The organism is Streptomyces sp. NPDC003943 (assembly GCF_053605265.1).
Genome location: NZ_JBSGIW010000014.1, coordinates 1 through 55,875, shown reverse-complemented (window position 1 = coordinate 55,875; position 55,875 = coordinate 1). Strand labels below are relative to the sequence as shown.

Genomic DNA, 55,875 nt, shown 5'->3' with positions numbered 1-55,875 from the left:
GGCATCAAGAAGGCCATCACGGTCGTCGTCAAGGCCGTCGCCACCGTCATCAAGACCTACGTCAACATCTGGAAGACGGTCATCACCACGGTGATGAAGGCCATCAAGGCCGTCATCGGCGCGGTCTGGAACGGCATCAAGGCCGTGATCACGCCGGTGGTCAACTGGATCAAGGAGACGATCCCGCACGCCTTCCAGGCCGTGAAGGACAAGATGTCCTCGATCTGGGGCGCCCTCAGCGGCATCGCGTCCCGCGCGTTCGACGGCATCAAGAGCGCCGTGTCCGGCCCGATCAACGCCGTCATCGGCCTGATCAACCGCATGATCAACGCGGTCAACGGGGTCCACGTCAGCGTCCCCGGCTGGGTCCCGCTCGTCGGTGGCAAGACCTTCGGCGTGCACATCCCGACCATCCCGATGCTCGCCACCGGTGGTGTCGTCATGCCGCGCGCCGGCGGTGTCCCGGCGATCATCGCCGAGGCCGGCGAGGCCGAGGCCGTCCTCCCGCTCTCCAAGCTGGACCGGCTGCTCGCCCTCACCGCCCGCCGCGCCCGGATGCACGCGCAGCTGCAGGCGGGCCAGGGCGCCGGCGCCGGACTGCACATCGAGCACTACCACGCGGCCCGCAACAGTGACCCGCAGTCGACCGCGGACGCGCTGATGTACCTGGCGAAGGCGCGCGGATGAGTGCCGCCGCCTTCCGCAACCCGTTCCTGGGCGCGGAACCGGTGATGAGGACGCTGCGGCGCGGCCTCGGCGACGCGGCCGGCGGGCTGAAGCGGATCAAGGAGGACGCGCAGCGGGCGGCCGGCGGCATGGACAAGCTGGCCGCCGGGCTGCGGGCGGCCGGCAACACCGTGCGCAACGTCAAGACGAGCGCGTCCGGCGCGGCCGGCGCCGTCCGGCGGATCCAGCAGTCCAAGGCGGCGAACGGCTTCAAGAAGCTGGGCACCGCGGCGGGCAAGGCGGGGAGGGTGGCCGCGCTGTTCGGCGGCCCGGCCCTCTCCATGCTCCTGGACATGCTGATGCCGCTGCTGCCCTTCATGGACACCATCACCAAGCTGATGGACACCTACGGCACGGTGATGGAGCTCGCCTCCGTCGTCATGACCAGCATCAACCTGACGATGAAGACGACCCCGATCGGCTTCATCACGAGCATCCTCCTCCCGGTCGCCGCGTGGCTCATCGAGTACGCGGTGAACACCGAGACCGGGCAGCGGATCATCAAGCAGGTCATGCAGCAGGCCCTCAAGGGCTTCCAGGCGGTCTTCAAGTTCCTCCAGCCGATCCTGACGCTCATCGGCACGCTGGTCATGAACTACTTCAAGGCCTACCTGACGGTCTTCACGACCTTCCTGAAGATCATCGGCGACGCGATCAACGGGTTCTCCCACGTCCGGTCCATCGTCACCTCCGCCGTCAACGCCCTGCGCGGCATCGCGTCCAGCTCCATCAACGCGATCAAGAACGTCATCCACCCGTTCCTGTCCCTCTTCACCGACAAGATCCCCGGCTTCTTCAGCCACGCCAAGGAAGCCGTCGGCAACGCCCTGCACGGCATGGGCGAGCTCATCAAGGGCGCCCTGACCGCCGTCATCGGCGTCGTCAAGGGACCGATCGACGGGCTCATCGCCTTCGCCAACTGGATCATCGACGGGCTCAACAAGCTGAGCTTCGACTTCCTCGGCAAGCACTTCGGCATCGACATCCCCAAGATCCCGATGCTCGCCGAGGGCGGTGTCGTCTTCCCCGGTGCCCCCGACGCCCCGCGCATCGACGCGCTCAGCGTGCTGGAGAACCGGCGCGTCCCGGCCATCACCGAGGCACCCCGGAAGCCGCACCGGATCCGGGACTTCCACGAGGACCCCGGGGCCGGCCCGCGGTCGACCGCCGAGGACCTGCTGTTCCTCGCGGCCGCCCACTGCTGAACCCGTCCACCCTGACACCCCCTCAGAAGTGAGGTGACCGGCCCATGGCCGAGACCACAGTCGCTTACGACGCGAACAACTACACCGCCGACCTCGCGCCCGGCTCCCTCATCACCCAGGACGGGCAGATGCAGTGGGCCGGGCTTCTCATCGGCCCCGGCACGCCCTTCGCCGTCGACCGGGCCGGTCTGTCCGGCTGGGAGGACCTGCCCGAGTACGACTCCTCCGACGCCGACCGGCCCACCTCGCACGGTGCCTGGTCGGGCTCCCGCTACGCCAAGCCGCGCAAGGTCGGCGGCACGATCGTCCTGATGCCGGACTTCGACGGCGTCCCCGAGGCCGTCCGCGCGCTGCGCCAGGCGCTCGGCCTCCTGGAGGAGGAGCGCTGGCTCACCGTCCGGCTGCACGGCGAACTGCTCGCCGTGCGCGCCCGGATCGCCCAGCGCGTCGTCCCCGCCGACCAGGGCTTCGCCACCCAGGGCAGCACGCGCATGTCGGTGCAGTGGCTCGCCTCCGACCCGCGCCGCTACGTCGTCAACGAGCAGTCCGCCTCCACCACCGCCCCGCAGCCCGAGTCCGGTCTGAACTGGCTGCCGAACGGGCTGACCTGGCCGCTCAACTGGGGCCAGGCCAAGTCCACCGGTGACGCCGTCGCCGAGAACACCGGTTCGGCGGCCACCCACCCGGTGATCGTCTTCCGCGGTCCCTGCTCGATGCCGACCGTCACCGAGCGGGTCAGCAAGCGCCGGCTGCGGTACGCGATCGACCTTGCCGCCGGCGACGAGCTCGTCGTCGACACCGCCGCGGGCACGGTCACGCTCAACAACACCGCGTCCCGCCGCCACACCGCGATGGCCGACTCCAGCCCGGAGGAGCTGTTCCTGCTCGAACCGGGCCGCACCGAGCTGGCGTTCCGGCCCGACTCCGCCACCCCGGACGCGCTGATGACCGTCACCTGGCGCAGCGCCGAGTGGTGACCCCGCCAGAGCTCGACTCGTAAAGGAGTGAACCCATGACCGTACGGGCCGCCTGGCTCCAGTCCACGGGCCAGACCCGCGAGGACACCCGGATCGCCCTGTCCGCGCTGCTCACGCCCAGCAGCGGCAGCGCGACCGCTCCCCCGCTGCGCTCGCGGCCCGGCATCGTGCCGGGCGGCTTCGCACTGACCGGCGACTCCGCGATGCAGTGCACCATCGGCACCGGCCGGGCCGTCATCCAGGGCAACGAGACCGCCCAGGGCGCGTACATGATCGCGGTGACCGCGCCCGAGTCGATCACCATCGCCGACGGTGATCCGCAGTACGGCCGGATCGACGTCATCGAGCTGGCCGTACTGGACGACACCTACGACAAGAGCGGTGCCACGGACGCCGTGATCCGGCTGATCAAGGGCACACCCTCGGCCACCCCCCAGATCCCGGCCTCGGGCCCGGGCAGCTCCTTCCCCCTCTACACGATCTCCGTCCCGGCCGGCACCTCCGCCGGCACCGGCGGCATCGGCTGGACGACCGGCGCCGTCACCACCAAGCACTATCCGATGACGGCGCTCGGCGGCATCATGCCGGCCAGCGGTTTCAACGGCGTGTACGCGGGCCAGTACCGCGACGTCTCGGGCCAGTTGCAGCGCTGGGACGGCACCGCCTGGGTCGCGTACCCGAAGGCGATCGGCGGCATCGCGCCCAACGGCACGGCGACGACGGGCAGTTACGCGGGCCAGTACCGCGACAACGCCGGCATCCTGCAGCGCTGGGACGGCGCCGCCTGGCAGTACGCCGAGGGCAAGGCGACGATCCTCTTCAGCGTCGCGCAGACCTCGATGCAGAGCGTGCCGCCCAACGCGTGGACGCCGATCACGATGAACTTCCTCGACGTCGACGACTTCAACGCCTGGAACGGCACCGACACCTTCGTCGTCCCGCGCACCGGCTGGTGGCGGGTCACCGCCAACATCACCTGGAGCGGCGACTCCACCACCGGTGTGCGCGGCGCCCGCATCACCGTCAACGGCGGCGTCGGCGTGCCCCGCATGACCTGGATGACCTCGGCATCCATGGGTGCCACGAGCGTCGGCGGCGAGGGCCTCATGAAGTTCAACGCGGGCAACACGCTTCAGCTCGCCGGTTACCACAACCAGACGGCCGCGGTCCGCACCCTCGGCGGCTCCGGCTACTACACCTCCCTCACCGCCCAGTGGATCCGGTCCTGACCCGGTCCCGAACCGTCCTCCTCTCAACCCCGACCAGGAGAACCCCATGAACCTGCGCAGCAGCTGGGTCGCCGAGACCGGCCAGACCCGCGAGGACACCCGCCTCACCCAGACCCCCACCACCATGATCAACCCGGTCCAGGTCCGCTCCGGCATCCTGCCGGGCTCCTACAGCGGCCAGTACCGCCTGTCCGGCTTCTGGATGACCGGCGCCTCCGCGATGACGGCCACCGTCTCCGAGGGCCGCGCCGTCATCCAGGGCGACATCTCGCAGGGCGTCTACCCGGTGACCCTGCCGGCCGCCGAGCAGGTCACCTTCGCGGCCGGCTCCGCCACGTACGGCCGCCTCGACCTGGTGGTCCTGCGGGTCTACGACAAGCTCTACGACGGCGGCACCCGCAACGAGGCCGTCATCGAGGTCATCCAGGGCGTGCCGGAGGCCACCCCGAAGCTCCCGGCCGTCCCGCCGCGCAGCCTCCCGCTGTACCAGGTCCTCGTGCCGGCCAACGCCAGCGCGGGCAACGGCGGCATCCCGTGGGCCACGTCCCTGACCGACCTGCGCACCCCGGTCGTCTCGGCCGGCGGCATCCTCCCGGTCGAGGGCCCGGTGCTGCCGGGCGCCCACCCGGGCGCGTACATCGACACCCCGAACAACCAGCTGCAGCGCTGGGACGGCGGCAAGTGGGTCGCGTACCCGGAGGCCCTCGGCGGTGTCGTGCCGTCCTCCGCCTCCACCCTGCAGGGCTCCTACGTCGGCCAGTACCGCGACGGCACCAACGGTGAGCTCCAGCGCTGGAACGGCACCGCCTGGGTGGCGGCGTTCCCCGGCCCGTACTTCTACGACAACATCGACGCGGGCTACACCAACTCCGCGACCTGGGTGGACACGCTCTTCGACCGGACCGAGAACCCGGTGAAGATGACCTTCAAGGCCCCGGCCTCGCGGCGCGCGATCATCACCTTCGGCGCGCGGATGGAGATGGTCGGCACCGGCGGCGGCTACGGCGTCTTCTGCCCGAAGATCCTGCAGGGCACGACGGTGGTCCGCGACCTGGACGACGAGTTCGGCGTGATGAGCCCGGTCCTCGGCCCGACGTCGACCTCGACCACGCAGATCCTCAACAACCTGACGCCCGGCGCCACTTACACGGTGCAGACCTGGTACCGGACCTCCAACACGGCGGTGCGGGCCTGGTTCGACAACGTCTTCGTCTGCGTCCAGCCCCTGTACTGAGCCCCGCAGTACTGAGCCCCGGACCCCAGACCGCACCGCCCACAGGAGAACCCATGCCCGTACGCTCCGGCTGGCTGCTGCCCACCGGTCAGACCCGTCAGAACACCCGCGTCACCAACATCGGCGCCACCACCCCCGTCAACCCGCTGGGCGTCCGCTCCGGCATCCTGCCCGGCACGTACGACGGCAAGTACCGGGTCGGCGGCCTGTGGATGGCCTCCTCGGGCCCGATGACGGCCACCGTCTACCACGGCAAGGCCGTCATCCAGGCCGGCGCCGTCACCGACGGCGCCTACCCGGTCGCCCTCGACGAGGACATCACCATCACCTTCGCCGACGGCGACCCGCTCAACGACCGCATCGACCTCGTCGTGCTCCGCGTCTACGACCACGACGTCGACGCCCTCGGCAAGTACGACGCCGTCGTCGAGATCATCAAGGGCACCCCGTCGGCCACCCCGGTCGCCCCGACCGCGCCCGTCCGCTCGATGGTCCTGTTCACCGTCAAGGTCAAGAAGGGCGCCTCCGCCGGCAACGGCGGCATCGACTGGGCCGGCGGCGCCTCCACCGACCTGCGCGTCACCACCGTCTCGTCCGGCGGCATCATGCCCGTCTACAACAACGCCGGCATCGCCGGCGCCTACCCGGGCCAGTACCAGGACAACGACAACGCGCACTTCCTGCAGCGCTGGGACGGCACCGCCTGGGTCGCCTACCCCAAGGAGATCGGCGGCATCGCGCCCAGCGGCACCATCACCACCGGCAGCTACACCGGCCAGTACCGCGACTACAACGGCGGCCAGCTGCAGCGCTGGAACGGCAGCGCCTGGGTGGCCTACCAGCCGCCGGTCGAGGTGGAGACCATCACCACCGGCGCCACCGCGCTGCCCAACTGGACGGTCTACTCCTACAACGCGCGCCGGACCAAGAGCGGCCTGTGCACCATGACCGTCACGGTCGTGCGCAACGGTGCCGACCTCACCTCCAACGCGGCCGGCAACATCACCGACGAGCCGCTGTGCACCCTTCCGGTCGGCTGGCGCCCCGCCTGGGACTTCGAGGCCGTGGCCTGCGACGGCTTCGGCTCGGGCGGCGCCAACATCTTCAGCAACGGCCAGGTCAACCTGCGCACCTGGTCCCCGAACGGCGTCCTGACCGCCGGCCGGTACGTCCGCATCTCCGCCACCTACATCCTGTAAGGAGGCCCGCACATGGCACTCGACACGCCCTACCGGGCCATCTTCACCGACCTGCTCACCGACCAGACCCTGGACATCCTGCCGCTGCGCGACGTCCAGTTCGACGACTACATCGGCAAGGCCGGCTCCCTCTCCGGAACCATCCCCATCCCCGACAAGGCCATCGCCGAGCGGGTGAAGAAGGTCCGCGAGGGCCGCACCGCGGTCTACCTGGAGCGCGGCGGGGACCTGTGGTGGGGCGGCATCGTCTGGACCACCACGCTGCAGTCCAGCGGCCGCGGCGTGCTGACCCTCGGCATCCAGGCGGCGACCTTCGACTCGTACGCGAGCCGCCGCCGCATCCGTACCGAGATCAAGTACGACACCCCCACCGACCAGCTGGAGATCGCCCGCCGGCTCTGGCAGGAGCTCGACGTCCAGAACTACCCGGGCGCACCCGCCGGCGAGGAGCCCCGCCGGCTCGGCATCACCTTCGGTGAGGAGAGCTCCGACTACAAGCGGACGGTCTCCTGGCGGCTCGGCGACGAGACCGTCTACCAGGACGCGCTCGACCAGATCGCAAAGCTGGAGAACGGCTTCGAGTACCAGGTCCTGGTCTACCGCGACCCCGACCCCAACAAGAACGGCGCCCGGATCAAGCAGCTCCGGCTCGGCGCGCCCAAGATCGTCAACGGTGCGACCGACCTGATCTTCGACCGGCCCGGCGTCATCCTGTCGTACTCCTTCCCGTACGACGCGACCCGCGGCGGCACCACCGCCCTGGCCCGCGGCGCCTCCGTCAACTCCAACGCCGCCACCGAGTCCCGGCCGGTCTACTCCAACCAGCAGATCGCCACCGACCTGCTCGTCGACGGCTGGCCGCTGATCGACCTGTCCTCGGACCACAACGAGGTCACGGACCCGCTCGCGCTCGACTCCATCGCCGGCCGCGAACTCGGCGAGTCCCGGGGCGCCGTGGTGATCCCCCAGGTCAGCATCCACCTGGGTGGTGTCGTCCCGCCGCAGCTCATCGGCCGTGTCGCCCGCATCCGGATCACCGACGAGTGGTTCTCGCAGGGCCTCGACGCCCGCTACCGGATCATCGGTGTCAAGGTCACTCCCCCGGAGCGCGGCCGGCCCGACACCGCCGAGCTCTACCTTGAGGAGGCCTGATGCCCCAGCTGCCCGAGGACATCATCGACCGGCTGAACCAGATGGAACGCCGGCTCAAGACCCTGTCCACCGCGGTCAACACCCGTCCCGCCGCCAACGAGTTCCGGCCCGCGACGCAGACCGCCAACATCAGCCTCACCCGGCCGCTGATCCGGGTGTTCGACGGCTACAGCCACGAGATCTTCTCGGACGACATCATGACCGGCGGCCTGGCCCGGCCCTGGCTCCAGCTGATGCCGCCGCTGGCCGTCGACCCGGCCAAGTGGCCCTCGACCACCAGCACCGCCTTCACGACCATCGCCCGCTGCTCCAACCCGATCTGGCAGCCGAAGATGCGGCTCGCCATCAGCACGGCGGCGTCCACCGGCGGCACCGGGCAGGTGCGGGTCCTCGTCGACAGCACCCCGTTCGGCCCCACCGTCACCGCCGGCACCACGTACGACTACACCGGCCTGCTGCCCGGCGACATGAAGGCCAGGTTCGGCCAGACCATGAACATCGAGATCCAGGCCCTGGCCACGGCCGGCACGGTCTACGCCCAGCCCGTCCTCATCCACGGCACGCAGACCTGAGGAGCGCACCATGAACATCGACACCACCCAGCCCTGGGGCGTCGCCATCGACTACGCGGGCCGCGCCCTCGTCACCCAGAACGGCCACACGCTCAACGTCCGCGTCTACGACAACAGCATCGGCTACACGCTTGAGCGCGACCCGGTGACCGGGCAGTACCCGGCGGTGTACGTCACCGCCGAGCTCAACGAGAAGGGCGCGGGCGACTCCCTCCTGCGCGGCTCCGGCCTCGTCATCATCCAGGCGCAGAACGGCGTCCCCGCCGTTCCCGACCAGACCGCCGTGCAGCGGGCCGTCGACGCCGCCCTGGCCGACTTCGAGAACCGCCGCGCCGCCTACGCCGCGCTCTGCGCCACCTGGGCCCCGGCCACGCCCGCCCCGTAGCGCAGCCCCGCCCCGTAGCGAAGGCCCCGCCCCGTAGCGAAGGCCCGCCCCACCCCGTACGACCGCTATCCCGTACGTCCCGCCCCGTGCCGACAGACCGGCCGGGGTTTTCTCATGCCCGGAGGACAACATGGCAGCCCCCCTCACCGCGGACCGGTTCGTCGCCGCGCTCCGCGCCGAAGGCGTCACCGTCGTCGAGCACGACGGCTGGCGCACCCACAACCGCAACGGCCACGGGGCCTGGGGGCCCGTGGTCGGCGTGATGATCCACCACAGCGTGTCCAGCGGCACCGAGCACACCGTCGGCATGTGCTACGACGGCTACGAGGGCCTGCCAGGCCCGCTGTGCCACGGCGTCATCGCCAAGGACGGCACCGTCCACCTGATCGCCAACGGCCGCGCCAACCACGCGGGCGGCGGCGACCCGTCCGTCCTCCAGGCGGTGGTCAGCGAGACGTACGGGGACCGGCCGCCGGTCCCGCACGAGCACCAGGGCAGCTCCGGCGCCGTCGACGGCAACTCGCGCTTCTACGGCTTCGAGTGCATCAACCTCGGCAACGGCACCGACCCCTGGCCGGCCGCCCAGCTCGACGCCATCGAGCGGGTCTCGGCCGCGCTCTGCCGGGCCCACGGCTGGGGCGCCAAGTCCGTCATCGGCCACTCTGAGTGGTCCGACTGGAAGAACGACCCGCGCGGCTTCGGCATGCCCGTCATGCGCGGCCGGGTGCAGCAGCGGCTCGGCAAGGCCCCCGCGGCCAAGCCCACCGCCCCCGCCAAGCCGGCCACCCCGCGCTACCAGCCGTTCCCCGGCACCGCCTTCTTCAAGACCACCCCGAGCTCCCCCATCGTCACCGCGATGGGCCGCCGGCTGGTCGCCGAGGGCTGCGGCCGCTACCAGGTCGGCCCGAGCCCGCGCTGGTCCGAGACCGACCGCCAGTCGTACGCGGCCTGGCAGCGCAAGCTCGGCTTCTCCGGCTCCGACGCCGACGGCTGGCCGGGCGCCGCCTCCTGGAACGCGCTGAAGGTCCCGTTCGTGCAGTAGCCCCCACCACGCAAGACCCCCCACGCAAGGAGAACCACCATGTCCGAAGCCGCCAAGCGGACGGCCCGCACCGTGCTGCAGGCCGCCGTCGGCATCGCCGTCGTCCTGCCCGAGATCGTCGACGCCTCCGGGCTCCCCGCCACCCTGCCCTGGGTCGCCGGGGGGCTCGCCGTCGCCGGCGCCCTCACCCGGGTGATGGCCCTGTCCAGCGTCCAGCGCCTGCTTCCCGGCTGGCTGCGCACCGCGCCGGAGACGCTCCCCGAGGCGGCCGCCGATGACCGAGTCTGACCCGAACGACCCGGTCGCCGTGGCCCTCGAACTGGAGCGGCTGCGCGGCACGCTGGAGGCCGGCTTCGCCCGGGTCGACGGCTCGCTCGCGCTGCTCGTGCAGCGCAGCGACCAGACCGACAAGCAGCTCGCCGACCACGAGGCCCGGCTCGACGCCCTTGAGCGGGCCCGCTGGCCGCTGGCCAGCATCGGCGCGCTGGCCGCGGTGGCCACGGTCGCCGTCACGGTCTGGGAGCTGACCGCGCGCTGACCCGGCCTGTGAGACGAACGCCGAAGGGCGGCACCCCGTGCGGGGTGCCGCCCTTCTTGGCGTTCTATCGCTACTTACTGGTTGTACGGACCGTAGTCGTAGTCCTCCAGCGGAACGGCCTGGCCGGAGCCGGTGCCGAACGGCGAGTAGTCGATGTCGTCGTAGCCGACGGCCGAGTACATCGCGGCCTTGGCCTCCTCGGTCGGCTCGACCCGGATGTTGCGGTAGCGGGACAGACCCGTACCGGCCGGGATGAGCTTACCGATGATGACGTTCTCCTTGAGGCCGATGAGGCTGTCGGACTTGGCGTTGATCGCCGCATCCGTCAGGACTCGGGTCGTCTCCTGGAAGGAGGCGGCCGACAGCCAGGACTCCGTCGCCAGCGAGGCCTTGGTGATACCCATCAGCTGCGGACGGCCGGAGGCCGGGTGGCCGCCTTCCTGGACCACACGACGGTTCTCGGTCTCGAACTTCGAGCGCTCGACGAGCTCGCCCGGCAGCAGCTCCGCGTCGCCGGACTCGATGATCGTCACGCGGCGCAGCATCTGCCGGATGATGATCTCGATGTGCTTGTCGTGGATCGACACGCCCTGCGAGTTGTAGACCTTCTGGACCTCGCCGACCAGGTGGACCTGGACGGCACGCTGACCCAGGATGCGAAGCACGTCGTGCGGGTTGGTGGCACCCACGGTGAGCTTCTGGCCCACCTCGACGTGGTCGCCCTCGCCCACGAGCAGACGGGCACGCTTCGAGATCGGGTACGCCGTCTCGTCGGTGCCGTCGTCCGGGGTGACGACGATCTTCTTGGTCTTCTCGGTCTCCTCGATGCGGACGCGACCGGCCGCCTCGGAGATCGGGGCGACACCCTTGGGCTGGCGGGCCTCGAAGAGCTCGACGACACGCGGCAGACCCTGGGTGATGTCGTCACCGGCCACACCACCGGTGTGGAAGGTACGCATCGTCAGCTGGGTACCGGGCTCACCGATGGACTGGGCGGCGATGATGCCGACCGCCTCACCGATGTCGACCAGCTTGCCGGTGGCGAGCGAACGGCCGTAGCAGAACGCACAGGTACCGACGGCGGACTCACAGGTCAGGACCGAACGGGTCTTGACCTCCTCGACGCCCGCGTTGACCAGGGCGTCGATGAGCACGTCACCCAGGTCGACGTTGGCCGGCGCGATGACCTTGCCGTCCACGACGACGTCCTCGGCGAGCATCCGCGCGTACACGGAAGTCTCGACGTCGTCCGTCTTCCGCAGGACACCGGCCTCGTCCTTGGCCGCGATCCGCAGCTTCAGACCGCGCTCGGTGCCACAGTCCTCCTCGCGGATGATGACGTCCTGCGAGACGTCCACCAGACGACGGGTCAGGTAACCCGAGTCGGCGGTACGCAGGGCGGTGTCGGCGAGACCCTTACGGGCACCGTGCGTCGAGATGAAGTACTCGAGGACGGACAGACCCTCGCGGAAGGACGCCTTGATCGGACGCGGGATGGTCTCGTTCTTGGCGTTCGACACCAGACCACGCATACCGGCGATCTGCCGCATCTGCATCATGTTTCCTCGGGCACCCGAGTCAACCATCATGAAGATGGGGTTCGTCTTGGGGAAGTTCGCGTTCATCGCCTCGGCGACCTCGTTGGTCGCCTTGGTCCAAATCGCGATGAGCTCCTGAGTGCGCTCTTCCTTGGTGATCAGACCGCGCTCGTACTGCTTCTGGACCTTCTCGTCCTGCGCCTCGTAGCCGCGGACGATCTCCTTCTTCGCCTCGGGAACGACGACGTCGGAGATGGCCACGGTGACACCGGAGCGGGTCGCCCAGTAGAAGCCCGCCGCCTTCAGGTTGTCGAGCGTCGCCGCCACGATGACCTTGGGGTAGCGCTCGGCGAGGTCGTTGACGATCTCGGAGAGCTGCTTCTTGCCGACGGAGTAGTCGACGAACGGGTAGTCCTCGGGCAGCAGCTCGTTGAAGAGCGCGCGGCCCAGGGTCGTGCGCAGGCGGAACGAGTCACCCTGCTGCCACTCCGGCTCGCCCTCCTCGGCGACCGGGGGAACCCAGCCGCGCGGCGGAACGGTGCCGATCGGGAAGCGGATGTCGATCTGCGACTGCAGCGCGAGCTCGCCGGCATCGAACGCCATGATCGCCTCGGCCGTGGAGCCGAACGCGCGGCCCTCGCCCTTGGTGTCACGGAGCTCACCGTCGGTGGTGAGGAAGAACAGACCGAGGACCATGTCCTGGGTCGGCATCGTCACCGGACGGCCGTCGGCCGGCTTGAGGATGTTGTTCGAGGACAGCATCAGGATGCGGGCCTCGGCCTGCGCCTCCGCGGAGAGCGGCAGGTGGACGGCCATCTGGTCACCGTCGAAGTCCGCGTTGAACGCGGTGCAGACGAGCGGGTGGATCTGGATGGCCTTGCCCTCGACGAGCTGCGGCTCGAACGCCTGGATACCGAGACGGTGCAGCGTGGGGGCACGGTTCAGCAGGACCGGGTGCTCGGCGATGACCTCTTCGAGGACGTCGTACACGACCGTGCGGCCGCGCTCGACCATGCGCTTCGCCGACTTGATGTTCTGCGCGTGGTTCAGGTCGACCAGGCGCTTCATCACGAACGGCTTGAAGAGCTCCAGCGCCATGGCCTTCGGCAGACCGCACTGGTGCAGCTTGAGCTGCGGGCCGACGACGATGACGGAACGCGCGGAGTAGTCCACACGCTTGCCGAGCAGGTTCTGACGGAATCGACCCTGCTTACCCTTCAGCATGTCGCTGAGGGACTTCAGCGGACGGTTGCCGGGGCCCGTGACCGGGCGACCACGACGGCCGTTGTCGAAGAGGGCGTCGACCGCCTCCTGGAGCATCCGCTTCTCGTTGTTCACGATGATCTCGGGGGCACCGAGGTCGAGCAGACGCTTCAGACGGTTGTTGCGGTTGATCACACGGCGGTACAGGTCGTTGAGGTCGGAGGTCGCGAAGCGGCCACCGTCGAGCTGCACCATCGGACGCAGGTCCGGCGGGATGACCGGCACGCAGTCGAGAACCATGCCCTTGGGGCTGTTCGCGGTCTGCAGGAACGCGGAGACGACCTTGAGGCGCTTGAGCGCACGGGTCTTCTTCTGGCCCTTGCCGGTACGGATGATCTCGCGGAGCTTCTCGGCCTCTTCCTCGAGGTCGAAGGACTCCAGGCGCTTCTGCAGCGCCGCGGCACCCATCGAGCCGTCGAAGTACGTGCCGAAGCGGTCACGCAGCTCGCGGTAGAGGAGCTCGTCGCCCTCCAGGTCCTGGACCTTGAGGTTCTTGAAGCGCGCCCAGACCTCGTCGAGACGGTCGATCTCGCGCTGCGCACGGTCGCGCAGCTGCTTCATCTCGCGCTCGGCACCCTCGCGCACCTTGCGGCGCACGTCGGCCTTGGCGCCCTCGGCCTCCAGCTCGGCGAGGTCGTTCTCGAGCTTCTTGGCGCGGGCCTCCAGGTCGGAGTCGCGACGGTTCTCGATCTGCTGACGCTCGACGGAGACGTGCGCCTCCAGCGAGGGCAGGTCACGCGTACGACGCTCGTCGTCGACGTACGTGATCATGTACGCCGCGAAGTAGATGACCTTCTCCAGGTCCTTCGGGGCGAGGTCGAGCAGGTAGCCGAGGCGCGACGGAACGCCCTTGAAGTACCAGATGTGCGTGACCGGAGCGGCCAGCTCGATGTGGCCCATCCGCTCACGGCGCACCTTGGCGCGGGTGACCTCGACGCCACACCGCTCACAGATGATGCCCTTGAAGCGGACACGCTTGTACTTGCCGCAGTAGCACTCCCAGTCCCGGGTCGGACCGAAGATCTTCTCGCAGAAGAGTCCGTCCTTTTCGGGCTTCAGGGTGCGGTAGTTGATGGTCTCCGGCTTCTTGACCTCGCCGTGGCTCCACTGACGGATGTCGTCAGCGGTGGCCAGACCGATCCGGAGCTCGTCGAAGAAGTTGACGTCGAGCACTATGCGTCAATCCCTCTCAGGGTTGTAAGGCTGTGGGTCTGATACGGGGGTCCTGGGGCCGGCGGGGGGCTCATCGCTGAGCCCCCGCACCGGACTCCCGTCAGACCTCTTCGACGCTGCTCGGCTCGCGCCGGGACAGGTCGATGCCGAGCTCCTCCGCTGCGCGGAAGACGTCCTCGTCGGTGTCGCGCATCTCGATGGACATGCCGTCCGAGGACAGCACCTCCACGTTGAGGCACAGGGACTGCATCTCCTTGATGAGCACCTTGAAGGACTCGGGGATGCCGGGCTCAGGGATGTTCTCGCCCTTGACGATGGCCTCGTAGACCTTCACGCGGCCGGTCACGTCGTCGGACTTGATCGTCAGCAGCTCCTGGAGGGCGTAGGCGGCGCCGTAAGCCTCCAGCGCCCACACCTCCATCTCACCGAAGCGCTGGCCACCGAACTGGGCCTTACCACCCAGCGGCTGCTGGGTGATCATCGAGTACGGGCCGGTCGACCGGGCGTGCAGCTTGTCGTCGACCAGGTGGTGGAGCTTGAGGATGTACATGTACCCGACGGAGATCGGGTCCGGGAACGGCTCGCCGGAGCGGCCGTCGAACAGGCGCGCCTTGCCGGACGGGAGCACCATGCGCTCGCCGTCGCGGTTCGGGATGGTGTGCTGGAGCAGACCCGCGAGCTCGTCCTCACGCGCACCGTCGAAGACCGGGGTGGCGACGTTGGTGCCGGGGGCGACCTGGTCGGCGCCGATGGCCTGGAGGCGCTGCGCCCACTCGTCGGCGAGGCCGGAGACGTCCCAGCCTCGGCTGGCGAGCCAGCCGAGGTGGATCTCCAGGACCTGTCCCGGGTTCATTCGGGACGGGACACCGAGCGGGTTGAGGATGATGTCGACCGGAGTTCCGTCCTCGAGGAACGGCATGTCCTCGATGGGCAGGATCTTGGAGATGACACCCTTGTTGCCGTGACGGCCGGCGAGCTTGTCACCGTCGGTGATCTTGCGCTTCTGGGCGACGTAGACGCGGACCAGCTGGTTCACGCCCGGGGGAAGCTCGTCGCCCTCCTCGCGGTCGAAGACGCGGACGCCGATGACCTTGCCGGTCTCGCCGTGCGGGACCTTCAGCGAGGTGTCACGGACCTCACGGGCCTTCTCGCCGAAGATGGCGCGGAGCAGGCGCTCCTCCGGGGTCAGCTCGGTCTCACCCTTCGGGGTGACCTTGCCGACCAGGATGTCGCCGGCGACGACCTCGGCACCGATGCGGATGATGCCGCGCTCGTCGAGGTCGGCCAGGACCTCCTCGGAGACGTTCGGGATGTCCCGGGTGATCTCCTCGGGGCCGAGCTTGGTGTCACGGGCGTCGACCTCGTGCTCCTCGATGTGGATCGAGGAGAGGACGTCGTCCTGCACGAGGCGCTGCGACAGGATGATCGCGTCCTCGTAGTTGTGACCCTCCCACGGCATGAACGCCACGAGCAGGTTCTTGCCGAGCGCCATCTCACCGTTCTCGGTGGCCGGGCCGTCGGCGAGGACCTGGCCCTCGATCACGTGGTCGCCCTCGGAGACGACGACCTTCTGGTTGACCGAGGTGCCCTGGTTCGAGCGGGAGAACTTGGCCAGGCGGTACGTGATGTACGTGCCGTCGTCGTTGGCCACGGTGATGTAGTCGGCGGAGAGCTCCTGGACCACACCGGCCTTCTCGGCCTTGAGCACGTCGCCGGCGTCGGTGGCGCAGCGGTACTCCATGCCGGTGCCGACGAGCGGGGCCTCCGACTTAATCAGCGGAACGGCCTGACGCATCATGTTCGCGCCCATGAGGGCACGGTTGGCGTCGTCGTGCTCGAGGAACGGGATCATGGCGGTCGCGACCGACACCATCTGGCGCGGCGAGACGTCCATGTAGTCGACGTCGGACGGGGAGACGTAGTCGACCTCACCGCCACGGCGGCGGACCAGGACGCGAGGCTCGGTGAAGCGGAGCTCGTCGTTCAGGGTCGCGTTCGCCTGGGCGATGACGAAGCGGTCCTCCTCGTCGGCGGTGACGTAGTCGACCTCGTCGGTGACCTGGCCGTCGACGACCTTGCGGTACGGCGTCTCGATGAAGCCGAACGGGTTGACCCGGCCGTACGAGGCGAGCGAACCGATCAGACCGATGTTCGGGCCTTCGGGGGTCTCGATCGGGCACATGCGTCCGTAGTGGGACGGGTGCACGTCTCGGACCTCGAAGCCGGCCCGCTCACGGGACAGACCACCCGGGCCAAGAGCCGACAGACGGCGCTTGTGGGTGAGACCCGACAGCGGGTTGTTCTGGTCCATGAACTGCGACAGCTGGCTGGTGCCGAAGAACTCCTTGATGGAGGCGACGACCGGCCGGATGTTGATCAGGGTCTGCGGCGTGATCGCCTCGACGTCCTGGGTGGTCATGCGCTCGCGCACGACGCGCTCCATACGGGCGAGACCCGTACGGACCTGGTTCTGGATGAGCTCGCCGACGTTGCGCAGACGGCGGTTGCCGAAGTGGTCGATGTCATCGGTCTCGACGACGATCGTCTGGCCGGACGCGGCGACGGCCTCGGTCTCACCGGCGTGCAGCTGAACCAGGTACTTGATGGTCGCGATGATGTCGTCCGTGGTGAGGACACCCGCGTCCAGCGGCTCGTCGGCGCCGAGCTTCTTGTTGACCTTGTAGCGGCCGACCTTCGCGAGGTCGTAGCGCTTCGGGTTGAAGTACAGGTTCTCGAGCAGCGTCTGGGCGGCCTCGCGCGTCGGCGGCTCGCCCGGACGGAGCTTGCGGTAGATGTCGAGCAGCGCGTCGTCCTGGCCCTGGGTGTGGTCCTTCTCCAGGGTGGCGCGCATGGACTCGTACTCGCCGAACTCCTGCAGGATCTGCTCGGTGGTCCAGCCGAGAGCCTTGAGGAGGACGGTCACGGACTGCTTGCGCTTGCGGTCGATGCGGACGCCGACCATGTCGCGCTTGTCGATCTCCATCTCCAGCCAGGCACCCCGGGACGGGATGATCTTGGCGGAGTAGATGTCCTTGTCGGACGTCTTGTCGATGGAGGAGTCGAAGTACACGCCCGGGGAGCGGACGAGCTGCGACACGACGACACGCTCGGTGCCGTTGATGACGAACGTGCCCTTGTTCGTCATGAGCGGGAAGTCGCCCATGAAGACCGTCTGGGACTTGATCTCGCCGGTCTCGTTGTTCGTGAACTCGGCGGTGACGAAGAGCGGGGCACCGTAGGTGAAGTCACGGTCCTTGCACTCGTCGATCGAGTTCTTCGGCGGCTCGAAGCGGTGGTCGCGGAAGGTCAGCGACATCGACCCGGAGAAGTCCTCGATCGGGGAGATCTCCTCGAAGATCTCCTCCAGACCGGACTTCGTGGGGACGTCGTAGCCCGACTCAAGGGCGGCCTCGACGCGAGCCTTCCACGCGGCGTTGCCGAGCAGCCAGTCGAAGCTCTCGGTCTGAAGCGCGAGGAGGTTCGGAACCTCGAGGGGCTCCTTGATCTTTGCAAAGGAGATGCGCAGCGGGGCGGTGCTGGCACCGTTGTTCGTATTGGTCGAGGCGTTGCGCGAGGCGGCCAAGAGGGGGTCCTTCCGAGGGCTCGGACTCACTGCGCGCGTACCGGTCCCTGGCGGAGCTCCTTGGAAGACGATTACCCGATTGGCCAAAAGACCAGGTCAGAGTGGGTCGACCAGCGAAGCGGTTGCGAGGGTATGCCCCTGGTGACGGGCAGGGGGCAGCTAACAGGCAGCGCAAAGGGTCAGTGTAGCCACTTGGCCCACTGATGTCCAGGGCGAGTTCTTCGCGACCCTCGTTGCTCTCAACTCCGCAATACCTCGCGCCGTGCGGCGCACCTCGATACTGCCCGTTCGGTCGTCGATCCATGCCTCGGATTCGGATCGTTGTGACGACGCGTCCTGAGAATTGCGCGGTCCGTGCTGTTCGTCAAGGCCCCTGCCGCTGAGCGGCGCACGGCGAAGATCACCATACTCCGCTTCCGGAGCCCGGCACGACCACCGCCACGCGGGTCCCGGGAACGCCGAAAGGCGACCATCCAGATGGATGATCGCCTTTCACGCTGTGAGCGTTACACGCTCAAGGAGTCGCTACGACTCGCAGAGGTCTTACTTGACCTCGACGGAGGCGCCGGCGCCCTCGAGGGCCTCCTTGGCCTTGTCAGCGGCGTCCTTGGCAACCTTCTCGAGGACCGGCTTCGGGGTGCCGTCGACGAGGTCCTTGGCCTCCTTCAGACCCAGGGAGGTCAGCTCGCGCACGACCTTGATGACCTGGATCTTCTTGTCACCGGCGCCGGTGAGGATGACGTCGAACTCGTCCTTCTCCTCGACCTCGGCAGCGCCGCCACCGGCGACACCACCCGCGACGACGACCGGGGCGGCCGCGGCGGCGGTGACGTCGAACTTCTCCTCGAAGGCAGAGACGAACTCGGCCAGCTCGATGAGGGTCATCTCCTCGAACTGCGCGAGCAGCTCGTCCTTGGTGAGCTTCGCCATGATGGGCGATCCTTCCACTAATTCGGCAGGTGCCGGATGTACTGGGTGAGGCGGGCGTACGTCGGGCCCGCTGCGACCCTCGCCACCACTAGGCGGCGGCAAGGATCAGAAAGCGAGCCGAATTACTCGGCACCGCCCTGCTCGGCCTGCTTGGCGCGAAGAGCGTCCACGGTGCGGACGAGCTTCGTCGGCAGCGCCTGGAAGAGCGAGGCAGCCTGAGACTGCTTGCCCTTGAAGGCACCGGCCAGCTTGCTGAGCAGAACCTCGCGGGACTCGAGGTCCGCAAGCTTCTTGATGTCGTCGGCGGAGAGAGCCTTACCGTCAAGGACACCAGCCTTGATGATGAGGTTCGGGTTCTCCTTGGCGAAGTCACGCAGAGCCTTGGCCGACTCCACCGGGTCACCGGTGATGAAGGCAGCACCCGTCGGACCAGCGAACTGGTCGTCGAGCGAGGTGATCCCAGCCTGGTTGGCCGCAATCTTGGTCAGCGTGTTCTTCACCACGGCGTACTGGGCGTTCTCACCGAGAGAACGACGCAGCGTCTTGAGCTGCGCCACGGTGAGACCCCGGTACTCGGTCAGCACGACGGCGTTGGAGCTCTGGAACGCGTCCTTGAGCTCGGCCACCGATGCAGCCTTGTTGGGCGTCGGCATAGTGCGTCAGCCTCCTTCCGGGTGATGAGGACCGCTCAGAAGGGGCTGAACAACGAAAACGCCCCGGGCGCAGGCGCACGGGGCTCAGCTCGACCGAACCGGAATGAACCGGACCGGGAACTCTTCCACTGTCACCTGCGCGGGTCGTTCGCGTCTCTCAGCGAATCCTTCGGCCACCACACCCTTGCGGGCGCGGCGACGACCAGCGGTCTTTGGCTTCTGTGGAAGAGTACGTGACGGGGACGGCCGGGGGCAAATCAGCCCTGGGTGCCCTGGCCGAGCTGCTTCATCATCTCCATGAAGTCGAAGGTGTCCTTGGCCGGCGGTGCCTGGACGGTGGCCTGGGTGCCGTAGTCGGAGTAGAGGGCGGTGACCTTCATGGCGCCCTGCGGCATCTTCATGCCGACGACCATCTTGGCCGGGTAGCCGTCCTCGTTGACCCAGATCTCGGTGTCGTAGCCCTTCACACCGGCCTTCTTCACGCCGTCGAGCAGGGCCTTGCGGTCCTTCTCCGACAGGCCCTCGAAGCCCTTGTTGGTGTTGACGGCCTCGTCGAAGCTGATCGAGCCCTTGTAGTGCTCGGTCTGGACGCCCCCGACCTTCTCCGGGCCGACGTGCTTGATGCCGGGCGAGCCAAGGAGCAGGGCGAGCTGCTGCGCCGGGTCCTGGTTGGTGCCGCCCAGGCCCTGGGTCATCTGCTTCTGCAGGGCCGGGTCGCCGGACTCCTTGGCCATGGCCGCGAAGTCCATCTTCATCCAGCGCTTGCCGTCCATCTGGGCGGCCTGCTTCGCGCCCATGTCCATGTACATGACGTTGTCCCGCATGATCATGCGGATCTTCTCGGGCCCGCCGGCACCCTTGCCGAACATGCCGCCGTTCATCGTCACGTCCATGACGGCCGGGTCCCAGCCCTGCACACCGGACATGGTGGTGGTGCCGGCCTCGGCGCCCGCGCCCGCCATCTCGATCGTCATCGTGAACTTGGCCGACTTGGCGGCCGAGGTCTTCTCGTACGCGGCCGTGAGCACCTTCGTCACGTCTCCGAGGCCCTGCGCCTTCGCCGGCGCGGCCGCGGGCTTCTTCTGGCCCTCGGCGCCGTCGTCCTGGCAGCCGGCCACGCCCGTCACGACGGCCACGGCCGTCAGGGCCACCCCCGCGCGCTTCCATGCAGACACGGACACGGTCATGAGTCCCCACCCCTTGCGGATCGCTTGTCTTGCCCCGGACGACCGTAGCCCAGGGCACCGACAGCGCCCCAACGAAAAACCGCCCCCCGGGCCTCCGAAGAGGCCCGAGGGGCGGTTTCAGGACGCTGGAGCCGCGAACGGCTCCCGAGCTGTCAGGCTCAGACCGCGGCCGGGTCCTCCTCGACGAGGAGGTTGCGGGTGCGGTTCGGGTCGACCGGAATGCCGGGGCCCATCGTGGTGGCGATGGCGGCCTTCTTGATGTAGCGACCCTTGGCGGCGGACGGCTTCAGACGGAGGATCTCCTCCAGGGCCGCGCCGTAGTTCTCCACCAGCTTGGCGTCGTCGAAGGACACCTTGCCGATGATGAAGTGCAGGTTCGAGTGCTTGTCGACGCGGAACTCGATCTTGCCGCCCTTGATGTCGTTGACAGCCTTGGCGACATCCGGGGTGACGGTGCCGGTCTTCGGGTTCGGCATGAGACCACGCGGACCGAGCACGCGGCCGAGGCGGCCGACCTTGCCCATGAGGTCCGGGGTGGCGACGACGGCGTCGAACTCGTTCAGGCGCTGGCCCTTGGAGATCTCGTCGATGAGCTCGTCGGAACCGACGATGTCGGCGCCCGCGGCGATCGCGGCCTCGGCACGGTCACCGGTCGCGAAGACCAGGACCCGGGCGGTCTTACCGGTGCCGTGCGGAAGGTTCACGGTGCCACGGACCATCTGGTCGGCCTTGCGCGGGTCGACGCCCAGACGGAAGGCCACCTCGACGGTGCCGTCGAACTTGGTGGCGGAGGTCTCCTTGGCCAGACGCACGGCCTCGAGCGGGGCGTAGAGCTTCTCCCGGTCGATCTTGGCGTCGGCAGCCCGGAGGGACTTGCTGCGCTTCACTTCTGCTCCTGGTGTTTCAGGTATGGAGTCGTGGTGCGGGCCAGCGCCGGCCCTACCACTGGAGGACTACGGGGCTGATCAGCCCTCGACCGTGATGCCCATGGAACGGGCGGTGCCGGCGATGATCTTCGACGCGGCGTCCAGGTCGTTGGCGTTGAGGTCGGGCATCTTGGTGGTGGCGATCTCGCGGACCTGCGCCTCGGTGATCTTGGCGACCTTGGTCTTGTGCGGCTCGCCGGAGCCCTTCTCCACGCCCGCGGCCTTGAGGATCATCTTCGCGGCCGGCGGGGTCTTCGTGATGAAGGTGAAGGAACGGTCCTCGTAGACCGTGATCTCCACCGGGATGACCCAACCGCGCTGCGACTCGGTCGCGGCGTTGTAGGCCTTGCAGAACTCCATGATGTTGACGCCGTGCTGACCCAGCGCGGGGCCGACCGGCGGGGCCGGGTTGGCCGCACCGGCGTTGATCTGGAGCTTGATAAGCCCCGTGACCTTCTTCTTCTTGGGAGGCATAGCTCTCTCCGGGTCCTAGTGAGAGTTTTCAGCCGATCCATCCGGTCATCCGGATGGAGGCATACCGCACCACGATAACGGGTATGGCGGTGCGGCTAAAAACCGAGCAGGTCAGAGCGGCTGTCACAGCCCCTCTGACCTGTCCGGAAACCTGGTGTGTCAGTTCTTCTGGATCTGGTCGAAGCTGAGCTCGACCGGGGTCTCGCGACCGAAGATCTCGACGAGGCCCTTGACCTTCTTCGAGTCGGCGTTGATCTCGTTGATCGTGGCCTGGAGGGTGGCGAAGGGACCGTCGGTGACGGTGACCGAGTCGCCGACCTCGAAGTCGAGCACCTGGACCTCGACCTTGCGGGCGGGAGCCGGACGGCCCTCGGCCTCGGCGGCCTCGCGGGCGGCCTTCTCCTCGGCCTCCGGGGCGAGCATCTTGACGATCTCGTCCAGGGTCAGCGGGTACGGGTCGTAGGCGTTGCCCACGAAGCCGGTGACGCCGGGCGTGTTGCGGACGACACCCCAGGACTCGTTCGTCAGGTCCATGCGGACGAGCACGTAACCGGGCAGCTTGTTCTGCCGGACGTTCTTGCGCTCGCCGTTCTTGATCTGGACGATCTCTTCCTCGGGGACCTCGGCCTGGTAGATGAAGTCCTCGACGTTCAGCGAGACGGCACGCTGCTCCAGGTTGGCCTTCACGCGCTTCTCGTAGCCCGCGTAGGTGTGGATCACGTACCACTCGCCGGGCAGACCGCGCAGCTCGTCGCGGAGCGCGGCGACCGGGTCGACCGGAGCGGCGGGCTCGGCGGCCTCTTCCGCTTCCTCGGCCTCCTCGGCCTCTTCCTCGGCGGCCTCGAGGTCGGCGACCTCGGTGTCCTCGTCCTCGTCGGACTCCTCGGACTCCTCGAGCTCGGCGTCCTCGTCGGACTCGATCTCCAGGGCGGCTTCCTCGGCGGCCTCGCCGGCCTCGGCGTCCGCAGCTTCGGCCTGGTCCTCGTCGGCCGCCTCGACGATGTCCAGCTCGTCCTCGACGGACTCGGACTCGAAGGCGTCGTTCAGGTTCGCGTCAGACACGGTGGCTGCTTCTTCCTGCGATACAGATGGGGTGGAACAAAAAGTCAGCCGAAGACGTACTTGACTGCTTCCTGAATGCCATAGTCAACCACGGTCACGAGACCGATCATGATGACAACGAAGACAATCACCACGGTGGTGTACGTCGTGAGCTGATTGCGCGTAGGCCAGACGACCTTACGGAGCTCGGCGACGACCTGGCGGTAGAAAGTCGCGAGACGGCCCATGGGGCCCTTCTTCCCGCGCTTGCCGCCCTTCCGGGCCTTCTTCTTCGACTCGGGAGCAGCGTCCTCGGCATCAGGCATGTCGATGGAGCCTACGGCGTCCGTCACGAACTCTCACCTGATTCCGGGTCATGGCCGTGCCGCGCCCGGAATGGAGCCGCACGGCGGTGCATTGAAGTACGTACATGCGCACACAACCTGGCGGTGTGTGTAGCAGGGCCGGAGGGACTTGAACCCCCAACCGCCGGTTTTGGAGACCGGTGCTCTACCAATTGAGCTACGACCCTTTGTGGCTTCCCCAACCTACCGCATCGTGAGATGTGGTCGGTGCGGGCCAACGATCAGTGAGTGTACGTGGTCATGGGGCCTTACGTCGAACAGGTAACGCGCCGACCTGCCGAACGCCCCTCCCGAGACCCCACCGGAACGCCACCGGAACCCCGTCAGAACGCCACCGGAACACCGCTGGGACACCGTGTACGACCGGGAATGACCGTTCCTGTCCGCTCCGTGAAACCCGCGTGCCGGGCCGTGACGGGGTCTGGGACGATGGCCGCATGAGCGCTGCTACCCCTCCCACCGAGCGCCGGGTCTCCGCCCGGATCGGTGCGATCTCCGAGTCCGCCACCCTCGCCGTCGACGCCAAGGCCAAGGCCCTCAAGGCCGCCGGGCGCCCGGTCATCGGCTTCGGCGCGGGTGAGCCCGACTTCCCGACGCCGGACTACATCGTCGAGGCGGCCGTGGAGGCGTGCAAGAACCCCAAGTACCACCGCTACACGCCGGCCGGCGGTCTGCCCGAGCTGAAGGCCGCCATCGCCGCGAAGACGCTGCGCGACTCCGGCTACGAGGTCGACGCCTCCCAGGTCCTCGTGACCAACGGCGGCAAGCAGGCCATCTACGAGGCGTTCGCCGCGATCCTCGACCCGGGCGACGAGGTCATCGTCCCGGCCCCGTACTGGACCACCTACCCCGAGTCGATCCGCCTCGCCGGCGGTGTCCCGGTGGAGGTCGTGGCCGACGAGACGACCGGCTACCGGGTCTCGGTGGAGCAGCTGGAGGCCGCGCGCACGGAGAAGACCAAGGTCGTCCTCTTCGTCTCCCCGTCCAACCCGACCGGCGCCGTCTACTCGGAGGCCGAGACCGAGGCGATCGGCCGCTGGGCCGTCGAGCACGGCCTGTGGGTCCTCACGGACGAGATCTACGAGCACCTGGTCTACGGCGACGCCTCCGCCGTGTCCCTCCCGGCGGTCCTGCCGGAGCTGCGCGACAAGTGCATCGTCGTGAACGGTGTCGCCAAGACGTACGCGATGACGGGCTGGCGCGTGGGCTGGATCATCGGCCCGAAGGACGTCGTGAAGGCCGCGACCAACCTGCAGTCGCACGCCACCTCCAACGTCTCCAACGTGGCGCAGGTGGCCGCGATCGCCGCCGTCTCCGGGAACCTGGACGCGGTCGCCGAGATGCGCAGGGCCTTCGACCGGCGCCGCCAGACGATGGTGCGGATGCTGAACGAGATCGAGGGCGTCTACTGCCCGACGCCGGAGGGCGCGTTCTACGCGTACCCGTCGGTGAAGGGTCTGCTCGGCAAGGAGATCCGCGGCAAGCGCCCGCAGAGCTCGGTCGAGCTGGCCGCGCTGATCCTGGACGAGGCCGAGGTCGCGGTCGTCCCGGGCGAGGCCTTCGGCACGCCGGGCTACCTGCGCCTTTCCTACGCGCTGGGCGACGAGGACCTGGTGGAGGGCGTGTCCCGGATCCAGAAGCTGCTCGCCGAGGCGCGCGACTAGCTCCCTTTGACGTTCAGGTCTGGTAGGGCCCCCGCTTCTCCGGAAGCGGGGGCCCGTTTTTACGTTCTAGCAAGGTCCCGATCGGGGAAACGGACTGTATTCGTCCATTCGGGTGCGGCAGGATCAGCCAATGGAGCACGTTTACCGCGACCTCGCCACCCTTCCGAAGGCCCATCTGCACCTGCACTTCACCGGTTCGATGCGGCCCACCACCCTGATCGAGCTGGCCGACAAGTACGGGGTGCACCTCCCCGAGGCGCTCAAGAGCGGTACACCGCCCAAGCTGCGGGCCACGGACGAGCGCGGCTGGTTCCGGTTCCAGCGGCTCTACGACATCGCCCGCTCCTGCCTGCGCGAGCCCGAGGACATCCAGCGGCTGGTGCGCGAGGCGGCCCAGGAGGACGTCAGGGACGGCTCGGGCTGGCTGGAGATCCAGGTCGACCCCACCTCGTACGCGCCGCTGCTCGGCGGTCTCATCCCGGCCATGGAGATCATCCTGGACGCGGTGGAGGCGGCCTCCCGCGAGACCGGGCTCGGGATGCGGGTCGTGATCGCGGCGAACCGGATGAAGCACCCGCTGGACGCGCGCACCCTGGCCCGGCTCGCGGTGCGGTACGCGGACCGGGGCGTGGTCGGCTTCGGGCTCTCCAACGACGAGCGCCGGGGCATGGCCCGCGACTTCGACCGGGCCTTCGCCATCGCCCGCGAGGGCGGCCTGCTCGCGGCCCCGCACGGCGGCGAGCTGACCGGCCCCTCCTCCGTACGGGACTGCCTGGACGACCTGCGGGCCGCCCGGGTCGGGCACGGCGTGCGGGCCGCGGAGGACCCGCGGCTGCTGCGCAAGCTCGCGGAGCGGCAGGTGACCTGCGAGGTGTGCCCGGCGTCCAACGTGGCGCTCGGCGTGTACGAGAAGCACGAGGACGTGCCGCTGCGCACCCTCTTCGACGCAGGCGTCCCGATGGCCCTCGGCGCGGACGACCCGCTGCTCTTCGGCTCCCGGCTCGCCGCGCAGTACGCCATCGCCCGCGAGCACCACGGCTTCACGGACGCGGAGCTGGCGGAGCTGGCCCGGCAGTCGGTGCGGGGCTCGGCGGCGCCGGAGGACGTCCGGCAGAAGCTGCTGTCCGGGATCGACGACTGGCTGGCGGTGCCCGTCCCGGTCAGCTGATCCCGGCCGTCAGCGTGCGGGCGATCGACCGGGCGAAGTCGTCGAGGGACTGCGGGGGCCTGCCGTCCGGGGACATCTCCCAGGCGAAGGCCCGGTGCACGCAGGCCCCGAGGAGCAGGCTCGCCGCGGCCTGGCAGTCGGCGCCGGCGGAGATCCGGCCGTGCGCCTGCTCGGCGCGGAGGTACTCGGCGAGGCCCTCGATGGGCAGGTGCGGGCCGACGCCGAGCTCCCGCATGACCTCCTCGTGGCGGGCCTTGAGCTGCGGCTCGGCGTAGAGGGAGGCCGCCATCGGAAAGGTCTGCTCGTAGAAGAGCGCGGCCCGGCGGGCGATCTCCACGAGGTTCTCCTCGACGCCGCGCCCCTGGGGGTCGACGGCGAGCGTGCCGAGGAGAGTGCCGAGGCGCGGAAGCCGTTCGTTGAGGACGGTGACGAACAGCTCCTCCTTGCTGGAGAAGTACTTGTAGAGCGCCGCCTCGGAGCAGCCGGCCGCCTTCGCGATCTCCTTGGTGGTGGTACGGGCCAGGCCGGCCGTGCGCATGAGGTCGCGCGCGGCGTCGACGATCCGGGTCCGGGTCGGCTTCTGGTCCACGGCGACTCCCGATGACGGCTTGACGAGTGAGTGAGTACTTACCCACTCTAGAGGTGAGTGAACACTTACCCATCCCTAGGAGGGTGTGCCATGAAGCTCACCGTCTTCGGTGCCACCGGCGGCATCGGCCAGGAAATCGTCCGTCAGGCCCTGGCCGCGGGCCACGAGGTGACCGCCGTGGTCCGTGACCCGGCCCGCTTCACCGTCACGGGCCCCGGCCTCGACGTCTTCCGCTCCGACCTCACCGACCCCGAGTCCCTGCGCACGGCCGTCTCGGGCCGGCACGCGGTCCTCTCGGGCCTCGGCGCCCGCAGCCGCGCGGACGCCGGCGTCGCGGCCCGGCTGACGCGCTCGGTCCTGCACGCCATGGAGGCGGCCGGCACTCGCCGCCTTCTCGTCGTCAGCGCGGCGCCCCTCGGCCCGGTCCCGGCCGGCCAGGGCGTCACCGACAAGGCGGTGCTCGCGGTCGTCAACGCCCTGCTGAAGGACGTCTACGCCGACCTGCGCGAGATGGAGGCCGCGCTCGCCGCGAGCGCGACCGACTGGACCGCCGTCCGCCCGCCCCGTCTCACCGACAGGCCGGTCACCGGCCGCTACCGCCGCGTGGTCGGCGGCACCCCGCCGCGCGGCCGCACGCTGGCCCGCGCGGACGTGGCGCACGCGATGCTGGCGATGGTCGACGACACGGCGACGGTGAAGCAGGGTGTGGGCGTGGCGTACTGATCGGATCCAGGATCCGAAAGACCGGATCCTGGAGCTTGGATCCAAGAGCTTGGATCCTGGAGCTTGGATCCTGGAGCTTGGATCCAGGAGCTTGGATCCAGGAGCTTGGATCCAGGAGCTTGGATCCAGGAGCTTGGATCCAGGATCCGATCTCAGATCTCGACGCCGACCGTCACCGGCTCGTTGGCCAGCGTGACCCCGAAGGCGTCCCGCACCCCGGCGACGACCTCGCGGGCGAGCGCGAGCAGGTCCTCCGTGGTCGCCTCGCCCCGGTTGGTGAGGGCGAGGGTGTGCTTGGTCGAGATCCGCGCCGGCCCGGAGCCGTAGCCCTTCACGAAGCCGGCCTTGTCGATCAGCCAGGCCGCGGAGGTCTTCACCGCGCCGCCCTCGCCCGCCGGGTACGCGGGCGGGGCGGTGTCGGGCCCGAGCCGCTCGGCGACACGGCCGAGGAAGGTCTCGTACTCCCCCGCCGTGAGGATCGGGTTGGTGAAGAAGGAGCCGGCCGACCAGGTGTCGTGGTCCTCGGGGTCGAGCACCATGCCCTTGCCGGCCCGCAGCTTCAGGACGGTCTCCCGCGCCTTCGCGAGCGGCACCCGGTCGCCGGCCTCGACGCCGAGCGCACGGGCCGTCTCGGGGTACTTGATCGGCGCCGACATCCCGTCGGCGTCTTCCAGCTCGAAGCGGACGCGCAGCACCACGTACCGGTCGGGCTGGTCCTTGAAGCGGCTGTGGCGGTACGAGAAGGCGCACTCGACGTTGGTGAGGACGACCGTCTCCTCGGCCCGCCGGTCGTACGCGACGACCTCGGTGATGGTGGCGGAGACGTCCTGCCCGTACGCGCCGACGTTCTGGATGGGCGTGGCGCCGGCGGAGCCGGGGATGCCGGCCAGGCACTCGATCCCGGCGAGCCCGGCCTCCACGGTCCGCGCGACGGCGTCCGTCCAGACCTCGCCGGCGGCCAGCTCCAGCGCCGTCCCGTCGAGCGAGAAGCCCCGGGTGGCGATGTGCAGGGCGGTGCCGTCGAAGCCCTTGTCGCCGATGACCAGGTTGGACCCGCCGCCGATGACCAGGAGCGGCGTGCCGGCGGCGTCGGCCTCGCGGACCGCGGCGATCACCTCGTCGTCGGTGGTGGCCGTGACGAGCCGGGTGGCGGGCCCGCCGAGCCGGAAGGTGGTCAGGGGCGCGAGAGGGGCGTCGTGGAGTACGTGCACGGCCACAAGAGTACGGGCCCCTCCCGTACGGAAGGGGCCCGCGGCGGTCATGGCATCAGCCGAGCTGGACCACGGCCCGCGACATGCCGAGCACCTTCTGGCCCGCCGCGACGGCCGTCAGGTCGACGCGCACCCGCCGGTCGTCCAGCTTCGCCGCCACCTTCGCCGAGACCTCGATCACAGCGCCCTCGTCGTCGTTCGGGACGACGACCGGCTTGGTGAAGCGGACGCCGTACTCGACGACGGACGCCGGGTCGCCGGCCCAGTCCGTCACGACGCGGATGGCCTCGGCCATGGTGAACATGCCGTGGGCGATGACGTCCGGGAGGCCGACCTCCTTGGCGAACTTCTCGTTCCAGTGGATCGGGTTGAAGTCGCCGGAGGCGCCGGCGTACCGGACGAGTGTGGCGCGGGTCACCGGGAAGGTCTGCGCGGGCAGCTCGGTGCCGACCTCGACCTCGTCGTAAGCGATCTTCGCGGTCACGGTCATGCCTCCTCGGGGGCGCGGGACACGAGCTTGGTCCAGGCGGTCACGACGTGCTCGCCGGTCTCGTCGTGGACCTCGCCGCGGATGTCCAGGATGTCGTTGCCGGCGAGGGACTTGATGGCCTCGATGGTGCTGGTCACCGAGAGGCGGTCGCCGGCGCGCACCGGCCGGGTGTAGGCGAACTTCTGGTCGCCGTGCACCACGCGGCTGTAGTCCAGGCCCAGCTGCGGGTCCTCGACGACCTGGCCCGCGGCCTTGAAGGTGATCGCGAAGACGAAGGTCGGCGGGGCGACGACGTCGGGGTGGCCGAGCTCCTTGGCCGCCTCCTGGTCGGTGTACGCCGGGTTGGCGTCCCCGATCGCCTCGGCGAACTCGCGGATCTTCTCGCGGCCGACCTCGTACGGCGCGGTGGGCGGATAGGTCCGGCCCACGAAGGACTGGTCGAGCGCCATGGCCTCGAAACCTCCTGGAAGTGTTGCAAGTGGTGCCTGGAAACGACACGAGGCCGTCCCCTGCTGGGGACGGCCTCGTGTACGAGCCTGTTTAGCGCGTCTCGCGGTGCGCGGTGTGCGAGTTGCAGCGAGGGCAGTGCTTCTTCATCTCAAGACGGTCCGGGTTGTTACGCCGGTTCTTCTTGGTGATGTAGTTCCGCTCCTTGCACTCCACGCAGGCCAGCGTGATCTTCGGGCGGACGTCGGTGGCAGCCACGTGAGTGCTCCTTGACGGACGGATGGACGGATGAACGCATGAAAAAGAGTAGCCGATCGCAGGACCGACCCCACAATCGGCTACTGTGTGTAGCGGTGACCGGACTTGAACCGGTGACACAGCGATTATGAGCCGCTTGCTCTACCGACTGAGCTACACCGCTTTGATGATCCGGATCCCGCCCGAAGGCGGGTTCCTTCTCACCAGAGCCCCAATACGGAATCGAACCGTAGACCTTCTCCTTACCATGGAGACGCTCTGCCGACTGAGCTATTGGGGCGAGCGAGGAAGACATTACACGGTCCTCGGCCCATCACCCAAATCCGTTTCCCGGGCCACCTGCGCGACCACCCCGCACCCGCCTCGTACGCCACACGTGCAGTCATCAGTACGACTATTGCGCTCCTCCTCGAAGGTCGCGGTGGCCGCCCCTAGGCTCGGGGCCCACCGCTGCGTGATCTTGGTTTTGGCGAGCCGTGAGGAGCCCGATGTCAGCCGACAGCAAGCAGCCCCAGCCCTCGCCCGACGACCGTGCCGCGGCCACTCCCGCCGAGGCCGGATCGCTGCTGCTCTGCAACGCGCGGCTGACCGACGGCCGCACCGTGGACGTGCGGCTCGGTGGCGGCCGGATCGAGGCCGTCGGCACCGCCGGCAGCCTCAGCGCCGTCGGGGCCCGCGTCGACCTGGCCGGCTATCTGCTGCTGCCCGCGCCCGCCGAGCCGCACGCCCACGCCGACACCGCGCTCACCGCCGACTCCCCGGGCCCCGTCGCGTACACCACCGACGAGGTCCAGCGGCGGGCCACCGAGGCCGCGCTGCTCCAGCTCGGACACGGGGCGACCGCGCTGCGCGCGCACGTACGGATCGGGGACGTGCACGGCCTGGGCCCGCTGGAAGCGGTCCTGCAGGCCCGGCGGTCGCTGCGCGGGCTCGCCGACCTGGCGGCGGTGGCGGTGCCGCGGCTGCTCACCGGCGTGGCCGGGGCGGACGGGCTCGCGATGCTGCGGGACGCCGTGAAGATGGGCGCCGCGGTGGTCGGCGGCTGCCCGGACCTCGATCCGGACCCGACCGGCTACGTGGAGGCGGTCCTGGAGGTCGCCGCCGAGCACGGCTGCCCGGTGGACCTGCACACCGACGGCGACGACCCGGCCCGGCTCGCGCGGCTCGCGGCGATGGCGGGCGGGCTGCGGCCCGGGGTGACGATCGGGCCCTGCGCGGGCCTCGCCCGTCTTCCCGGGGACCAGGCCCGGCGCGCGGCGGACCAGCTGGCGGCGGCCGGCGTGACGGTGGTCTGCCTGCCCCAGGGCGGCTGCGGGGCGACCGAACTGCGCGGCGCGGCCCCCGTGCGGCTGCTGCGGGCCGCCGGAGTGCGGGTCGCGGCGGGCGGCGGGGCGCTGCGGGACGTGTGCAACCCGGTGGGACGCGGCGACCCGCTGGAGCCGGCCTATCTCCTGGCCTCGCTCGGCGGGCTGCCGGAGAAGGCGGCGTACGGGGCGGTGAGCACGGACGCGCGGGCGGCGATGGGCCTTCCGGAGGTCCGGGTCGAGGCGGGCTTCCCGGCCGAGCTGCTCGCCGTCCGCGGCGAGCGGCTCTCGGGCGTGCTCTCCCTCGCGTACAGCCGGATCGTGGTGCACCGGGGGCGGGTGGTGGCGCGGACCAGCGCGGTGCGCGAGTACTGCGACTCGGCGGCGGCCCTCGACCTGCCCCGGCAGACGCGGCCGGAACGGCCGGAACGGCCCGACTCGGGAGGCCCGGCCGGGCCGGGGGCCGTACGGTCGTGAGTATGCGCGTAGTCATCGCTGGAGGACACGGAAAGATCGCCCTGCGGCTCGAGCGGCTGCTCGCCGCGGGCGGACACGATCCGGTGGGGATCATCCGCCGCGCCGAACAGGCGGACGACCTGCTGGAGGCCGGCGCCGAACCGGTCGTCCTGGACCTGGAGTCGGCGTCCCCGGGGGACGTCAGGAGGGTCCTTCAGGGCGCCGACGCGGCCGTCTTCGCGGCCGGCGCGGGCCCGGGCAGCGGCGCGGACCGCAAGGACGCCGTGGACCGCGCGGCGGCGGTCCTCTTCGCCGACGGCGCGGAGGCCGCGGGCGTACGGCGCTTCCTCATCGTCTCCTCGATGGGCGCCGACGCCGGGCACCAGGGCGACGAGGTGTTCGACGCCTATCTGCGCGCCAAGGGCGCCGCGGACGACGACGTACGGTCCCGCCCCGGCCTCGACTGGACGGTCCTGCGCCCCGGGATGCTCACCGACGACGCGGGCACCGGTCTGGTCCGCCTGGAGGCCCACACGGGCCGCGGCCCGGTCCCGCGTGACGACGTGGCCGCCGTCCTGGCCGAGCTCCTCGACACCCCGGCCACCGCGGGCCTCACCCTCGAACTCGTCGCGGGCACGGTCCCGGTGTCGGTCGCGGCGAAGGACATCGCGGGCAACTGAGCCGGCCCCCGAGCCCCCCCTGAGCCCCCTCGCGCTTCCGCCGCCCGTTTCCCTCGCCTCACCCCTGTGCGTCACAATCGACCTTCGCCGTAGCCGAGTTGGCGAGCCGTCAGCACGGCCTGCGCGCGAAGACGACGACACATGGGGGGTACCACGTGACGTTCGGACCGATTCCGGTCCCGGCCCAGCTCAACCTGCCGCCCGGGCGCCGTGGCCTCTTCCGGCGCCTCCGCCGCGTCTGGCGGTCGCGCAAGGCGCTGAAGGGCGTGACCCAGTGGATCGTGGACTGGGGGCTGCCGATGGCGGTCGGCCTGCTCCTGGTGTACGTGTTCGCGGCCCGGGCGACCAGCCCGAGCAAGGTGTACCGCGTGTTCACGCTCATCGACGCGCCGGAGCACACGCTCCTGTGGGTGGCGTCCCTGATCGGCTGGCTGGTCGTGCCGGCGATCATCGGTGGGTTCGCCGGCCATGTGATCGCCGAGCGCATCAGCCGCGTGAAGTCGATATCGACGAGCACCCTCTTCCAGCAGCGCAGGCTGAAGCAGCGCCTGCGGCCGCCGGGCCTCATCGACGACCTGGCCACGTACTTCCACAGCACCTACGCGCGGCAGGACTTCGTCGACAGCTGGGTGCGGGTCGCGCACCGCAACGACTGGGCGAAGGCGCAGGACCACTGGGAGGTGTACGTCAGGGACATGATGTCCACGCAGCAGTACGCCCATCTCGACCGGCACGAGTGCCTCCGCCAGGCCCAGGGCACCGGCAAGATGGCTCTTGTGTGGACCGCGCGCAGAGGGTTCTGCGTCGTCTGCGAAAGGAGGCGATGAGCGATGCGCTCCGAGGACGCCGTCGAGATCGTGCGGGCGTCGCTCGCGCTGGCCTTCCCGACCGCCAGCGCCGAGGGCCTCACCCGCGCCGCGGAGACCGTGCTCCGCTGGGGCTCGGAGGACGTCGCCGAGCAGCTGAACGGCCCGCTGACCACCCGCATGCTGATGGACCTGCTGCAGGTGGCCGGTGTCCCTCCCGAGGACTTCGAGCCCGCGGACGAGCAGTGGGTCGAGCGCGCGGCCGAGCCGGCGCGGTACCGGATCTGGTCCCGCGCGGACATCATGCAGCCGCTGCTGCCGTTCTACCCGAGGCCGCCGGACGACCCGACGACCTCCTCCCGCGGCACCGACTTCGACCCGGACGATCCGGAGAACCCGGACCGTCCGCGGGGACCGATCCCGCGCGGCTAGTCGCATGTCCGTGGCGCGCCCTTCCCGGGTGCGCCACAGGCATGGGCGCGACATGCAGAACGGCCCCTGCTCTGCTTTCGCAGAACAGGGGCCGTTCTCATCGCGTGGCGGCGCCAGGATTCGAACCTGGGTAGGCTAAGCCGACGGATTTACAGTCCGCTCCCATTGGCCACTCGGGCACACCGCCATGGGATCGCTGCCCCGGAGCCGCTTTTCGGCTGCGCTCCCTGGCAACGAGGAAAACAATACCTGATACCCGGGGGTGCTCCGCCACCGGATTGATCACGAGTTCGCAGCGGTGCCAGTGGCTACGCTTTGTGCTGTATCCGAACGCATCCGAGCAAGGAGCCTCACCTCATGGCCGACTCCAGTTTCGACATCGTCTCCAAGGTCGAGCGGCAGGAGGTCGACAACGCCCTCAACCAGGCCGCCAAGGAGATCACGCAGCGCTACGACTTCAAGGGCACCAACGCCTCGATCTCCTGGTCGGGCGAGAAGATCCTGATGCAGGCGAACGGCGAGGAGCGGGTCAAGGCCATCCTCGACATCTTCCAGTCCAAGCTGATCAAGCGGGGCATCTCGCTGAAGTCGCTGGACGTGGAGGGCGAGCCGCAGCTGTCCGGCAAGGAGTACAAGCTCTTCGCCGCGATCCAGGAGGGCATCTCCCAGGACAACGCGAAGAAGGTCGCCAAGGTCATCCGCGACGAGGGCCCCAAGGGCGTCAAGGCGCAGGTGCAGGGCGACGAGCTGCGGGTCAGCTCGAAGAGCCGGGACGACCTGCAGGAAGTGATCGCGCTGCTCAAGGGCAAGGACTTCGACTTCGCCCTGCAGTTCGTCAACTACCGCTGACCGGCGCCCTGCACGGGCCTCCGGGCCTGGGCGGTCGCGATGGTCATGCTCCGACGGGTTCGGGCGCCACGGCCCGGCCCGTCGCGTCGGCCGGCGGGGCCGGGCGGTCATCGGCACGGCCCTGGCCGCCGGGTGAGGGTGGTGTCCGAAAGCCGCCGGTGAGAGGCCCCCGGGTCTTGGACACTGGATCCATGACCACCTTGTACACGTACGCCGACGGCCCGCTGGGCGAGATGCTGCTCGTCGGGCGGCTCGCCGAGGACGGCCGGACCGTGCTCGCCTCGCTGTCGCTGCCCGGGCAGAAGGGGGCCGTGGAGGTCCGCGACGGCTGGGTGCGCGCGGACGCTGCCTTCGAGGAGGCCGTGGGGCAGCTCGACGCGTACTTCGCGGGGCGGCGGGCCGGCTTCGACCTCCCGTACGAGGAGACCGGCACGGAGTTCCAGCGGCGCGTCTGGCGGGCCCTGGAGGAGATCCCGTACGGGACGACCGTCTCGTACGGGGAGATCGCCCGCCGGGTCGGTTCCCCGGGCGCCGGCGTACGGGCCGTGGGCACCGCGATCGGCCGCAATCCGCTGCTCGTGGTGCGGCCCTGCCACCGCGTGATCGGGGCCGACGGCAGCCTGCGCGGCTACGCGGCCGGCCTCGACCGCAAGGAACGACTCCTGGGGCTGGAGGGGGCACTGGAGCCGATCGGCGCCTAACGCTCGCGCGAGTTGCCGAACAGGATCCGGTACGCGATCAGCAGCACCAGCGAGCCGCCGATCGCCGACAGCCAGGTGGCGCCGTCGTAGAAGTCCCGGGTGATCGGGCGGTCCAGGAAGTGGGCCGACAGCCAGCCGCCGACGAAGGCGCCGATGACGCCGATGACCGTGGTGCCGATCAGGCCGCCCGGGTCGCGGCCCGGCAGCAGGATCTTGGCGATGACTCCGGCGAGGAGTCCGAGGACGATCCATCCGATGATGCTCATGTCAGAGAGGACGCCCGGCGTTCCCGGCCGGTTGCCCCTCGTACCCCCGCACCCCCTAATGTGCGGAGCATGACACAGGAATTGCGCCGCACCCTCGGGGTGTTCGACGCCGTCGTGATCGGGCTCGGCTCGATGGTCGGCGCCGGTATCTTCGCGGCGCTCGGCCCCGCGGCCCGCGCGGCCGGCCCGGGGCTGCTCCCGGCCCTCGGGGTGGCCGCCGTGGTGGCGTACTGCAACGCGATGGCCTCGGCCCGGCTCGCCGCCCGCTATCCGGCCTCCGGCGGCACCTACGTCTACGGGCGGGAGCGGCTCGGCCCGTTCTGGGGGTACATGGCGGGCTGGGCGTTCGTCGTCGGCAAGACCGCCTCGTGCGCGGCGATGGCGCTGACCGTCGGGTCGTACCTGTGGCCCGGGCGGGCGCACGCGGTGGCGGTCGCGGCGGTCGTGGCGCTGACGGCCGTCAACTACGGCGGGGTGCAGAAGTCGGCGTGGCTGACGCGGGTGATCGTGGCGTTCGTCCTCGCCGTCCTGGCCGCCGTCGTGGTGGCGGGCGCCGGGGCCGGGCGGACCGAACGGCTCGCGCTCGCCGGGGAGATCCCGCCGGGCGGGGTGCTCCAGGCGGCCGGGCTGCTGTTCTTCGCCTTCGCCGGGTACGCGCGGATCGCGACGCTCGGCGAGGAGGTCCGCGACCCGGAGCGGACCATTCCGAGGGCGATCCCGATCGCCCTCGGCATCGCGCTCGTCGTCTACGGGGCCGTCGCCGTGACCGTCCTCGCCGTCCTCGGGCCGCACGGTCTGGCCGCCTCGCCCGCCCCGCTCGCGGACGCGGCGCGGGCGGCGGGCGCCGACTGGCTGGTGCCGGTCGTCACCGTGGGCGCGGCGGTCGCGGCCCTCGGCTCGCTGCTCTCGCTGATACTCGGAGTGTCCCGGACGACCCTCGCGATGGCCCGCGACGGTTATCTGCCGGCCCCGCTGGCCGCCGTCCACCCGCGCAACCAGGTGCCGCACGTGGCGGAGCTGGCGGTGGGCGCGGTGGTGGCCGTGGTGGCGGCGACGGCGGACGTGCGGGGCGCGATCGGCTTCTCGTCGTTCGGCGTGCTGGTCTACTACGGCATCGCGAACGCCTCCGCGTGGACGCTGAGCCGCCGGGACCGCCCGCTCGCCCTGCTCGGCCTCGCCGGCTGCGGGGCGCTCGCCTTCGCGCTGCCGCCGGCCGCCGTGCTCGCCGGCACGGGGGTGCTCGCGGTCGGCGTGGTGGCGTACGCGGTCAGCCGGGGACGCCCGCACGGGTCCTGACTCGCCGGTCCCGGGCCGAGACGCCCCCTAGTAGGAGGAGCCCCAGGCCGGGTCCGGCCGGTCGGTCGGGACGATCTCCTTGCCCAGCGGCATCAGTGACAGCGGGATCATCTTGAAGTTGGCGATGCCGAGCGGGATGCCGATGATCGTGAGGCACTGCGCGATGCCGGTGACGATGTGGCCGAGCGCCAGCCACCAGCCGGCCAGGACCAGCCACAGCACGTTGCCGACGCAGGACGGCGCGCCCGCGTCGTGGCGGTCTACGGCCATGTACCCGAAGGGCCACAGGGCATAGCGGGCGATGCGGAAGGCGGCGATCCCGAAGGGGATGCCGATGATCGTGATGCAGAGCACCACCCCGGCCAGCACGTAGGCGATGAACAGCCAGAGGCCGCTCAGGATGAGCCAGATGATGTTGAGGATCGTCTTCACGGGCGTCGACCTGCCATCTGTTCGAGCCGGGCGATGCGTTCGGCCATCGGCGGATGGGTGGAGAACATCTTCGACAGCCCCTGTCCGGGGCGGAAGGGGTTCGCGATCATCATGTGGCTCGCGGTCTCGATGCGCGGCTCGGGCGGCAGCGGCAGCTGCCGGGTGCCGGCGTCCAGCTTGCGCAGGGCGCTCGCGAGGGCGAGCGGGTCGCCGGTGAGCTGGGCGCCGGAGGCGTCCGCCTGGTACTCGCGGGAGCGGGAGACGGCGAGCTGGATGACCGAGGCGGCGATCGGCCCCAGGATCATGATCAGCAGCATGCCGAGCAGGCCGGGGCCCTCGTCGTCGTCGGACCGGCCGACCGGGATCAGCCAGGCGAAGTTCACCAGGAACATCACCACGGAGGCGAGCGCGCCGGCCACCGAGGAGATCAGGATGTCCCGGTTGTAGACGTGGCTCAGCTCGTGGCCGATGACTCCGCGCAGCTCGCGCTCGTCGAGGATGGCGAGGATTCCCTCGGTGCAGCACACCGCCGCGTTCCGCGGGTTGCGGCCGGTCGCGAAGGCGTTCGGCGCCTGGGTGGGCGATATGTAGAGCCGGGGCATGGGCTGGCGGGCCTGGGTGGAGAGCTCGCGGACCATCCGGTAGAGCGCCGGCGCCTCGAACTCGCTCACGGGGCGGGCGCGCATGGCGCGCAGTGCCAGCTTGTCGCTGTTCCAGTACGCGTACGCGTTCGTGCCGAGCGCGACGAAGACGGCGACGATCAGACCCGTACGTCCGAAGAAACTGCCGATGACGATGATGAGGGCCGAGAGCCCTCCGAGGAGTACGGCGGTCCTCAGCCCGTTGTGCCGGCGGTGCACGGTACGCCCTCCAGGTGGTGCGGCAGGGGAACCCTTTTTCGCTTCGAGTGTCGCTTCGAAGGTCCACCGTCCAGTGGACCCTTCCCTCCTGGTCAACGCCAGGCGAGAGGCTCGGGTTCCCCGCACCGCACGGGGCGCCGTGTGGGCCGTACGGGCTGCCGTGTGGGCCGTACGGGTGATCAGCGGGGGGCGGGGACCTTGTCCAGGCCGGCCTTCACGAGCGCGGCGGCGACGGGCTCGACCTCGCTGGTGCAGTGGCCGCAGCGGGAGGCGATGGCCGGGATCTCGGTGAAGCAGCGCGGGCAGTCGCGCTTCTCGGCCTTCGGGTCGAGGGCCTCCTCCTTGGCGAACCGCTCCTGGATCTTCGACATGGGGACGACGATCAGGAAGTAGAGCACCGCGGCGGTGATCATGAACGCTATGGCGGCGGCGATCGCCAGGCCGTACGGGAAGACCGTCTCGCCGACGGTGAAGCTGGCCTCGCTGAAGTCGCCGACGGAGCCGGTGGCCAGACCGATGAGCGGGGTGATGAACGCCTTGCTGAAGCCGGTCACGACGGCCGTGAAGGCCGATCCGACGGCCAGACCGATGGCCATCGTGATGACGTTCCCGCGAAGTATGAAGTCCTTGAAGCCCTTCAGCACGGTGTTTCCGCTCCTTGGTGTGCTCGTGGTGGGGGGATGTGGGGGGTCAGAACAGGCTGTTCGCCGCGAAGCGGAGCGCGAACTGCGGGTAGCCCGACAGCACGACGCCCGCGACGGCGGTCAGCGCGACGGCCAGGGTGATCGGGGTGGGGGCCCGGTGCGGCTGCAGGCCGAGTTCGGCCTGGCCCTCCCGCGCGCGGAAGAGCAGCGCCGTCCACCGCAGGTAGTAGTAGAGGGCGATCACGACGTTGACGCCCATGATCACGGCGAGCCAGCCGAGGCCGGCGTCGACGGCCGCCGAGAAGACGGTCACCTTGGCGAAGAGGCCGATGATACCCGGGGGCAGTCCGGCCAGATTGAGCAGGAAGAAGCCGAGCGCGAGGGCGGTGGCCGGGCTCGTCGCGTACAGGCCGCGGAAGTCGGCGATCCGGGCCTCGGGGTGGGTACGGGCGACGAGGACGACGACCGCGAAGGCGCCGAGGTTCACGACGGCGTACATCAGGGCGTACGCGACGGTGGCGCCGATCTGGTCGTCGCCGGAGTACGCGGCGGCGGCGATCGGCACCAGGAGGTAGCCGGCCTGGGCGACGGACGACCAGGCCAGGAGGCGTACGGCGCTGAAGGCGCGGACGGCGCTCTGGCGCAGGGCGGCCACGTTGCCGACGGTCATGGTGAGCGCGGCGAGGGCGGCGAGCGCCGGTCCCCACACGTCCGCGTAGGACGGGAAGGCGACGACGGTCACCAGGATGAGGCCGGTGAAGCCGACGGCCTTGCCGACGACGGAGAGGTACGCGGCGACGGGCAGCGGGGCGCCGACGTAGGTGTCGGGCACCCAGAAGTGGAAGGGGACGGCGGCCGTCTTGAAGGCGAAGCCGACGAGGGTGAGGACGACGCCGGTCTGGGCGAGGACCTGGAGCTGGCCGGGCACGTCGCCGAGGCGCTGGGCGACCTCGGTGAGGTGGAGGGTGCCGGTGGCGGCGTAGACGAAGCTGACGCCGAGCAGGGTCACGGCGGTGGCGGTGACCGAGGAGAGGAAGAACTTCAGCGCGGACTCGCTGGACCTGACGTCGCCGCGGCGCAGACCGACCAGCGCGAACGCGGGCAGCGAGGCCACTTCGAGGGCGACGACGAGGGTGGCCAGGTCCCGGGAGGCGGGCAGCAGGGCGGCACCGGCGGCGGAGGAGAGCAGCAGGAACCAGTACTCGCCGGCGGGCAGCCTGTCGCGGGTGTCGGTGAGCGAGAGCAGCGCGGTGACGAGCGCGCCCGCGAGCACCAGGAACTGGATGACCAGGGTGAACTGGTCGGCGGTGTAGCTGCAGGCCCGCAGGTGGGTGTCGGGAGTGAGGCAGAACGTCGAGCGGTCGCCGTCCCGGAGCGGGATGAGCAGCGCGAGCCCGGCGGCCAGGCCGGCTGTCGCGGTCCAGCCGAGGAGCTGCTTGCGCTCGGCGGGGACGAAGAGGTCGGCGACGAGGATCGCGACGGCGACGACCGCGACGAGGGTGGGGGGCGCGATGGCGAGCCAGTCGACGGACTGGACGAGGCTCGCGGCGGGGCTCGCGAGAGGACTCGCGAGGTGGCTCGCGACGGCGGGGGTCACTTGGCGCCTCCGGCGATCAGCTGCTGTACGGCCGGGTTGGTGAGGCCGAGGAGGACCGCGGGCCACAGTCCGGCGAGGACGGTGAGGGCGACGAGCGGGGTCCAGGCGGCGATCTCGTAGCCCTGGACGTCGGCGATCGCGGCCTCGGCCTCGCCGGCGGGGCGTGGGCCGCCCATGCAGACGCGGCGGACGACGACGAGGAGATAGGCGGCGGTGAGCAGGGTGCCGAGGGCACCGATCGCCATGTACGTGAGGAAGGCCGGCCGGCTGAGGCCGGCGGCCGGGTCGAACGCGCCGAAGAGCGCCAGCATCTCGCCCCAGAACCCGGCGAGGCCGGGCAGGCCGAGGGAGGCGACGGCGGCGAAGGCGAGGAGCGCGCCGAGACGGGGGGCGCGGCCGTAGAGGGCGGCGCCGGTGGCCCCGGCCAGGGTGTCGAGGTCCGCGGTGCCGTAGCGGTCCTTGACGGCGCCGACGAGGAAGAAGAGGAGGCCGGTGATGAGGCCGTGGGCGATGTTGGCGAACAGGGCGCCGTTGACGCCGGTGGGCGTCATGGTGGCGATGCCGAGGAGCACGAAGCCCATGTGGCCGACGGAGCTGTAGGCGATCAGGCGCTTGAGGTCGCCCTTGTTGCCGGGCTTGGCGAGGGCGAGGCAGGCGAGCGATCCGTAGATGATGCCGGCGACGGCGAAGGCGGCGAGGTAGGGCGCGAAGGTGCGCATGCCGTCGGGGGCGATCGGCAGCACGATGCGGACGAACCCGTACGTGCCCATCTTCAGCAGCACGCCGGCGAGGAGCACGGAGCCGACGGTCGGGGCGGCGGTGTGGGCGTCCGGGAGCCAGCTGTGCAGCGGCCACATCGGGGTCTTCACGGCGAGCCCCAGGCCGATCGCGAGAACGGCGATGACCTGCACGGACGTGGTCAGTCCACGGCCGTTGTCAGTGGCGAGTGCCACCATGTCGAACGTGCCCGCCTTCAGACCGATGAGGAGCAGGCCGAGCAGCATGACGACGGAGCCGAGCAGCGTGTAGAGGATGAACTTCCAGGAGGCCGCCCGCCGGCCCTCGCCGCCCCAGCGGGCGATGAGGAAGTACATCGGGATGAGGACCGTCTCGAAGGCCAGGAAGAACAGGACGAGGTCGAGGACGGCGAAGGTCGCCAGGGTGCCGGACTCGAGGACGAGGAGCAGCGCGACGAATGCCTTGGGTGACGGGCCCGTAGGCATCTTGAAGTAGCTGTAGAGCGCGCAGAGGAAGGTCAGGAGCGCGGTCAGGAGCAGGAGGGGGAGGGAGATGCCGTCGACACCGAGGTGGATCCGCACGTCGAGTGCCTTGATCCAGCTGATGTCGGTGGTGGCCTGCATCGTCGAGGGGTGGTCGTGGTCGAAGCCGAGGGCCAGGACGATCGCGGCGAGCAGGATCACGCCGGTGACGACCACGCCGTGGCGGAGCACGGCCTGGTCGGGTGACTTCCCCTTCAGCCCGGGCGGGGCGGGCAGGAGCGCGGCGGCGGCGCCGACGAGCGGGCCGCCGACGATCAACGCGAGAAGGAACTGCATCACGGATTCGCTGATATCGATCACGGCTCACGCTCCGGCGGCGACGTTGGCGAGGACGACGGCGACGATCGCCAGGACGACGGAGCCGGCGAGCAGGGCGCTGAGGTAGGTCTGCACGTTGCCGGTCTGGGCGCGGCGGACCAGCCAGCCGAGCCCCTTGGCGGTGCTGCCCGCGCCGTTCACGTACGTGTCGACGACCTCGCGGTCCAGGAAGCGGACCAGGGAGGCGGCGGCGAGCACGGGGCGGACGAACAGCGTCCGGTAGACCGCGTCCAGGTGGAAGCCGGTGGCCGCGTGCGGGTGCAGCGGGCCGAGCAGGGCGCGGCCGGGGTCGGCCGGGTCCACCGCCGGGTGCGGCAGGTCCAGGGCCTCCGCCTCGACCTGGCCGGCCTCGGCGTCGGGGTGGGCGACGGTGGGCGCGGCGAGGAGCCCGGCGGCCGGGGCGGGCGCGGTGCCCGCGGGGACCGCCGGGGGCGGCGCGGTGCGGGCGACGAGGGTGCGCCGGACCGCGTAGGTGACGGCGGCGCCGACGACGGCGAGGCCGGTGCCGAGGACGGCCGTGGTGAGGGTCGGGGTCAGCGGCTGGCCGCCGAACCAGTCGTCGAGGTAGCCGGCGGTCAGGCCGAAGCCGAGGGAGGGGATCGCGAGCACCCACAGGACGGTCGTCATGGCGATGGGCTGACGGCCGTGACTCGGGGCCTCTTCGCCGCGGCCGCGGAAGGCGAGCAGCCACAGCCGCATCGCGTACGCGGCGGTGAGCAGCGCCGTGAGCAGTCCGGCGACGAGCACGATCCAGCCGGCCCCGGCGGGGGCCAGGGTGCTCTCACCGGTGGCGGTGTGCTCGGCGGCGACGAGGACGGCTTCCTTGGAGAAGAAGCCGGCGAAGGGCGGGATCGCGGCGAGCGCGAGCAGGCCGACGGTCATCGTCCAGTAGGCGTCCGGGATGCGCTTGGCGAGGCCGCTCATCCGGGACATGGCGGTGAGCGAGTTGGTGCCGGCGGCGTGGATGACCGCGCCGGCGGCGAGGAACAGCAGCGCCTTGAAGGCGCCGTGCGACAGGAGGTGGAAGACGGCGGCGCCGCGGTTGCCGACGGCGAGGGCGCCGGACATGTAGCCGAGCTGGCCGATCGTCGAGTAGGCGAGGACCCGCTTGATGTCGTCCTGGGCGAGCGCGGCGAGCGCCGAGCCGACCATGGTGACGGCGGCCATCACGGCGAGCACGGTCAGCGCGGCCGCGGAGGCCGTGAAGACGGGCAGCAGCCGGGCGACGAAGTAGATGCCGGCGGCGACCATCGTCGCCGCGTGGATGAGCGCGGAGACGGGGGTGGGGCCGGCCATGGCGTCCGGGAGCCAGGTGTGCAGCGGGAACTGCGCGGACTTGCCGGCCACGCCCGCGAGGAGCAGCAGCGCCACGAGGGTGGGGTGGTCGAGCCCGCCGGCGGCGACGGCGCCGAGCACGCCGGTGATCCGGAAGGTGCCCGCGTCGGTGGCCAGCGCGAACAGGCCGATCAGGAAGGGCACGTCACCGAGCTTGGTGACGAGGAAGGCCTTGAGGGAGGCCGAGCGGGCCTCGGGCGTCTCCCAGTAGTGCCCGACCAGGAAGTACGAACAGATGCCCATGACCTCCCAGCCGACCAGGAGCACCATCAGGTCGCCGGAGTAGACGACGAGCAGCATGGCGGAGGTGAAGAGGGAGACCAGCGCGGCGTACGAGGAGTAGCGCGGGTCGTCGCGCAGATAGCCGGTCGAGTAGACCTGCACGCAGGTGGCGACCACGCCGACCAGGACGGCGACGAGGGCGGCGAAGCCGTCGATGTGCAGCGCCAGGTCGATCGGGACGGAGCCGGTCGGGGTGAGCTGGGTGGCGGCGTCGATGGCCTTCCCGCCGCCCTGCCGGGCCGCCACGACGACGGCGAGCACGGCCGCGGCGAGCGTCGGCAGCACGGCCAGCGGGCGGGCGAAGCCGGGCACGGAGCGGCCGAGGAACAGGCCGGCGGCGGAGCCGAGGAAGGGCAGCAGGGGGACGAGGACGGCCAGGGTCGTGGTGGTCACGCGGTGGCCTCGGCCTTCTCGTCGGCGGACGGCGTTTCCTTCGTGTCGCGGAGGCGGTCGACGTCCGAGGTGCCGCGGTTGCGGTACACCATCAGGACGATCGCGAGACCGATGCCGATCTCCGCGGCGGCGATGGCGATGGTGAAGAGGGTGAGGGCCTGGCCCGCGTGCAGGGTGTCGCGGAGCCAGACGTCGAAGGCGACCAGGTTGAGGTTGACGGCGTTGAGCATCAGCTCGACGGACATCAGGACCAGGATCGCGTTGCGGCGGGCGAGGACGCCGTACAGGCCGACGGAGAAGAGCAGGACGGCGAGGACGGCCGGGTAGACGAGGTGCATCAGTCCGTGTCCTCCGGGGCCTTCTTGCGGGACAGCACGATCGCGCCGACGAGTGCGGCGAGCAGCAGCACCGACAGCGCCTCGAAGGGCAGCACCCAGTGCCGGAAGAGGATCTCGCCGGACACCTTGGTGGAGCCCTGCGCGGGCCCGTCGAGGTCGATCCAGGTGGTGCGGAACGCGTCCACGACCACCCACACCAGGGCCGCGGCGGCGGCGAGCGCCACGGCGACGGCGACCGGCCGGTTGCCCGAGTCGGAGTCCGGGGAGCGGCCGATGGGGGCCTTGGTGAGCATGAGGCCGAAGAGGAGGAGGACGACGACGGAACCGACGTAGATCAGCACCTGCACCCAGGCGATGAACTCGGCGGTCAGGAGCAGGTACTCGACGGCGATCCCGCCGAGCGCCACGACCAGCCACAGGGCGGCGTGGACGAGCTGCTTGGTGGTGACGGTGACGAGGGCCGCGCCGAGGGTGACGAGGCCGACGAGGAGGAAGACGATCTCGACGCCGGTGGGCGACAGGAAGCCGCTGCTCTGTGCTGCGAGGGTCACTGCGGGCCCTCCTGCTGCCGGTTCTCGGCGGCGGCCTGCTCGGCCTCCGCCTGCGCCTGCGCCTCCGCCTGCGCGGCGGCCTTCTCGGCGGCCTTGCGCGCCGCGCCGATCTCCTTCGGCTCCTCCGCGCGCGGGTCGAGCGCGGGCGGCTCCGGCACGGTCCACATCCACTCGCGGAGCTTGTCGCGCTCGTGCGTCAGCTCGTGGATGTCGGTCTCGGCGTACTCGAACTCGGGCGACCAGAACAGCGCGTCGAACGGGCACACCTCGATGCAGATGCCGCAGTACATGCAGAGGGAGAAGTCGATCGCGAAGCGGTCGAGGACGTTGCGGCTGCGCTCGCGCCCGCCGGGGACGGCGGCCGGCACCGTCTCCTTGTGGGAGTCGATGTAGATGCACCAGTCGGGGCACTCGCGGGCGCACAGCATGCACACCGTGCAGTTCTCCTCGAACAGCCCGATGACCCCGCGGGTGCGGGGCGGCAGCTCGGGCTGCGCGTCCGGGTACTGCGCGGTGACGGACTTGCGCGTCATCGTCCGCAGGGTGACGGCGAGCCCCTTGGCGAGGCCGGAGCCGGGAATCGGAGCCATGGTTACTGGATCGCCACCTTCACGATGCCGGTGAGCGCGATCTGCGCGAGGGCGAGCGGGACGAGGGTCGTCCAGGCCAGCTTCTGCAGCTGGTCCTCGCGCAGGCGCGGGTAGGAGACCCGCAGCCAGATCACGACGAAGGCCAGGACGGCGGTCTTGAGCAGCGTCCACAGCCAGCCGAGGCCGTCGGCGCCGAACGGGCCGTGCCAGCCGCCGAGGAAGAGGACGGTGGTCAGACCGCAGAGGACGACGATGCCGGCGTACTCGGCGAGCAGGAACAGCGCGAAGCGGAGTCCCGTGTACTCGGTGTACGCGCCGAAGATGATCTCCGAGTCGGCGATCGGCATGTCGAACGGCGGCCGCTGCAGCTCGGCGAGGCCCGCCGTGAAGAACACCAGCGCGCCGACGATCTGCCACGGCACCCACCACCAGTGGAAGCCGTTCAGGATGCCGGGCAGTGAGACGGTGCCCGCCGCCATCGCCACGGACGCGGCGGCAAGCAGCATCGGCAGCTCGTACGCGAGCAGCTGCGCGGCGGTGCGGAGCGCGCCGAGCAGCGAGAACTTGTTCGCCGACGCCCAGCCGGCCATCAGGCTGCCGAGCACCCCGACGCCCATCACGGCGAGCACGAAGAAGATCCCCGCGTCGACCACGCGCCCGACCGCGCCCTCGCTCGGGCCGATCGGAATCGCCACGAGCACGAGCAGATACGGCAGCAACGCCACGGCCGGCGCCAGCTGGAAGATCCGCCGGTCGGCGTTGGCCGGGACGACGTCCTCCTTCTGCGCGAACTTCACCCCGTCCGCGACCAGCTGCGCCCAGCCGTGGAACCCGCCGGCGTACATCGGCCCGAGCCGGCCCTGCATGTGCGCCATCACCTTGTGCTCGGTCTGCCCGACGACCAGCGGCAGCACGAGGAACACGCCGAACACGGCGAGCAGCCGCAGGGCGACGTCCAACACGTCGTTCACGCGGAATCGCCTCCGTCGGTGGTGGGGGGATGGGGGTTCGGGGGTTCGGGGGTGGGCGCGTCGACGGCCCCGTCGGCGTCATCCGCCGGAGCCTCCGCGCCGCTCACGGCGGGCGGCGCCTCCGGCGCCGGGGCCTCGGCCTCGGTACCGGCCGCGGGCGACCCGCCCTCGGCGTCTGCGGCCTTCGCCGCCTCGGCAGGCGGCGCCGGTGTCCCCGGCTCCTCGTCGAACGCCGGGCGGGCGTGGTGCCACGGGGCGTCCGAACTGCGTGCGGGGGCGGGGCGCTGCTTCGTGGCTTCGGGTGCCTCGGCGGCTTCGGTGCGCTGGCTCGCGGAGCCGGCACTCGCGCTGCGGTTACGGCGGGGGCCGGCGGGCGGCGCGGCCGGGGTCTCCGTGCTCGCAGGCGGCACCGACGCGGCAGTGTCCGGCCCGGCCTCGGCCGCACGGGCCGCATCGGCGCGCGGGCCGGTGGTCGGAGTCGCCTCCGGGCGCTGGCTCGCCGAGCCTCCGCTGGCGCTGCGCGCACGGCGCGGGCCCGCTGGGGGCGTCGGCGCCGCACCGTCGGCGGCGGCCGGGCCCGCGGGGGGCGTCGGTGCCGTCGGGCCGGGGGACGAGGTCTCGGGGGCAGCCGTGGGGGCCGCCGGAGTCTGGCTTGCCGAGCCCGCGGCCGCGGTGCGGGACCTTCGTGCCGGTGGGGCCTCCGGCTGGCTCGCCGAGCCCTCGCCCGCCGTGCGGGCGCGGCGGACCGGGCGGTCGCCGGCGGCCGCGCGGGCCGGGCGGGACGGGGCCGGGGGGAGCTGGCCCTTGAGGGGGCCCCAGTCGTTGGGGTCGGGGACGCCCGGGGGGAGCATCTGGCGGCGCTTGGGGGCGTTCGGGTCGTGGGACTCGCCCGGTTCCTTGGCGCCGGGCCAGGCCTTGGCCACGCGGGCCGCGAGGACGAAGTCCTTGCGCAGCGGGTGGCCCTCGAAGTTCTCGGGGAGGAGGAGGTGCACGAGGTGCGGGTGGTCGGTGAAGGTGACGCCGAACATCTCGTACGTCTCGCGCTCGTGCCACGCCGCGCCCGCGTACACGGCGATCGCGGACGGCAGGGTCGGGGACGCGTGCGGGACCGTCGTGCGGAGCAGCAGGCGGCGGACGCCCGCCGCACCCACCGACGCCACGTGCGCGCACACCCGGAAGCCCACGCCCGGCTCGTCCACCGCGCTCAGCCAGTCGAAGTACGTGAGGCCCAGCTTGTCGCGGGCGATCTCGAGCGCCGCGATCCACGAGGCCGTCGGCACGTCGACCGTCAGCAGGTCGTACGCGCGCTCCGCCGTCGCCTCCTCGCCGAAGAGCTCCGTGACGGAGTCGGGGAGGGCGGCGTAGCTGTCCGTGAAGTTCTCGGTCACGACGCGTCGCCTCCCGGCTTCGGGGGCTGCACGAGACCGCTCGTCAGCTGGGAGACGGACGGGGCCGCCCCGTACCGCTCCGCCGTGTTCTCGCGCGCGATCTTCTCCTGGAGCTTGAGGATGCCCTGGAGCAGCGCCTCCGGCCGCGGCGGGCAGCCCGGCACGTAGACGTCGACGGGGATGATCTGGTCCACGCCCTTGGTCACGGAGTACGAGTCCCAGTAGGGGCCGCCGCAGTTCGAGCAGGCGCCGAAGGAGATGACGTACTTCGGCTCGGGCATCTGCTCGTAGAGCCGCTTGACCGCCGGCGCCATCTTGTCCGTCACCGTGCCGGAGACGATCATGAGGTCGGCCTGGCGCGGGCCCGGCGCGAAGGGGATCACGCCGAGGCGGATGAAGTCGTGGCGGGCCATCGACGCGGCGATGAACTCGATCGCGCAGCAGGCGAGGCCGAAGTTGAAGACCCACAGGCTGTAGCGGCGGCCCCAGTTGAGGACCACCTTCATCGGCTCCGGCGCCAGCCGGGCCAGCGGGCCCAGCGTGGGGGTCGGCAGCGGGGTGGGGGTCGGGGTCACGTCCATGCCAGGACGCCCTTCTTGTACGCGTAGAGCAGTCCCACGGCCAGGAAGCCGAGGAAGACGAACATCTCGACGAGGGTCGTCGCCCCGTATCCGGGCGCCGCGAAGACCGTCGCCCACGGGAAGAGGAAGATCGAGTCGACGGCGAAGATCACATAGAGGAAGGCGTACACGTAGTAGCGGACCTGGGTGTGGGCCCAGCCCTCCCCCACCGGGTCGACACCGCACTCGTAGGTGAGGAGTTTCTCGGGGGTCGGCACGACGGGCCTGAGCAGCCGGTTCGCGCCGAACGCGACCGCGACGAAGAGCACGCCGAGCACGGCGAGCAGTCCGACGACGGAATACGTCTCGAAGTAGTCCGCCGCGTACGCCGTCGCGACAACGGTCGGTTCCCGCACGTCCGCCCCTCGGTCTCGGTGTCTCATTCCTTTTTCTTTACGGACGCGAGTCTAGGCCCTCCTAAAGAAGCCGTAAGAAGAGCCCGAGGGACGGTCACGGTGGGGTTATCCCCCCTGGGCTTTCGGCCACCTCCCCCATGGCGTGGGCAGGCCCCCGACCGGCAGTCTTGCCGCCATGACCACCGACACCCCGCCCCCCGCGCGCTTCGCCTACAACCGGCACACCTGGAAGGAGATCGCGCACCTCCTGGCCAATCTGCCCTGCGCGCTCGCCGGTTTCCTGTACGCGGTCGTGACGATCGCGCTCGGCGTGGGCCTGGCCGTGACGGCCGTCGGTCTGCCGCTGCTCGCGCTCGGGCTCTCGGGGGCGCGCGGGATGGGCCGGGCGGAGCGGGCGCGGGCCCGGAAGCTGCTCGGGGTGCGGGTGGACGAGCCGAGCCGGCTGCCGCACCGGGGCGGGTTCTTCGGCCGGCTCTGGGCGCAGCTGAAGGACCCGGTGGCGTGGCGGAGCCAGCTGTACGGGTTCATCCGGCTGCCCTGGGGCATCCTGACGTTCACGCTGACGCTCGTGTCGCTGATCGTGCTGTGGCCGGTGCTGCCGTTCGTGGCGCGCGGGCTCAGCGCGGCCGACCGGGGCATGGTGCGCGGGCTGCTCTCGCCGTCCGACGAGCTGGAGCGGCGGATCGCGGAGCTGGAGTCGGACCGTGGCGTGGTCGTGGACACGGCCGCCGCCGACCTGCGCCGCATCGAGCGCGACCTGCACGACGGCGCCCAGGCCCGCCTCGTGGCGCTGGCCATGGGGCTCGGGCTGGCGAAGGAGAAGCTGCTCGACGATCCGGAGGCGGCCGCGGCGATGGTGGACGAGGCGCACGGCGAGGTGAAGCTGGCCCTCCAGGAGCTGCGCGACCTGGCCCGCGGCATCCACCCGGCCGTCCTCACCGACCGCGGCCTCGACGCCGCCCTGTCCGCCGTCGCCGCCCGCTGCACCGTCCCGGTGAAGGTCTCGGTCGACCTGCCGGCCCGACCCGCCGAGGCCATCGAGGGCATCGCCTACTTCACCGTCTCCGAACTCCTGCAGAACGTCTCCAAGCACGCGGGGGCCCGCTCGGCCGCCGTGGAGGTGTGGCGGGAGGAGGGCGAGGGCCGGCTGATGCTCCAGGTCCGCGACGACGGCAGGGGCGGCGCGCGCCTCGACGGCGGCGGCACGGGCCTGGCGGGCCTCGCCGAGCGGCTCGGCGCGGTGGACGGGGTGTTCGTCGTGGACTCGCCGGAGGGCGGCCCGACGGTGATCACCGCGGAGCTCCCCTGGCGGGACCGCGGTACACGGTGAGCACGGTGGAGATCCCTGGCGAGATCGCGCCACACCAGTGAGCACCGCCGAGCCGCCCCTCGCGGGATCACGCCACACCGTGATCACCACCGCGGAGGCCGCTGCCGAGATCGCGCCACGCCGGTGAGCACCGCCAAGCCGCCCCTCGCAAGGTCGCGCCACACCGTGATCACCACCGAGCCCCCAGGTTCGCGGTCCCGTACAGGACCCGCCGGCCGGCCGGGTAGGGATAACCCCCGGGCGAGGACGCCGACCCGCCTCATGGTGCCGGAACCCGCCCTCCCGGGAGGGTGAAGACGACCGACAGACCCGCGTCAGAAACGGAAGCCCGATGGACGGAACCCCGACGGACGGAACCTCGATGGCCGCCCTGCACCGCCTCCCCGCCGGACTCCGCGCGCCGTTCGAAGGACGCACCTGGCGCGCGTTCGGCTACGTCATGACCGGGCTGCCGATGGGCATCGTGTCCTTCGTCGTCGCCGTCACCTTCGTCTCGCTCGGCGCCGGGCTGCTCGTCACCTTCCTCGGTGTCCCGGTCCTGGCCGCCGGCCTCACGGTGTGCCGGGGGCTCGGCGCGGTGGAGCGGGCGCGGGCGCGCGGGCTGCTCGGCCTGGACGTGCGGGCGCCGGAGCCGGCCCGGGGCCGGACGGGCGGGGCGCTGTCGTGGATGGGCGCGACGCTGAAGAGCGGGGCGTCCTGGCGGCACCTGCTCTACTGCCTGGTGCGCTTCCCGTGGGCGGTGTTCACGTTCTGCGTGGTGCTGACGCTGTGGGCGACGGGCTGGAGCCTGTTCACGTATCCGCTGTGGCAGTGGGTGTTCCCGACCTACGTGAGTCAGGACGGCATCCAGCTGTACGGGGACGGGGACCAGGGCATGCAGATGGACACGCCGTCCGAGATCGCGATCACGTCCGCGGTGGGCCTCGGTCTCGTCCTGCTCGGCCCGTGGGTGCTGCGCGGCCTGGTCGCGGTGGACCGGGTGCTCGTGGCGGGGCTGCTCGGCCCGTCGCCGCTGGCCTCGCGCGTGACGGAGCTGGAGTCGGACCGTGGCGTGGTCGTGGACACCGCCGCCGCGGACCTGCGCCGCATCGAGCGCGACCTGCACGACGGCGCCCAGGCCCGCCTCGTGGCGCTGGCGATGGACCTGGGGCTGGCGAAGGAGCGGATCGCGGACGACCCGCTGACGGCGGCGGCGATGGTGGACGAGGCGCACGGCGAGGTGAAGCTGGCCCTCCAGGAGCTGCGCGACCTGGCCCGCGGCATCCACCCGGCCGTCCTCACCGACCGCGGCCTCGACGCCGCCCTGTCCGCCGTCGCCGCCCGCTGCACCGTCCCGGTGAAGGTCTCGGTCGACCTGCCGGCCCGACCCGCCGAGGCCATCGAGGGCATCGCCTACTTCACCGTCTCCGAACTCCTGCAGAACGTCTCCAAGCACGCCGGCGCCAAGCGGGCCTGGGTGGACGTGTGGCGGACGGACGGCCGGCTGATGCTGCAGGTCCGCGACGACGGCAGGGGCGGCGCGGCGCCGGCGGCGGGCCACGGGCTCGCGGGCCTGACGGAGCGGATCGACGCCGTCGACGGCGTGCTCGCGATCGACTCGCCGGCGGGCGGCCCGACGACGATCACGGCCGAGCTCCCCTGGCGCGCCTGACCCGCCCCCCATCCGGGTGTCCTGGTTGAACCCCTTCCGGCCCCGCCGCGTCCCTTCTCCTGCGATGCTGGGCATCGCTTGCGATCAAGGGGACAAGGGGAAGGGACGGACATGGGCGCGGACAGCGTTCGAGTGGTCATCGCCGAGGACTCGGTGCTGCTCCGGGAGGGTCTGACCCGGCTCCTCACCGATCTCGGGCACGAGGTGGTCGCCGGCGTCGGTGACGCCGAGGCCCTCCTCAAGACGGTGGACAACCTGGCGGACGAGGGCGAGCTGCCGGACGTGGTGGTGGCCGACGTGCGGATGCCGCCGACGCACACCGACGAGGGCGTGCGGGCGGCCGTACGGCTGCGCAGGGACCATCCGGGGATGGGGGTGCTCGTCCTGTCGCAGTACGTGGAGGAGCAGTACGCCACCGAACTGCTTGCCGGGTCGAGCACCGGCGTCGGCTATCTGCTGAAGGACCGGGTGGCCGAGGTCCGGGAGTTCGTGGACGCGGTGGTCCGGGTGGCCCGGGGCGGTACGGCGCTGGACCCGGAGGTGGTGGCTCAGCTGCTCGGCCGGAGCCGGAAGCAGGACGTGCTCGCGGCGCTGACGCCGCGCGAGCGCGAGGTGCTGGGCCTGATGGCGGAGGGGCGTACGAATTCGGCCATCGCGAAGCAGCTGGTGGTGAGCGACGGCGCGGTGGAGAAGCACATCAGCAACATCTTCCTGAAGCTGGGGCTCTCGCCGAGTGACGGGGATCACCGCCGGGTACTCGCTGTGCTGACCTATCTCAATTCCTGACGGGCTGCGACCATGGCAGGGCGCACCTGACGACCCGTCAGCTATGGCACCGCCACGCCGCCCCGGTCCGTGACGAAGAATGTGCGGAGCGCGACATCCCAGTGGACCCGGGGCGTCGCAGAGAGCGACAATTGACAATAAACAGGCGTTACGGGCGTCTCAAAACGAAGTCCACGATGCGAGAAGTCCCGGGAAGGGTCCCCTTACGGTCGTAGGGTGGGCCACGGGACGGCCGGTCGGCCGGTCGTCCACCGAGCTTTCTCCGCGGGTGAGCCTCGACGGAGAGACCCTGCCGCGAGGGAGGTCCAGTTCAGTGACCAGCCAGGTCAGTAGCGAGGCCGGTGAGGCCCTGGTCGGGGAGCAGCGCAGCGCCCCGGCGACGGCCGATGACGGTTCCGCGAAGGAAGTCCGCCGGCTCGACCGGGTGATCATCCGCTTCGCGGGCGACTCCGGCGACGGCATGCAGCTCACCGGTGACCGGTTCACCTCGGAGACGGCGTCCTTCGGGAACGACCTCTCCACGCTGCCGAACTTCCCCGCCGAGATCCGGGCCCCCGCCGGCACGCTGCCGGGCGTGTCCTCGTTCCAGCTCCACTTCGCCGACCACGACATCCTGACCCCGGGCGACGCGCCGAACGTCCTGGTCGCGATGAACCCGGCCGCGCTGAAGGCGAACATCGGGGACGTGCCGCGCGGCGGCGAGATCATCGTCAACACGGACGAGTTCGCCAAGCGCGCCATGGCCAAGGTCGGCTACGAGACCTCTCCGCTGGAGGACGGCTCGCTGTCCGGGTACCACGTGCACCCGGTTCCGCTCACCACCCTCACGGTGGAGGCGCTGAAGGAGTTCGGCCTGTCCCGGAAGGAGGCCGAGCGCAGCAAGAACATGTTCGCGCTCGGGCTGCTCTCCTGGATGTACCACCGCCCGACCGAGGGCACCGAGACCTTCCTGCGCCAGAAGTTCGCGAAGAAGCCCGAGATCGCCGAGGCGAACGTGGCCGCGTTCCGGGCCGGCTGGAACTTCGGCGAGACCACCGAGGACTTCGCCGTCTCGTACGAGGTGGCCCCGGCCACCCGCGCGTTCCCCACCGGCACGTACCGCAACATCTCGGGGAACCTGGCCCTGTCGTACGGCCTGATCGCCGCCGCCAAGCAGGCGGACCTGCCGCTCTACCTCGGCTCGTACCCGATCACCCCGGCCTCCGACATCCTGCACGAGCTGAGCCGGCACAAGAACTTCGGCGTGCGGACCTTCCAGGCCGAGGACGAGATCGCCGGCATCGGCGCCGCGCTCGGCGCGGCCTTCGGCGGCTCGCTCGCCGTGACGACCACGTCCGGCCCGGGTGTGGCGCTCAAGTCGGAGACCATCGGCCTCGCCGTCTCCCTCGAACTGCCGCTCCTCATCGTCGACATCCAGCGCGGCGGCCCGTCCACCGGTCTGCCCACCAAGACCGAGCAGGCCGACCTCCTCCAGGCCATGTACGGGCGCAACGGCGAGGCCCCGGTGCCGGTCGTGGCCCCGAAGACGCCCGCCGACTGCTTCGCCGCGGCGCTCGACGCGGCCCGGATCGCGCTCACGTACCGCACGCCCGTCTTCCTGCTCTCCGACGGCTACCTGGCCAACGGCTCCGAGCCCTGGCGGATCCCGGACACCGACGAACTCCCGGACCTGACCACCACGTTCGCCACCGGCCCGAACCACACGCTGGCCGACGGCACCGAGGTCTTCTGGCCGTACAAGCGCGACCCCGAGACCCTGGCCCGCCCCTGGGCGCTGCCCGGCACTCCCGGCCTCGAACACCGCATCGGCGGCATCGAGAAGCAGGACGGCACCGGCAACATCAGCTACGACCCGGCCAACCACGACCTCATGGTCCGCACCCGGCAGGCCAAGATCGACGGCATCGAGGTGCCCGACATCGAGGTCGACGACCCGGACGGCGCGGACACCCTGGTCCTCGGCTGGGGCTCCACGTACGGGCCGATCACCGCCGCCGTCCGCCGTCTGCGCCGCGCCGGCCGCCCCATCGCCCAGGCCCACCTGCGCCACCTCAACCCCTTCCCGAAGAACCTCGGCGAGGTCCTGAAGCGGTACGAGAAGGTCGTCGTCCCCGAGATGAACCTGGGCCAGCTCGCCACCCTCGTCCGGGCGCGGTACCTCGTCGACGCCCGCAGCCACAACCAGGTCAACGGAATGCCGTTCAAGGCCGAGCAGCTCGCCGCGGCCCTCAAGGAGGTCATCGATGAGTGAGTCGGCGCGGACCACGGGCCCGACGGCCGAGTCCCTTCTGCAGCTGGTGCCCAAGGCCGAGGCCGCCCAGTCCATGAAGGACTTCAAGTCGGACCAGGAGGTCCGGTGGTGCCCCGGCTGCGGCGACTACGCCGTGCTCGCCGCCGTGCAGGGCTTCATGCCCGAACTCGGCCTGGCGAAGGAGAACATCGTCTTCGTCTCCGGCATCGGCTGCTCCTCCCGCTTCCCGTACTACATGAACACCTACGGGATGCACTCGATCCACGGCCGCGCCCCGGCCATCGCCACCGGCCTGGCGACCTCCCGCCGCGACCTGTCGGTGTGGGTCGTCACCGGTGACGGCGACGCGCTGTCCATCGGCGGCAACCACCTCATCCACGCCCTGCGCCGCAACGTCAACCTGAAGATCCTGCTCTTCAACAACCGGATCTACGGCCTGACCAAGGGCCAGTACAGTCCCACCTCCGAGCTCGGCAAGATCACCAAGTCGACCCCGATGGGCTCCCTCGACGCGCCCTTCAACCCGGTGTCGCTCGCACTCGGCGCGGAGGCGTCGTTCGTCGCCCGGACGGTCGACTCCGACCGCAAGCACCTCACCGAGGTGCTGCGCCAGGCCGCCGACCACAACGGCACGGCCCTGGTGGAGATCTACCAGAACTGCAACATCTTCAACGACGGCGCCTTCGAGGTCCTCAAGGACAACGAGCAGGCCAAGGAGGCCGTCATCCGCCTGGAGCACGGGCAGCCGATCCGCTTCGGCGCCGAGCTCGACAAGGGCGTGGTGCGCGACCCGGCCACCGGCGACCTCCAGGTCGTCACCGTCACGCCGGAGAACGAGGGGCGGATCCTCGTCCACGACGCCCACGCGGCCTCGCCGACGACCGCGTTCGCGCTGTCGCGGCTCGCCGACCCGGACACGCTGCACCAGACGCCGATCGGCGTCTTCCGGTCGGTGGACCGGCCGGTGTACGACACGCTGATGGCGGAGCAGCTGGAGAAGGCGGTGGAGCAGCAGGGCAAGGGAGACCTGGCCCAGCTGCTCGCCGGGAAGGACACCTGGACGGTGGTGGGCTGACCTCCGCCGTCCTGACCGCCGCGCGCGCGGCGGTCAGTCGTTCCGCTTCGCTGCCTCGGCGTACGGGCCGAGGCAGCGGGCCCAGCCGGACCACA

General features: G+C 70.5%; 55 protein-coding genes and 4 tRNA genes (1 of these 59 only partly in view). 27 read left to right on the top strand and 32 right to left on the bottom strand.

What is annotated here, in order from left to right; genetic code table 11:
• From ACWEV0_RS08820 to ACWEV0_RS08765, 12 genes are all read left to right on the top strand, one after another.
• A protein-coding gene (locus tag ACWEV0_RS08820) for a phage tail protein (protein WP_453147721.1) crosses the window boundary here: on the top strand, positions 1-687 show its 3' portion. It extends 516 nt beyond the left edge of the window; the window shows 687 of its 1,203 coding nt (coding positions 517-1,203); its start codon lies off the left edge, out of view; its stop codon occupies positions 685-687.
• Complete coding sequence (locus ACWEV0_RS08815; protein ID WP_453147719.1) at positions 684-1,931, top strand: tape-measure protein; 1,248 nt, start codon at positions 684-686, stop codon at positions 1,929-1,931. The genes ACWEV0_RS08820 and ACWEV0_RS08815 overlap by 4 nt, the downstream gene beginning before the upstream one ends.
• 44 nt (positions 1,932-1,975) lie before the next feature.
• Positions 1,976-2,908: a phage distal tail protein gene (locus ACWEV0_RS08810; RefSeq protein ID WP_453147717.1), complete on the top strand. Its 933-nt coding sequence runs from the start codon at positions 1,976-1,978 to the stop codon at positions 2,906-2,908.
• Positions 2,909-2,943: 35 nt separating this feature from the next.
• Positions 2,944-4,137: a hypothetical protein gene (locus ACWEV0_RS08805; protein WP_453147716.1), complete on the top strand. Its 1,194-nt coding sequence runs from the start codon at positions 2,944-2,946 to the stop codon at positions 4,135-4,137.
• A gap of 46 nt (positions 4,138-4,183) precedes the next feature.
• Positions 4,184-5,371 (top strand): hypothetical protein, encoded by a 1,188-nt coding sequence (locus tag ACWEV0_RS08800; protein WP_453147714.1) that lies wholly within the window; start codon positions 4,184-4,186, stop codon positions 5,369-5,371.
• A 53-nt stretch (positions 5,372-5,424) separates the two neighbouring features.
• Positions 5,425-6,570 (top strand): hypothetical protein, encoded by a 1,146-nt coding sequence (locus ACWEV0_RS08795; RefSeq protein WP_453147712.1) that lies wholly within the window; start codon positions 5,425-5,427, stop codon positions 6,568-6,570.
• Between the two features lie 12 nt (positions 6,571-6,582).
• On the top strand, positions 6,583-7,722 hold the full coding sequence (locus ACWEV0_RS08790; protein ID WP_453147710.1) for a hypothetical protein: 1,140 nt from the start codon (positions 6,583-6,585) through the stop codon (positions 7,720-7,722).
• Complete coding sequence (locus ACWEV0_RS08785; protein ID WP_453147709.1) at positions 7,722-8,294, top strand: hypothetical protein; 573 nt, start codon at positions 7,722-7,724, stop codon at positions 8,292-8,294. The genes ACWEV0_RS08790 and ACWEV0_RS08785 overlap by 1 nt, the downstream gene beginning before the upstream one ends.
• A gap of 10 nt (positions 8,295-8,304) precedes the next feature.
• Positions 8,305-8,679 carry an ATP-binding protein gene (locus tag ACWEV0_RS08780; RefSeq protein ID WP_453147708.1) on the top strand — a complete coding sequence of 125 codons (375 nt, stop codon included), beginning with the start codon at positions 8,305-8,307 and terminating at the stop codon, positions 8,677-8,679.
• Positions 8,680-8,809: 130 nt separating this feature from the next.
• Positions 8,810-9,721, top strand: a complete 912-nt coding sequence (locus ACWEV0_RS08775; RefSeq protein ID WP_453147707.1) for a peptidoglycan-binding protein — start codon at positions 8,810-8,812, stop codon at positions 9,719-9,721.
• Positions 9,722-9,760: 39 nt separating this feature from the next.
• Positions 9,761-10,009 carry a hypothetical protein gene (locus tag ACWEV0_RS08770; RefSeq protein WP_453147705.1) on the top strand — a complete coding sequence of 83 codons (249 nt, stop codon included), beginning with the start codon at positions 9,761-9,763 and terminating at the stop codon, positions 10,007-10,009.
• Positions 9,996-10,259 (top strand): hypothetical protein, encoded by a 264-nt coding sequence (locus ACWEV0_RS08765; protein ID WP_451605727.1) that lies wholly within the window; start codon positions 9,996-9,998, stop codon positions 10,257-10,259. Before ACWEV0_RS08770 ends, ACWEV0_RS08765 begins: the two co-directional genes overlap by 14 nt.
• Positions 10,260-10,333: 74 nt before the next feature.
• Here the strand turns inward: ACWEV0_RS08765 and ACWEV0_RS08760 are convergent, their stop codons facing one another.
• The 10 genes from ACWEV0_RS08760 to ACWEV0_RS08715 all read right to left on the bottom strand — a co-directional run bounded on the left by ACWEV0_RS08760 (position 10,334) and on the right by ACWEV0_RS08715 (position 23,559).
• Complete coding sequence (locus tag ACWEV0_RS08760; protein WP_403795374.1) at positions 10,334-14,233, bottom strand: DNA-directed RNA polymerase subunit beta'; 3,900 nt, start codon at positions 14,231-14,233, stop codon at positions 10,334-10,336.
• A gap of 100 nt (positions 14,234-14,333) precedes the next feature.
• Positions 14,334-17,816, bottom strand: coding sequence for a DNA-directed RNA polymerase subunit beta (gene rpoB, locus ACWEV0_RS08755; protein ID WP_403795371.1), 3,483 nt, complete (start codon positions 17,814-17,816; stop codon positions 14,334-14,336).
• Positions 17,817-18,359: 543 nt separating this feature from the next.
• A complete protein-coding gene (gene rplL, locus ACWEV0_RS08750; protein WP_453147703.1) occupies positions 18,360-18,746 on the bottom strand; it encodes a 50S ribosomal protein L7/L12 in 387 nt (128 codons plus the stop codon).
• A 122-nt stretch (positions 18,747-18,868) separates the two neighbouring features.
• Positions 18,869-19,399, bottom strand: a complete 531-nt coding sequence (gene rplJ, locus ACWEV0_RS08745; RefSeq protein ID WP_453147701.1) for a 50S ribosomal protein L10 — start codon at positions 19,397-19,399, stop codon at positions 18,869-18,871.
• Between the two features lie 257 nt (positions 19,400-19,656).
• The gene (locus tag ACWEV0_RS08740; protein WP_453147700.1) at positions 19,657-20,586 is read right to left on the bottom strand and encodes a hypothetical protein; all 930 of its coding nucleotides are present in this window, start codon (positions 20,584-20,586) and stop codon (positions 19,657-19,659) included.
• A gap of 158 nt (positions 20,587-20,744) precedes the next feature.
• Positions 20,745-21,473: a 50S ribosomal protein L1 gene (gene rplA / locus ACWEV0_RS08735; RefSeq protein ID WP_403795361.1), complete on the bottom strand. Its 729-nt coding sequence runs from the start codon at positions 21,471-21,473 to the stop codon at positions 20,745-20,747.
• Between the two features lie 78 nt (positions 21,474-21,551).
• Complete coding sequence (rplK, locus tag ACWEV0_RS08730; protein WP_030494213.1) at positions 21,552-21,986, bottom strand: 50S ribosomal protein L11; 435 nt, start codon at positions 21,984-21,986, stop codon at positions 21,552-21,554.
• A gap of 159 nt (positions 21,987-22,145) precedes the next feature.
• Positions 22,146-23,048 (bottom strand): transcription termination/antitermination protein NusG, encoded by a 903-nt coding sequence (gene nusG / locus ACWEV0_RS08725; RefSeq protein WP_453147698.1) that lies wholly within the window; start codon positions 23,046-23,048, stop codon positions 22,146-22,148.
• A gap of 44 nt (positions 23,049-23,092) precedes the next feature.
• Entirely contained in the window at positions 23,093-23,380 is a 288-nt protein-coding gene (secE, locus tag ACWEV0_RS08720; protein WP_453147696.1) for a preprotein translocase subunit SecE, read from the bottom strand.
• Positions 23,381-23,486: 106 nt separating this feature from the next.
• Positions 23,487-23,559, bottom strand: a tRNA-Trp gene (locus ACWEV0_RS08715).
• A gap of 270 nt (positions 23,560-23,829) precedes the next feature.
• On the opposite strand from ACWEV0_RS08715, the gene ACWEV0_RS08710 reads away from it, so the two are divergent.
• Together ACWEV0_RS08710 and ACWEV0_RS08705 are read left to right on the top strand one after the other, a co-directional pair.
• The gene (locus ACWEV0_RS08710; protein WP_453147695.1) at positions 23,830-25,056 is read left to right on the top strand and encodes a pyridoxal phosphate-dependent aminotransferase; all 1,227 of its coding nucleotides are present in this window, start codon (positions 23,830-23,832) and stop codon (positions 25,054-25,056) included.
• A 130-nt stretch (positions 25,057-25,186) separates the two neighbouring features.
• Complete coding sequence (locus ACWEV0_RS08705) at positions 25,187-26,224, top strand: adenosine deaminase (RefSeq protein WP_453147693.1); 1,038 nt, start codon at positions 25,187-25,189, stop codon at positions 26,222-26,224.
• On the opposite strand, the gene ACWEV0_RS08700 is transcribed toward ACWEV0_RS08705, so the two are convergent.
• Positions 26,217-26,813 (bottom strand): TetR/AcrR family transcriptional regulator, encoded by a 597-nt coding sequence (locus ACWEV0_RS08700; RefSeq protein WP_453147691.1) that lies wholly within the window; start codon positions 26,811-26,813, stop codon positions 26,217-26,219. The genes ACWEV0_RS08705 and ACWEV0_RS08700 overlap by 8 nt on opposite strands.
• A gap of 90 nt (positions 26,814-26,903) precedes the next feature.
• Here ACWEV0_RS08700 and ACWEV0_RS08695 point away from each other — a divergent pair, with 90 nt between their 5' ends.
• On the top strand, positions 26,904-27,536 hold the full coding sequence (locus ACWEV0_RS08695) for an NAD(P)-dependent oxidoreductase (RefSeq protein WP_453147689.1): 633 nt from the start codon (positions 26,904-26,906) through the stop codon (positions 27,534-27,536).
• Positions 27,537-27,688: 152 nt separating this feature from the next.
• Here ACWEV0_RS08695 and ACWEV0_RS08690 read toward each other — a convergent pair whose 3' ends face one another.
• The 6 genes from ACWEV0_RS08690 to ACWEV0_RS08665 all read right to left on the bottom strand — a co-directional run bounded on the left by ACWEV0_RS08690 (position 27,689) and on the right by ACWEV0_RS08665 (position 30,222).
• Positions 27,689-28,798, bottom strand: coding sequence for a UDP-N-acetylmuramate dehydrogenase (locus ACWEV0_RS08690; protein WP_453147687.1), 1,110 nt, complete (start codon positions 28,796-28,798; stop codon positions 27,689-27,691).
• Positions 28,799-28,802: 4 nt separating this feature from the next.
• Positions 28,803-29,231: a MaoC family dehydratase gene (locus tag ACWEV0_RS08685; RefSeq protein WP_453147686.1), complete on the bottom strand. Its 429-nt coding sequence runs from the start codon at positions 29,229-29,231 to the stop codon at positions 28,803-28,805.
• A 2-nt stretch (positions 29,232-29,233) separates the two neighbouring features.
• Complete coding sequence (locus ACWEV0_RS08680; protein ID WP_453147684.1) at positions 29,234-29,686, bottom strand: FAS1-like dehydratase domain-containing protein; 453 nt, start codon at positions 29,684-29,686, stop codon at positions 29,234-29,236.
• A 91-nt stretch (positions 29,687-29,777) separates the two neighbouring features.
• Positions 29,778-29,942 (bottom strand): 50S ribosomal protein L33, encoded by a 165-nt coding sequence (rpmG, locus tag ACWEV0_RS08675; RefSeq protein WP_003956487.1) that lies wholly within the window; start codon positions 29,940-29,942, stop codon positions 29,778-29,780.
• Positions 29,943-30,032: 90 nt separating this feature from the next.
• A tRNA-Met gene (locus ACWEV0_RS08670) sits at positions 30,033-30,105 on the bottom strand.
• A gap of 44 nt (positions 30,106-30,149) precedes the next feature.
• A tRNA-Thr gene (locus tag ACWEV0_RS08665) sits at positions 30,150-30,222 on the bottom strand.
• Between the two features lie 208 nt (positions 30,223-30,430).
• Here ACWEV0_RS08665 and ACWEV0_RS08660 point away from each other — a divergent pair.
• The 4 genes from ACWEV0_RS08660 to ACWEV0_RS08645 all read left to right on the top strand — a co-directional run bounded on the left by ACWEV0_RS08660 (position 30,431) and on the right by ACWEV0_RS08645 (position 33,620).
• The gene (locus ACWEV0_RS08660) at positions 30,431-31,723 is read left to right on the top strand and encodes an amidohydrolase family protein (RefSeq protein ID WP_453147682.1); all 1,293 of its coding nucleotides are present in this window, start codon (positions 30,431-30,433) and stop codon (positions 31,721-31,723) included.
• 2 nt (positions 31,724-31,725) lie between these two features.
• Positions 31,726-32,382 carry an SDR family oxidoreductase gene (locus tag ACWEV0_RS08655; RefSeq protein ID WP_453147680.1) on the top strand — a complete coding sequence of 219 codons (657 nt, stop codon included), beginning with the start codon at positions 31,726-31,728 and terminating at the stop codon, positions 32,380-32,382.
• A gap of 155 nt (positions 32,383-32,537) precedes the next feature.
• Positions 32,538-33,209, top strand: coding sequence for a DUF6313 family protein (locus ACWEV0_RS08650; protein WP_453147678.1), 672 nt, complete (start codon positions 32,538-32,540; stop codon positions 33,207-33,209).
• A 3-nt stretch (positions 33,210-33,212) separates the two neighbouring features.
• Positions 33,213-33,620: a hypothetical protein gene (locus tag ACWEV0_RS08645; RefSeq protein WP_453147676.1), complete on the top strand. Its 408-nt coding sequence runs from the start codon at positions 33,213-33,215 to the stop codon at positions 33,618-33,620.
• A gap of 105 nt (positions 33,621-33,725) precedes the next feature.
• Here the strand turns inward: ACWEV0_RS08645 and ACWEV0_RS08640 are convergent.
• Positions 33,726-33,807, bottom strand: a tRNA-Tyr gene (locus tag ACWEV0_RS08640).
• 170 nt (positions 33,808-33,977) lie between these two features.
• Between ACWEV0_RS08640 and ACWEV0_RS08635 the strand changes: the two genes are divergently transcribed.
• Complete coding sequence (locus ACWEV0_RS08635; protein ID WP_453147674.1) at positions 33,978-34,469, top strand: YajQ family cyclic di-GMP-binding protein; 492 nt, start codon at positions 33,978-33,980, stop codon at positions 34,467-34,469.
• Positions 34,470-34,660: 191 nt separating this feature from the next.
• Entirely contained in the window at positions 34,661-35,170 is a 510-nt protein-coding gene (locus tag ACWEV0_RS08630) for a methylated-DNA--[protein]-cysteine S-methyltransferase (RefSeq protein WP_453147672.1), read from the top strand.
• On the opposite strand, the gene ACWEV0_RS08625 is transcribed toward ACWEV0_RS08630, so the two are convergent.
• The gene (locus tag ACWEV0_RS08625; RefSeq protein ID WP_453147671.1) at positions 35,167-35,436 is read right to left on the bottom strand and encodes a GlsB/YeaQ/YmgE family stress response membrane protein; all 270 of its coding nucleotides are present in this window, start codon (positions 35,434-35,436) and stop codon (positions 35,167-35,169) included. The genes ACWEV0_RS08630 and ACWEV0_RS08625 overlap by 4 nt on opposite strands.
• A 69-nt stretch (positions 35,437-35,505) precedes the next feature.
• Here ACWEV0_RS08625 and ACWEV0_RS08620 point away from each other — a divergent pair, with 69 nt between their 5' ends.
• A complete protein-coding gene (locus ACWEV0_RS08620) occupies positions 35,506-36,732 on the top strand; it encodes an APC family permease (RefSeq protein WP_453147669.1) in 1,227 nt (408 codons plus the stop codon).
• A 27-nt stretch (positions 36,733-36,759) separates the two neighbouring features.
• Here ACWEV0_RS08620 and ACWEV0_RS08615 read toward each other — a convergent pair whose 3' ends face one another.
• The 13 genes from ACWEV0_RS08615 to ACWEV0_RS08555 form a co-directional block, all read right to left on the bottom strand.
• Positions 36,760-37,164: a YccF domain-containing protein gene (locus ACWEV0_RS08615; RefSeq protein ID WP_453147667.1), complete on the bottom strand. Its 405-nt coding sequence runs from the start codon at positions 37,162-37,164 to the stop codon at positions 36,760-36,762.
• Positions 37,161-38,024 (bottom strand): zinc metalloprotease HtpX, encoded by an 864-nt coding sequence (gene htpX, locus ACWEV0_RS08610; RefSeq protein ID WP_453147666.1) that lies wholly within the window; start codon positions 38,022-38,024, stop codon positions 37,161-37,163. Before htpX ends, ACWEV0_RS08615 begins: the two co-directional genes overlap by 4 nt.
• Before the next feature lie 179 nt (positions 38,025-38,203).
• Complete coding sequence (gene mscL / locus ACWEV0_RS08605; RefSeq protein WP_453147664.1) at positions 38,204-38,668, bottom strand: large conductance mechanosensitive channel protein MscL; 465 nt, start codon at positions 38,666-38,668, stop codon at positions 38,204-38,206.
• A 46-nt stretch (positions 38,669-38,714) separates the two neighbouring features.
• Complete coding sequence (locus ACWEV0_RS08600) at positions 38,715-40,265, bottom strand: NADH-quinone oxidoreductase subunit N (protein ID WP_453147663.1); 1,551 nt, start codon at positions 40,263-40,265, stop codon at positions 38,715-38,717.
• Positions 40,262-41,821, bottom strand: coding sequence for a complex I subunit 4 family protein (locus ACWEV0_RS08595; protein WP_453147783.1), 1,560 nt, complete (start codon positions 41,819-41,821; stop codon positions 40,262-40,264). Before ACWEV0_RS08595 ends, ACWEV0_RS08600 begins: the two co-directional genes overlap by 4 nt.
• A gap of 27 nt (positions 41,822-41,848) precedes the next feature.
• The gene (locus ACWEV0_RS08590; RefSeq protein ID WP_453147661.1) at positions 41,849-43,873 is read right to left on the bottom strand and encodes an NADH-quinone oxidoreductase subunit 5 family protein; all 2,025 of its coding nucleotides are present in this window, start codon (positions 43,871-43,873) and stop codon (positions 41,849-41,851) included.
• Positions 43,870-44,211: an NADH-quinone oxidoreductase subunit NuoK gene (nuoK, locus tag ACWEV0_RS08585; RefSeq protein WP_403795303.1), complete on the bottom strand. Its 342-nt coding sequence runs from the start codon at positions 44,209-44,211 to the stop codon at positions 43,870-43,872. Before nuoK ends, ACWEV0_RS08590 begins: the two co-directional genes overlap by 4 nt.
• The gene (locus tag ACWEV0_RS08580; RefSeq protein WP_453147659.1) at positions 44,211-44,762 is read right to left on the bottom strand and encodes an NADH-quinone oxidoreductase subunit J family protein; all 552 of its coding nucleotides are present in this window, start codon (positions 44,760-44,762) and stop codon (positions 44,211-44,213) included. The genes nuoK and ACWEV0_RS08580 overlap by 1 nt, the downstream gene beginning before the upstream one ends.
• Positions 44,759-45,352 (bottom strand): NuoI/complex I 23 kDa subunit family protein, encoded by a 594-nt coding sequence (locus tag ACWEV0_RS08575; protein WP_453147657.1) that lies wholly within the window; start codon positions 45,350-45,352, stop codon positions 44,759-44,761. The genes ACWEV0_RS08580 and ACWEV0_RS08575 overlap by 4 nt, the downstream gene beginning before the upstream one ends.
• Before the next feature lie 2 nt (positions 45,353-45,354).
• On the bottom strand, positions 45,355-46,323 hold the full coding sequence (locus tag ACWEV0_RS08570; protein ID WP_453147655.1) for a complex I subunit 1/NuoH family protein: 969 nt from the start codon (positions 46,321-46,323) through the stop codon (positions 45,355-45,357).
• A complete protein-coding gene (locus ACWEV0_RS08565) occupies positions 46,320-47,711 on the bottom strand; it encodes an NADH-quinone oxidoreductase subunit C (protein ID WP_453147653.1) in 1,392 nt (463 codons plus the stop codon). The genes ACWEV0_RS08570 and ACWEV0_RS08565 overlap by 4 nt, the downstream gene beginning before the upstream one ends.
• Positions 47,708-48,292, bottom strand: a complete 585-nt coding sequence (locus ACWEV0_RS08560; RefSeq protein WP_453147651.1) for an NADH-quinone oxidoreductase subunit B — start codon at positions 48,290-48,292, stop codon at positions 47,708-47,710. The genes ACWEV0_RS08565 and ACWEV0_RS08560 overlap by 4 nt, the downstream gene beginning before the upstream one ends.
• Positions 48,283-48,714: an NADH-quinone oxidoreductase subunit A gene (locus ACWEV0_RS08555; RefSeq protein WP_453147650.1), complete on the bottom strand. Its 432-nt coding sequence runs from the start codon at positions 48,712-48,714 to the stop codon at positions 48,283-48,285. Before ACWEV0_RS08555 ends, ACWEV0_RS08560 begins: the two co-directional genes overlap by 10 nt.
• A gap of 148 nt (positions 48,715-48,862) precedes the next feature.
• On the opposite strand from ACWEV0_RS08555, the gene ACWEV0_RS08550 reads away from it, so the two are divergent.
• The 5 genes from ACWEV0_RS08550 to ACWEV0_RS08530 all read left to right on the top strand — a co-directional run bounded on the left by ACWEV0_RS08550 (position 48,863) and on the right by ACWEV0_RS08530 (position 55,780).
• A complete protein-coding gene (locus tag ACWEV0_RS08550) occupies positions 48,863-50,017 on the top strand; it encodes a sensor histidine kinase (RefSeq protein WP_453147648.1) in 1,155 nt (384 codons plus the stop codon).
• A gap of 331 nt (positions 50,018-50,348) precedes the next feature.
• Positions 50,349-51,668, top strand: coding sequence for a sensor histidine kinase (locus ACWEV0_RS08545; protein WP_453147646.1), 1,320 nt, complete (start codon positions 50,349-50,351; stop codon positions 51,666-51,668).
• 111 nt (positions 51,669-51,779) lie between these two features.
• Positions 51,780-52,454 carry a LuxR C-terminal-related transcriptional regulator gene (locus ACWEV0_RS08540; protein WP_453147644.1) on the top strand — a complete coding sequence of 225 codons (675 nt, stop codon included), beginning with the start codon at positions 51,780-51,782 and terminating at the stop codon, positions 52,452-52,454.
• Positions 52,455-52,767: 313 nt separating this feature from the next.
• A complete protein-coding gene (locus tag ACWEV0_RS08535) occupies positions 52,768-54,705 on the top strand; it encodes a 2-oxoacid:acceptor oxidoreductase subunit alpha (RefSeq protein WP_453147643.1) in 1,938 nt (645 codons plus the stop codon).
• The gene (locus ACWEV0_RS08530) at positions 54,698-55,780 is read left to right on the top strand and encodes a 2-oxoacid:ferredoxin oxidoreductase subunit beta (protein ID WP_453147641.1); all 1,083 of its coding nucleotides are present in this window, start codon (positions 54,698-54,700) and stop codon (positions 55,778-55,780) included. Before ACWEV0_RS08535 ends, ACWEV0_RS08530 begins: the two co-directional genes overlap by 8 nt.
• The last annotated feature ends 95 nt before the right edge of the window (positions 55,781-55,875 follow it).

Excerpts from the sequence above, each read along its gene's own strand:
- ACWEV0_RS08815 (WP_453147719.1), top strand. The coding sequence starts at position 684 with ATGAGTGCCGCCGCCTTCCGCAACCCGTTCCTGGGCGCGGAACCGGTG.
- ACWEV0_RS08810 (WP_453147717.1), top strand. The coding sequence starts at position 1,976 with ATGGCCGAGACCACAGTCGCTTACGACGCGAACAACTACACCGCCGAC.
- ACWEV0_RS08805 (WP_453147716.1), top strand. The coding sequence starts at position 2,944 with ATGACCGTACGGGCCGCCTGGCTCCAGTCCACGGGCCAGACCCGCGAG.
- ACWEV0_RS08800 (WP_453147714.1), top strand. The coding sequence starts at position 4,184 with ATGAACCTGCGCAGCAGCTGGGTCGCCGAGACCGGCCAGACCCGCGAG.
- ACWEV0_RS08795 (WP_453147712.1), top strand. The coding sequence starts at position 5,425 with ATGCCCGTACGCTCCGGCTGGCTGCTGCCCACCGGTCAGACCCGTCAG.
- ACWEV0_RS08790 (WP_453147710.1), top strand. The coding sequence starts at position 6,583 with ATGGCACTCGACACGCCCTACCGGGCCATCTTCACCGACCTGCTCACC.
- ACWEV0_RS08785 (WP_453147709.1), top strand. The coding sequence starts at position 7,722 with ATGCCCCAGCTGCCCGAGGACATCATCGACCGGCTGAACCAGATGGAA.
- ACWEV0_RS08780 (WP_453147708.1), top strand. The coding sequence starts at position 8,305 with ATGAACATCGACACCACCCAGCCCTGGGGCGTCGCCATCGACTACGCG.
- ACWEV0_RS08775 (WP_453147707.1), top strand. The coding sequence starts at position 8,810 with ATGGCAGCCCCCCTCACCGCGGACCGGTTCGTCGCCGCGCTCCGCGCC.
- ACWEV0_RS08770 (WP_453147705.1), top strand. The coding sequence starts at position 9,761 with ATGTCCGAAGCCGCCAAGCGGACGGCCCGCACCGTGCTGCAGGCCGCC.
- ACWEV0_RS08765 (WP_451605727.1), top strand. The coding sequence starts at position 9,996 with ATGACCGAGTCTGACCCGAACGACCCGGTCGCCGTGGCCCTCGAACTG.
- rplL (WP_453147703.1), bottom strand. The coding sequence starts at position 18,746 with ATGGCGAAGCTCACCAAGGACGAGCTGCTCGCGCAGTTCGAGGAGATG.
- rplJ (WP_453147701.1), bottom strand. The coding sequence starts at position 19,399 with ATGCCGACGCCCAACAAGGCTGCATCGGTGGCCGAGCTCAAGGACGCG.
- ACWEV0_RS08740 (WP_453147700.1), bottom strand. The coding sequence starts at position 20,586 with ATGACCGTGTCCGTGTCTGCATGGAAGCGCGCGGGGGTGGCCCTGACG.
- rplK (WP_030494213.1), bottom strand. The coding sequence starts at position 21,986 with ATGCCTCCCAAGAAGAAGAAGGTCACGGGGCTTATCAAGCTCCAGATC.
- ACWEV0_RS08710 (WP_453147695.1), top strand. The coding sequence starts at position 23,830 with ATGAGCGCTGCTACCCCTCCCACCGAGCGCCGGGTCTCCGCCCGGATC.
- ACWEV0_RS08705 (WP_453147693.1), top strand. The coding sequence starts at position 25,187 with ATGGAGCACGTTTACCGCGACCTCGCCACCCTTCCGAAGGCCCATCTG.
- ACWEV0_RS08695 (WP_453147689.1), top strand. The coding sequence starts at position 26,904 with ATGAAGCTCACCGTCTTCGGTGCCACCGGCGGCATCGGCCAGGAAATC.
- ACWEV0_RS08690 (WP_453147687.1), bottom strand. The coding sequence starts at position 28,798 with ATGACCGCCGCGGGCCCCTTCCGTACGGGAGGGGCCCGTACTCTTGTG.
- ACWEV0_RS08680 (WP_453147684.1), bottom strand. The coding sequence starts at position 29,686 with ATGGCGCTCGACCAGTCCTTCGTGGGCCGGACCTATCCGCCCACCGCG.
- ACWEV0_RS08660 (WP_453147682.1), top strand. The coding sequence starts at position 30,431 with ATGTCAGCCGACAGCAAGCAGCCCCAGCCCTCGCCCGACGACCGTGCC.
- ACWEV0_RS08655 (WP_453147680.1), top strand. The coding sequence starts at position 31,726 with ATGCGCGTAGTCATCGCTGGAGGACACGGAAAGATCGCCCTGCGGCTC.
- ACWEV0_RS08645 (WP_453147676.1), top strand. The coding sequence starts at position 33,213 with ATGCGCTCCGAGGACGCCGTCGAGATCGTGCGGGCGTCGCTCGCGCTG.
- ACWEV0_RS08635 (WP_453147674.1), top strand. The coding sequence starts at position 33,978 with ATGGCCGACTCCAGTTTCGACATCGTCTCCAAGGTCGAGCGGCAGGAG.
- ACWEV0_RS08630 (WP_453147672.1), top strand. The coding sequence starts at position 34,661 with ATGACCACCTTGTACACGTACGCCGACGGCCCGCTGGGCGAGATGCTG.
- ACWEV0_RS08625 (WP_453147671.1), bottom strand. The coding sequence starts at position 35,436 with ATGAGCATCATCGGATGGATCGTCCTCGGACTCCTCGCCGGAGTCATC.
- ACWEV0_RS08620 (WP_453147669.1), top strand. The coding sequence starts at position 35,506 with ATGACACAGGAATTGCGCCGCACCCTCGGGGTGTTCGACGCCGTCGTG.
- ACWEV0_RS08595 (WP_453147783.1), bottom strand. The coding sequence starts at position 41,821 with ATGCAGTTCCTTCTCGCGTTGATCGTCGGCGGCCCGCTCGTCGGCGCC.
- nuoK (WP_403795303.1), bottom strand. The coding sequence starts at position 44,211 with ATGCACCTCGTCTACCCGGCCGTCCTCGCCGTCCTGCTCTTCTCCGTC.
- ACWEV0_RS08575 (WP_453147657.1), bottom strand. The coding sequence starts at position 45,352 with ATGGCTCCGATTCCCGGCTCCGGCCTCGCCAAGGGGCTCGCCGTCACC.
- ACWEV0_RS08560 (WP_453147651.1), bottom strand. The coding sequence starts at position 48,292 with ATGGACGTGACCCCGACCCCCACCCCGCTGCCGACCCCCACGCTGGGC.
- ACWEV0_RS08555 (WP_453147650.1), bottom strand. The coding sequence starts at position 48,714 with ATGAGACACCGAGACCGAGGGGCGGACGTGCGGGAACCGACCGTTGTC.
- ACWEV0_RS08550 (WP_453147648.1), top strand. The coding sequence starts at position 48,863 with ATGACCACCGACACCCCGCCCCCCGCGCGCTTCGCCTACAACCGGCAC.
- ACWEV0_RS08545 (WP_453147646.1), top strand. The coding sequence starts at position 50,349 with ATGGACGGAACCCCGACGGACGGAACCTCGATGGCCGCCCTGCACCGC.
- ACWEV0_RS08540 (WP_453147644.1), top strand. The coding sequence starts at position 51,780 with ATGGGCGCGGACAGCGTTCGAGTGGTCATCGCCGAGGACTCGGTGCTG.
- ACWEV0_RS08530 (WP_453147641.1), top strand. The coding sequence starts at position 54,698 with ATGAGTGAGTCGGCGCGGACCACGGGCCCGACGGCCGAGTCCCTTCTG.